The following is a 40862-nucleotide window of genomic DNA, read 5'->3' as shown; positions in this document are numbered from 1 at the left end:
ACGGCCTGGCCGCCTATTTCTACAGCCGTGACATCGGCCGCATCTGGCGCGTGATGGAAGGGCTGGAATACGGCATGGTGGCGATCAACGAAGGCATCCTCTCCAGCGAGGTGGCACCCTTTGGCGGCGTCAAGCAATCGGGCATGGGCCGCGAAGGTTCGCGCCACGGCTTGTCGGAATACATGGAGCTGAAGTACGGCCTGATGGGCGGTATCGAGGGCTGAGGCTCGAAGCCCCGACGCCGGGCGGGCAATATCCGCTTGCCCGGCGCAAGTGCCTGAAATCATAAGAGATCGGTAGCAGGCGCGGCGCGTTACAGTAACGGTATCAAAACTGTAATGCGCTTTGCTGGCCGCAGGCCAGTGCTACCTTGGATGGGTGATGTGGCGTTTGCCTGGCGCATCCGATGCCGGGCCGGCGTCACGGACGAAAAGCTGGAATGACGGGGCACGCGCCGATCGGTTCCCGGCAGACGGACATGCAAACGCAATAGATGAGGATCGGCGATGCCGATCAGCGAACGGAGTTGGATGATGCGTGCGAAGAAGTTTGTAGCGGCTATGGTTCTGGGCTTGCTGGGCGTGACGCCGGCGCTGGCCCACCACAGCTTCGCGATGTTCGACCAGACCAAGATCCAGCAGGCCACCGGCTCTGTCAGCCAGTTCCGCTGGACCAATCCGCACAGCTTCGTCGTGCTGGACGTGAAGGGCACGAAGTACGTGCTGGAATGCAACAGCACCAACATGATGAGCCGCGCCGGGTGGAAAGTGAACACCATCAAGGCGGGCGACAAGATCGGCATCGCCTATTACCCGCTGCGCAACGGCCAGCCGGGCGGCATGCTCAAGACCGTGACGCTGCCGGGCGGCAAGACGCTGAGCGCCTGGTGATCGCGGGGGGCTGGCATTGTCCGGCCCCCTGTTTTTCGGGCTTAGGCTTTTCGCGCTGAGATAAGCGCTGCCCATCACCGCTTGCGGCGGTGGGGTGGCAAGGGGTTGCCGATCGCACCCGGGCGCTGATCCCGGCGTAGCCGGCTGGATGGAGGATTGTGATGAGACTTTCGAAGATCGCCCTCATGGCCGCGCTGGGCCTTGGCATGCCCCTTCAAGCCGTGGCCGCTACCAAGCCCGCGCCCGCGGCGCCCGCCGCCAAGGTGGAAGGACCGGACATCTCGGGTGTGTGGGAAATCTATCCCGATCCTTTCGCCGGGGACGAGAATACGTTCAAGGAACTGCCGGTGCCCAACGGCGGCCCCAAGCTGAAGGAACCGTTCGCCAGCCAGTGGAAGGCCAAGCGCGCCGATCGTGACGCCAAGATCGCCGCCGGTACACCGCTGGCCGATCCCAGCACGCTGTGTCTGCCCGAAGGCATGCCTTCGATCATGGGCGCGATCTTCCCGCTGCAAATCCTGCAGACGCCGGGCCAGGTCACCGTGCTGGCCGAATTCCTGACGCAGACGCGGCGCATCCTGCTGGGCAAGACGATGCCGCCCGATGACGAGCTTTCGCCCAACTACTACGGGTATTCCGTGGGCCGCTGGGAAGGCGATACCCTGGTCGTCACCACGCGCGGCGTGCGCGAGGACGTGCAGTTCTTCGAAATCCCCCACAGCGGCAAGATGCAGATCACCGAGCGCATCCGCCTGACCGCGCCGGGCTATCTGGAAGACCAGATCACGGTGGAGGACCCCGAGACCCTGCAGGAGCCCTATCGCTTCTCATACGGATACAAGCTCAATCCGGAGTACGAGATCAAGGAATACCTCTGCGACAAGGAAGACCCGCTGTTCAAGGTGAACGATGATGGCACCGTGTCGATGAAGACCGATGCCACCAACGGCGCCGCCCCCGCCCCCGCCACGGCACCTGCAGCCCCTGCTCCGGCGGCCACTGCGCCCGCGGGCAAGGGCAAGAAGAAGTAGGCCGGCCAGGACCGCCCCCGATGGCCACCCGGCGCGACATCGTGAAGCAGACGCTGCTGCTGAGCGCCGGCATGGCCTGTGGGGCGGGCAGCTTCCCGCTCAGCGCCAGGCCGCGCGTTTCCCCCGCCCTCGCCCACCGGGTAACGGGCGTTTCCTTGCAGGACGCCACGATCCGGCGCCTGGGTGGACTGGGCGATGGCTACAAGGCGACCTGGGCGGCGGACGGGCGACAGTTCCTGGCGGTGAACGATGGTCCGGGTTGGACCTGGCCGCCGCGCGCCATGTACAACAGCCGCGTCTGGACGATCACCGGCGGCCCCGCTGCCCCGCGCTTTGCCGATCTGGCAGGCTACCCCGATCTCGACATGGGGACACACCCCGATGCGCCCAAGTATCACGGCCACGGCCTGCTGTGGGTGGGCGGACGGCTGATCCAGTTCCTGGCCACGCTGGACCGCGCCGAGGATCGTCCGCGCCACTGGATCGGCGCGAAGCTGATCTATTCCGACGATGGCGGGCGCACATGGCGCAACCAGGACGGCACCACCCCCGTCCGCTTCGAAAGCTTCGAACAGCAATCGCGCCGGACGCTGGCCTTCTTCGATGAGCCGGATGGCTGCTTCTCGCTGCTGTCGATCCTGCAGATGGGCCGCGGCTATCGCGCCAACCGCGATGGCTTCATCTATATCTACGGACTGAACGGCAACACCGATGGCCTGATGAACCAGCTGATGCTGCTGCGCGTGCCCATCGCCCAGGTGCTGAATCGTTCCGCCTACCGCTTCTTCGCCGGGCGCCGCGCCGATGGCAGCGCGACCTGGAGCGCCGATCTGGCGCAGCGCGCGCCGGTCCACACCTTCCCGCGCGGATGGGTGAACAGCGCCAATGTGTTTCCCGGCGATCTGGTACTGGAATCCTGGCTGCCCAGCGTGGTCTTCAACGAGGCCTTGGGGCTTTACGTCATGGCGAGTACCGGCGTCGGCTGCGGGCCGGACGGCACCGCTTATGGCAAGCCCAGCTACCTGGGTTTCTGGGTATCCGAACAGCCGTGGGGCCCATGGCGGCAAGTCCATGAGGATCGCGCCTGGACGCCGGGCGGCGATGCCGGTTCGCTCGCCTACTCCCCGCAGATCATTCCCGGTTGGACCAGCGCGGACGGCACCGCAATGCACATCGCCTGGGCCGACCTCAAAGGCATGCTCGCCTTCGGGCGGGACGAGGGCAAGCTGGAGGATGCGCTGAAGCAGGCGAAGTCACCGCGCGATCACAACCGGATCGAGGCGGAGTTCCTGCGCCGATACATCCCAGGTTTCGCCTTCAATACGCAACGGGTCGATCTCACGCTCGGCTGAACCACGGCGATGCCGCTCGATCTGATTTACGGGAGCCACGATGATGAGACGCAGCGCAATCACCATAGCCATGGCAGGCACGATCGCGGCGGCGGCCCTGCTGCTGCCCGGCTGCAAGCAGGCCGATCAGCCCAAGCCCGAAGCCAAGCCGGAGAACGACAAGGAGCTGGTCCACCACTTCATGGAAGATCAGGTGCAGCCCACCGCCATGGTCTTCTGGAATTCGGTGCAGTTCATCAGTGACGAAAAGGGCTTCCGTCAGGTCAAGCCGCAGAACGATGCCGAATGGAAGCGCGTGGAAGATGCCATGCTGCACCTCCAGGACTTGAGCGCGACGTTGCAGACGCCGGAATACTCCGCCGGGCGCGGCGAAGAGTGGAACGGCTTTGCCCAGGCCGTCTCTGACGTCGCCAAGCAGGCCGAAGCGGCCACCAAATCTCGCGATACCAAGCGTATGTTCGAAGTCGGCGGCACGTTGGATAATGTGTGCGAGTCCTGCCACAAGGCCTATCTGCCCAAGAGCGAGACGCAACGGCCCGGCGAAAAGTCGTAAGGCCAGCCACGCGCCGCGATCACTATCGGTAAAAGAAAGGGCCAGAACGCTGCGGGCGTTCCGGCCCTTTTTTTTGTCGGTAGCGTATTAAGGGCCGAAGCGCCGCGCGCGCTCCGGCCCCTTTTCGTATCAGTGCCGCAAGGTGAAGGTGACGCCCACCGTGCGCGGCCGGAAGGTACCGGCGCGGAACCACGTCGAATCCAGCGTCTCGTGGAACAGGCTCAGCGTCGGGTGGCTGTTCGTCACGTTGTTGACGAAGACGCTGAAATCCACGTTGTTGTCACCGCTGGTGCTGAACCGTCCACCGATGCGCAAGTTCAGCTGCGAAGTTGCCGGCGGACGCGGGATTACGGGGTCGACCAGCGGGGAGTTCAGGTCCAGCGGCCGCTTGTTCTTGCTGGTGTAGGTGTAGTCTGCACGGCCATAGAGTTCGCCGTCGCCCACGGGGTGGACGTATTCGCCGTTGAGCTGCACCGACCATGGCGCGGCCGCCAGCGGCTCGCCCGCCTTGCGGATCGTGGTGTTGTTTGGCCCCGGAATCGCCGAGGTGTAGCGCGCCTTGATGTACGATACTGCTGCGCCCAGCGTCAGCCCTTCGACCGGCCGCGTATTCACCGCGATGTCGAAGCCGTCGATCTTGGCATCGCCCAGGTTGAGCAAAAGCTGCTGCTGGCAGATCGGCAGGTTGAGGTTGGTCTGCACGTCCTTCCACACGATGCGATAGACCGACGCGTCCAGCTGCACCTTGCCACCGAACAGGCGGTTCTTGCTGCCCGCTTCGTAGCTCCAGATCGAATCCGGGCTGACCGCGCGCGAAACCAGCGGATCGAAGCCGATCGCCGCGCCATCGGCCCCGCATGTCGCACCCACCGCCGGGGACACGCCCGGTCCGCGCACGCCCTTGGCGGCGTTGGCATAGAAGAAGTTATTGCTGTCCGCCTGGTATGACAGGCCGATCTTGGGCGTGAAGTCCTTGCTGGTGGCGCGCAGCGTGTCCGACTTGCCATCCGTGGTGAACAGCGGCCCGGCGGTGAAGGCGTTGAACTGATACTTGGCGATCGTGTAGCGGCCACCGGCGGTGATCTTCAGGCCATCGAGGATTTCATAAGTGGCCTGGGCATAGACCGCCTTCTGATCATCCTTATGTGTGTTGCGCTGAAGCACCGAGAATTGGCCCTGATATAATTCCGTGCCGTAGATTTCGGTCAAGGACGCGAACGGCGGCAGGCCTTGCTGCTGCTGTCCCACGTTGATCACGTCCAGCAAGCGTGGGTCTGAACCCGCGTACCGATCGCGCACTGTGGACTTCTGATAGAACGCCCCGACGATCCAGTTGAAGCGATCGGCGGTGTTGTTGTTCTGCAGGCGCAATTCCTGCGTGAACGCCTTCTGGCTGGTGTTGCTGATCGTGCGCGGCGTGTAGCTTTCGAAGCCCGGCAGGAAACGGCCGGACACACCGCCGAAGATCGCCAGGCTGAGCGAGGCGTCATCGCTGACCGAGTTGGTCTTGCGCGTGAAATACGAAGTGTCCGAAACCAGGGACATGCTGCCCAGGTCCAGTTCCATCTTCACCGCCGGCAGGTAGAACCGATCCCGGCGGCTTTCCGGAATGGCGTTCAGGCTGAGGTTGTAATCCTGCTTCTTGGGGTTCGACACCGCCAGTTCATAGCGTGAGCCATCATCGATCGACTGGCTCTGGAAAAAGATCGAGGGCGTAATGGTGAACGCTTCCGATGCTTTCCAGCCCAGCGCGAAGCGGGCGGCAACCACGTCCTGGCCGTTGATATCCTTGTCGATCTTCTTCTTGGAATAGCGATCCAGGCGGTCGATATAGCCGCCGTCGCGCCGGCCCCAAATGCTGCCGCGAAAGCCCAGCTTGCCCTCCACGATGGGCGCGCCGCCGGCCACGCCCAGCTCGTAGCTTGGCGCGCCATGCTCGGTCGCGGCGGCTTCGGCGCGGCTGTAGATGTTGACGTCATCGTAATTGGGCTTGGGCGAGATGAAGCGCACCGCGCCGCCTACCGAGCCGCTGCCGAACAGCGTGCCCTGGGGCCCGCGCAACACTTCCACGCGGTCCAGATCGAAGATCTGCGGGTAGGCATTGCTGAGCGACGGGCTGATGCCCTGCCGCGTCTGGATCGGCGTGTCGTCGATATAGACGCCGGTGGTCGGGATGCCCGATCCGGAATCGACACCGCGAATGGCGATCGTGCTTTGGCCGGTGCCGAAGTAGGATGTGCTCTGGCCAAAGGTGATGCCGGGCGTCAGCCGCGCCACGTCGCCGATGGAGCGGATGCCCTGCTTGTCCAGCTGGATCTGGTCCTTGGCGACGATGCTGACCGGCACCCGGCTCAGAACTTGCGACTGGCGCGTGGCGGTGACGACGATATCGTCCGGCCCGCCGGTCTGTTCCTGGCGCGCTTGCGCTGCGGTGGGTGCGGCGGCGTCCTGCGCCAGCGCGGGCCCCGCCAGCAGGCCGATGGGCAGACAGACACCCCCCAGCAGTGCCGCGCGGCACATGGCCACCTGCATCTTGAAACCTTGCTCGCTCATGCCTTGATCTCCCTAAAACCCTGATCCCCGAACCCGTCGCATGCACGTCGCGCGGTCGATGCGATACGCCGGGCGGCGTTCGACCATCGGGCCGAAAGAGCCACCCTGCGCGCGATTTCCCGCGATTGGCGTGCATGGGACGTGGCGCACCGGCCAGGCCGGTGATGGTGCTCTTCAGGCCGCCATTGATTCGTCACAATGCGCGCGTTTCGTAACACGATACCGTGATTCCGCCAGCGCTGTTCCCTAAACTAAACAGTTACCAGACGTTACAGATGGCGGATTTCCGCCATAAAATGACAGACATGGATTGCGCCGGTGAAAGATGGCGCTAGTCTTGACCATGCGCCCGGCGTCTTTGGGGATGCCGACCCGAAAACAGTCAGTTGACGAGGATCAAGCCCCTTGCCGGAAATCCCAGTGGTGGACAGTCCGGCCTCTCCTGACGCAGCGGATCACCTCGCGCAATTCGCGGCGGAAGTGGCGCGCTTTCGCGAAGTGCTGGCGGCGGGGCGCTCGGCTGTGTTCGTCCAGCTGTTCGATTTCCTGGTGTCGCGATCCACCGATGACCGCGCGCCCAAGGAAGTGGAAATCGCGCTGGCGGTGTTCGGCAAGGACGGCGCGGAAGGCAGCGTGGGAGATTCGGCGGTACGGGTCTATGTCCACCGCCTGCGCAAGCGGCTGGACGATCATTATGCCAACCAGAGCGGGCGGCGGTTGTTCATCCCCAAGGGTCAGTACCGCATCCTGCTCGCGCCCGAAGCCGGGGCGGCTGCGGAGCCCGATGCAACCAATACCGCGCCGGCCGGGCCCCGTTGGCGCAGCGCCGCGTTCGCTCTTGCCGCACTGGCTTTCGTGGTGCTGAACCTGGTCGCCTGGCAGATCGTGACGGCGCAAAAGCGCGTGGCCGATCCCGCCTTGCAGCTGCGCTCCACCAGTTTCTGGCGCCCGCTGGCGCTGGACAAGCCATCAATTCTGGTGACGGGTGACAACTTCCTGCTGGCAGAGGCCAAGGATCGCAAAAGCGTCAATCGCCTGATCCTGGACCCGACGATCCTTTCTCGCGGCGATTTCGGCAACTATCTGACCACGCATCCGCAATCTTTCTATACGCTTTATGACTTCGACCTGCATCTCTCCCCGGTTGGCACCGCGCTGGCGACTTGGGATATTCTGCCGGTGGTCAACGCGCTGCATGGCCAGGCGGGATCATCACCAACCATCACGCCGATCTCGCGCCTCAAGTCTTCGGCGCTGGATGGCAACGATATCATCTACGTCGGGCGGCTGGCCAGCATGGGCTTTCTGGCGGCGCCGCTGTTCCGATCATCGACGCTGTCGTGGGATCCGCAAAGCGGAAAGCTGGCGGACCGCCGATCGGGTCGATCGTTCAGCGATGCCCCGGCGGGACCGGCTGACCAGGGCACCGGCCGCGATTACGGCTATATCGCCAGCGTGGCGACATCTTCGGGCCGGCACATCGTGGTGATTTCGGGCCTTGGCGATCATGGCGTGCAAAGCATGGCGAGCCTCGTCACCGATGCTGTACAGATGGGCAAGCTGGCCGGACAGCGCGCGGCGACGCGATCGTTCGAGGCCCTTTACGAAGTGCGCACGATGAACGACGCGCCGATGGACCGCAGCCTGATCATGATACGGCCCTTGCGCAGCGTTTCCGGAATGGCCGCGAATACGCCAGCCGCAAGTTGATCGCCGGGCCACTTCGCCGTAACGACCATTCGACTTTCACCGATATCGTCCTGAGGACTTCACTCATGATTTTTGAAACCAGCACGCAAGTGCGCTTTGCCCATGTCGACCCAGCCGGGATCGTATTCTACCCCCGCTACTTTGAAATGGTGAACGCAGGGGTGGAGGATTGGTTCGCGCAATCGCTGGGCGCCAGCTTCAAGTCGATGCACATCGACGGTGGCTATGGCACGCCCACGGTGAAACTGGAGGTGACGTTCCTTTCACCCAGCCGTTTGGGTGACGAATTGACCATCCGCATCACCCCGCGGGCGCTGGGCCGGACAAGTTGCCACATCAATGTGGTGTTCACGGGCGAAGGGCGCGATCGCCTGAATGCGGATATCGTTCTGGTATGCATGGACCTGAACGATCACAAAGCCAGGCCCTGGCCCGATTTCATCCGCGAAAAGATCGCGGCACAACTTGTCGAGGCTCCATCACAAGCCTGATCGCAAGATAGAAGCAGCGGCGAGAACGAGATCTCGCCGCCTTGCTTCCTTATTCGTATTTCAGGCTGCCGCCACGATCGGATGGCGCAGCGTGCCGATACCATCGACGCCGCCCACGATCACATCGCCGGGCCACACCCATTCCTGCGGATCCATGCCCGCGCCCACGCCCGCGGGCGTACCGGTGGCGATGATGTCGCCCGGCTCCAGCGTGATGCCCTGCGAGATATCGGCGATCAGTTCGTCCACCTTGAACAGCATGAAGGCGGTGTTGCTGCGCTGCTTTTCGACGCCGTTGACCGTCAGCCACAAGTCCAGCGTCTGCGGATCGGGGATTTCGTCCGCCGTGACGACGACCGGGCCCATCGGCGCAAAGCTGTCCTGACCCTTCGAGTAGATCCACTGCCCGGCGCGGCGGCAATCGCGCGCGCTCATGTCGATCAGCACGGTGTAGCCGAAGACATGGCGCAGCGCGTCTTCGCGGCGCGCGCCCTTGGCGGTGGTGCCGATGATCGCGGCCAGCTCGATCTCCCAGTCCAGCTGCTGCGTGATCGCCTTGTTGTGGACTATCGGTTCGCCGGGACCGATCACGGTCGTCGGCGGCTTGGAAAAGATCACCGGCTGGCGCGGCAGCTCGGCCGAAGTATCCAGCGACTTCGCGCTTTCGGCCACGTGCTCGGTATAGTTGAGGCCGATGCCGAAGATATTCTTGCGCGGCCGGGGGATGGGAGCCAGCAACTTGACGTTGGCCAACGGCACTGTCGTGCCGATCGGGAACACGCCCTGGCACTCTGCCAGCAACTTGGTCGCCGTGGCGACAGCCTGCGGACCCAGATCGATGAATTCCAGCATGGAGGACGGGAACGGAACCGCCGCCACCGCGCCGAAGCGCGCCAGGTCGACCACCAGATCGTCCACCAGCGCACCCAGGCGCGCGCCTGCTTCCACGGTGGCACGATAAGTCACTAGACGCATGAGAATATGTCCCTGTTTGAGAATTGCGGAGGGTTCGAAGATGTCAGGAAAGAATGGGCTGATGTCCGTCGTTTTCGCCCAGCGCCTCTTCGCGATAGAGGCCCAGCGCGCGCATCACCGGCAAGTCGTGGAAACTGAACAGGCAGGCGTCTTCACTGTCGGACGCGTTGGCATGTTCGTGATACATCCAGGCCGGCACAACGAAGATATCGCGTTCGCGCCAATCGAAGCGCTGGCCATTGATGATCGACCATCCGCTACCCTTGGCGCACTGATAGACGAAGCTGCCGGTCTGGCGGTGCGCCTTGGTCCGCTCACCGGGACGCAGCAGCTGCATCGACGCGCCGATCGTCTGCATCACCGGTCCGCCATTGTCCGGGTTCACATAGTCCATCAGGATGCCATCGTAGGGCGATCCATCGGTGACGCGGGCGTAGCGGGTCAGCGCCTCGTACGTCGGCGCCCATTCGTATTTCAGCAGGGGGGAGTAGCGCTTGGTCCACTGCGCTCCGGCGGGCCGCAGACCGGCCCCGGCCCAGGTGGCGGTGCTATCATCCACCGCAAAGGAAATCGCCTGCTGCAGATCGGGGTGAACCTCGTAGAAGTTGGCTTCCAGCGCGTTCATCAGCGGGATGTCCAGCCCGTCCTGCCAGATGCAGACGGTGCCATCCTCTGCCACGCCATGTTCGTGCCAGGTGCCGTTGGGGGTCAGCACGAAGTCGTTCGCGCCCAGCGTCATCTTGTGCCCGTCGACATTGGTGAAGGCGCCCTGCCCCTCCATGATGAAGCGCAAGGCGGAGGCGCTGTGGCGGTGGCTGGATGCGCATTCGCCCGGCGCCATCACCTGCAGCCCGGAATAGAGCCAGCCCACCGCCGCGACCACATCGGCGCGGCCTTTGTTCTCCAGATAGACGACCCGCCGCCCCGCCTGCTCCGGCGTGACGAGATCGAGCGCACGCAGCACGTCTTCGCGCAGATCGCGATAGCGCCACAGCATCGGGACAGAGGTGGACGCGGGCTCCCACGGCTCGATCTTGTTCGCCACGGTCCACAGCGCGCCGGTGCCCAGCGTCTCCAGCCGTTTGTAGTACGCCAGCAGATCAGGCGTATCCGCGACATTCGCGCGGCCCACCATCTCCTCACGATACTGATCGTAGCTGTGCGCCAAAGACCTGCTCCCACGGTTCACACACGCGGGAAATACATTGAATTATATGCAAATGCAAGTATTATGACGGGATGATGCAAACGCGGCCGATGCCGCCCATGGGAGATTGCCATGCCCCAGCCGTTCAAGGCCGCCGTCGTCCAAGCCGCCTGTGATCCTTATGACTCGCTGGCTTCGGCGCATAAGGCGGCCGCGCTGATCACCAAAGCGGCGGCGGCAGGTGCGAAGCTGATCGTATTTCCCGAGGCATTCCTGGGCGGCTATCCCAAGGGCGCGTCGTTCGGCACGCCGGTGGGCATGCGCAAGCCGCAGGGGCGCGAAGACTATCGCCGGTATCACGAGGCGGCGATCGATCTGGCCGGGCCGGAAGTGGGCGTGCTGGAAGAGGCCACCGCCACCACCGGCGCTTTCGTGGTGATCGGCGTGATCGAGCGGGATGGCGGCACCGTCTATTGCACGGCGCTGTTCTTCGATGGTGAGCGCGGCCTGATCGCCAAGCATCGCAAGCTGATGCCCACAGGTGCGGAGCGCTTGATCTGGGGCTTCGGCGATGGCTCGACGATGCCGGTGATCGAGACGCCGCTGGGCCGGATCGGCGCAGTGATCTGCTGGGAAAATTACATGCCGATGATGCGCATGGCTATGTATGACCAGGGCGTGACGCTGTACTGCGCGCCCACGGCCGACGATCGCGACGGCTGGGCCGCGACGATGCAGCACGTGGCGCTGGAGGGGCGCTGCTTCGTGCTGTCCGCCTGCCAGCACATCACCCGCGCCGCCTACCCGGCTGACTATGACTGCGCGCTGGGTGACGATCCCGACCTGGTACTGCTGCGCGGCGGTTCGATGATCGTCTCGCCCCTGGGCGGCGTGCTGGCCGGGCCCGATTACGGCGGCGAAACGATCCTCTATGCCGATATCGACCCGGATGAGGTGGTGCGCGGCAAGTACGACTTCGACGTGGCCGGGCACTATGCGCGGCCGGACGTGTTCTCGCTTTCGGTCAATGTCGCGCCGCAGCGGGCGGTCCGGCGTGAGGGCGCGGAGTAAGGCACATGGAGTTCGATTTCGCGCAAGTCGCCGGTCCCGATCGCTACAAGTTGATGAGCGCGGCGATCACCCCGCGCCCGATCGCCTGGCTGACCACGCAATCTCCGGACGGCGTGCGCAATGCCGCGCCATACAGCTTCTTCAACATGATGGGCGCCGCCCCGCCGATCGTGGCGATCGGTATCATGCGGCGGCCGGATGGAACTTATAAGGACAGCGGCCAGAACATTCTCGACACCGGCGAATTCGTGGTGAACCTCGTCAGCGAACGCGATGCCGCAGCCATGAACCTGACGTGCATCGATGCCCCGCCATCCTTCGACGAGATCGACGCCGCCAAGCTGGAGACCGCCCCATCCACCAGCATCACGCCGCCGCGCATCGCATCGGCGCCGGTGTCAATGGAGTGCAAGGTGTTCCAGACGGTGGAGGCAGGCCTTTCGCTGGTGGTTCTGGGCGAAGTGCTGCGCTTCCACATCGATGATGCGCTGGTCGATGCCGATCGGTTGCATGTCGATACGCTGGCGATGAACCTGGTGGCACGGATGCACGGCGCGGGGTGGTACACGCGCTGCACTGACTTGTTCCAGATGACGCGCCCGGTCTTTGCCGAGCAAGGTGGAGACGCCTAAGGGCGCGCCACCGGGATTGCGTCAGGGATAGACCGGCGCGTCCCAGGCATCGATGGGCGAAAGTTCAAGGTTGCCGATCTTGCCGTTAGGCGCGGTGCTGATGCGCAGTTCCACGGTGCCGCCCTGATAACGCGCGCGATAAATCGCCGCATCGTCGTCCCCCAGCTTCAGCGTCTGGAACAAGGCCACGTCCTGCAACGGGCCCAGCGGCTGGAGGATGCCCTGGTATTCGGCCAGCGTCTCCCTCAGGTCCAGCGCGGCAAGGTAGGCGAATGCGGTCTTGTCCACCGTGCCCGCCTGGATCGCCGTCAGCAAAGCGCGCGCCTGGGCGGCATCCGCATTCGGCAAGGGCTGCACTTTGGCTTGCGCCAGGCCAGGCTCGGTGAGCGCAGCCACCTGGCGCGCGATCGCGGCGGGATCGGCATTGTCACTGTTGGCCAGCACCACCACCGTCAGCGCCGGATCGCGATAGCGGATCGCGAAGGTCTTGAACCCTTGCCAGGCCCCGGCGTGCCGCCACGCCGCGTGGCCGCCGACGTTCTCCTGAAACCAGCCGGGCCCGTAGGGATAAGTGCCGCCGCTGGCGAGCTGCGCGGGCGCTGCGATCTGCGCCCAGCTTTCGGGCTTCAACACCTTGCGTGCGAACACGCCTGCGTCCCACGCCGCGTAATCCAGCACCGACAGATAAAGCGATCCGTCCGCCGTGCTGTTCGCCGTGGGGGACACCCACTCCGCATTGCGCAAGCTGCCCTCGCGCCATTCGTAGCCCGAGGCGCGATTGGGGACGATGGCGATTTCGTCGATCGGCCGCGCCGTGGTCATGTGCAGCGGCGTGAACACGCGGCGGCGCAACACGTCACCGTAGTATTCGCCGGTGACTTTGCGGATCAGGAAGCCCAGCACGATGTAATCGGCCCAGCTGAAGCGCCAGCGGGTGCCGGCGGCGAAGTTCAGTTCTTCCTTGCCGATGATCGCCTGCAGCTCGTCATCGGTATAGTCGGTGCGGAACTCGCCATTGGGTGTCGCGGGCAGGCCGGAGGTGTGCCACAGCAGCTGGCGGATCGTGATCGGCCGCCACTTGCGCGGGGCGTTCGGCAGGTATCGGGTCACGGAGGCGTCGAGATCGATCGTCCCGTCCTCCACCAGCAACATCGTGGCGACGGCGGTGAACTGCATCCCCAACGCCCCGGTCTTGAACAGGGTGTCGGGATGGACGGGCACCTGATGCTCGATATTGGCCAGCCCAAAGCCCTGCGCCCGCACGATCTGGCCATCGCGCATCACCGCCAGCGCCAGGCCGGTGATGCGCTGGCGCTGCATCTGCGCGGCCACATAGTCGTCCACAGCATCGGCCTGCGCCGTCACGGAGCCCAAGGCCGCACCCAGAACTGCAAGTCCAGCGATCAGCCGCCACAACATCCGCATAGCTCGTTCGGTCCTTCGCGCCCGCGCCGGGCGTATAGCATCGGCTTTTGCTGCCATGCCGGGGACCGGGCGCACGATGGCCGATGCGGCCAGCTCCTGTTCGAAGCTGGCCAGCACCTTATCAGTTGGCCGCGCCGTCCCCTTCGAAATCGTCGTTGGGGAAGCGCTGGCTGGGCTTGGACATGTCCCAGATGTCTCCCGAACGCAGCGGGCGCGCCAGCAGCAGCTGACCGTTGACGTTGAGGCTGCCCAGCGTGCGCACCTGATACAGCGCCTCGAACCCGTGCCGCCCACCCGGCACCGCGCCGGTCAGCGCGGCCAGCTTTGCCGGATTGGCCGCGTACTCCGCCATCTGGCGCAAGGCCGGATCGCGCGTACCGGCGATCACCACGATGTGATTGCCCGATGGCCCGGGCAAGCTGGCGAGATAGCCGAAATCGCGGCGCGCCATCCGCTCGTCCGCCAGCACCAGCCCGCCGTCAGAGCGGAAGCGCCGCCCGCTGGCGCTGTCGATCAGCTCGTCATACGTCTCGCCCACCTGAAAGCCCGATGCCTGGAACAAGGGATTGCGCAGCAGCGTGCCAAGACCGCCCAACTGGCCGATATAGACGATGTCGGACGATTTCAGGATGTCCGGCGTCAGCTGAGACACAGGCAGCAAGCTAAGCTTGCGACCGCTCGTGCGCGTGATATCGCGCAGCGCCTTGTAGACATCGCCCAGTGCGGCCACCGCACTGGACGGCACATAGCGCTTGTCACTGTCGGTGATGCGCGCCCGCTCTTCCGGCCGCGCCATCAGGTAGAGGTCCAGATCCTCGCGCGCGTTGATCGCGGGATTGCGGATCAGGCGCGGCGCACCGGCTTCGCCGTCGGGCTTCTCGCCGTAGAGGTAATAGTCGCCCATCACCACCGTCACCGGGCGCGAGTCCGCCGCCAGCGGCCCCCACAGCGTGGTCGCCACCACCGCAGGCGCTTCCGCCGCAACGTCACGCCGGGCATAGCCCCACCAGACCAGCGCATTGAGCGCCAGGCCCGCCACGACCAGGCCGACGAACCACCACCACCACCGCCGCCGCGGGTCTTGCGGCTTGCCATCCGCATCCGGCACCGCCTCCGCCGCGACCGGGCCGGCGTCCTCCGGCTCTTCCTCCAGCATCAGCGCATATTCGCCCTTGGGGATGAACAGGCGCGGCCCCGCCATATCGGCCTGCGACAGCTCCAGCGACTTGCGCAGACGATGCACATAGACCCGGACCGTCGCGTCCTGTGGGCCATCCACGGTGGGCCCGATCGAGAACGCCTCGTTGGCGATCTCCATTTCGCTGGGCGGGCGGCCCTCCAGCGTGCGCGCCAGCAGGAAGTCGAACAGGCGCAGCAGCTTGTCCGAACGCTTGGTGCCGATCGTGGCCCGAACGCGCCGCGCCTGCACGGTCAGCAGCTCGCGCCGATCGTCCTGGCCGGTTTTCAGTGGCTTGTGCGCCGGGTCCGATGGATCTTCAGGAGAGGCGAACTCATTCTGCATATTGTTGCGTATCACTAACAATCGGTGCGATCACCCTTCATCTTTCCTCATCATCATCGACAATGCCCCATGACGCGATAAGCGCCGGATGCAGCGTGTTTCCAAACGCGATGTTGCGGTATCGAACCGTTTCAAAATATCGCCGCCCGCGATTTTGCTTCACCCCTCCATCATTCCCGCCCGGCGATTCATGCTCTTTTTTGGAAAGCGCAGCCCGGGCGACCGCCATCCCGCACCATCTCGAGAAAGATCACAACATGTCCCTCGAAAGCTTTGGAAACTGGCTCTACGACACTTCGGTCAGCACCGGCCTGCGCGAAGTGACGTGGATCATTCCCACGGCGCAGAGCGTCCACATCCTGGCGATCGCCATCGTCGTCGGGTCCGCGCTGATTTCCGACTTGCGGCTGGCCGGCGTGCTGGCGACGGACGAAAGCCCTTCGGCGGTGGTGCGCCGCTACCTGCCGTGGATGTGGGTGGCGCTGATCGTGCTGCTCGCCACGGGCACGATCATGGTCGTTGCCGAACCAAGCCGCACGCTGACCAATACGCTGTTCTGGGCCAAAATGGCGCTGGTGCTGCTGGCGTTCGCGCTCACCCTGTTCTTCCGCAAGCCGCTGCTGAACCCGGCCTTCCGCCTGGAGCATGCCGGCTGGGCCGCGATGGTGAAACCGGCGGCATGGATTTCGCTCAGCGTGTGGGTGGCGGTGATCTTCTGCGGGCGGTGGATCGCCTACACCTGACGCGAACCCCGCCGACAACGACAGCAAACAAGAGGGGCCTGCCATGACCTTGGACATTTTTCTTCAGCAACTTTACGATTCCTCGCTCGCCGCCACGATCCGCGAGAACACCAGCGCCTTTCCCTGGCTGGAATCGCTGCACGTGCTGGCGATCACGCTGGTGTTCGGCACGATCTGCATCGTCGACCTGCGGCTGCTGGGCTATGCCTCGCACCGGCGCGGGGCGCGCCAGCTGATCGCGGAACTGCTGCCCTATACCTGGGTGGCCTTTGCCGGAGCGGTGATCACCGGCGCGCTGCTGTTCACCTCTAACGCGGTAGCCTACGCCGCCAACGCCCAGTTCCAGTGGAAGATGATCGCGATCGTCGCCGCCGGGATCAACATGGCGATCTTCCACATGACCGCGCACCGCCGCATCGTCGAATGGGACGACGCACTGCCCCCGCCGATGGCCGCCCGGCTCGCCGGCGCATCCTCGCTGCTGTTGTGGGTGCTGGTAATCTTCTTCGGGCGCTGGATCGGCTTCACGCTCTCGATTTTCTGAGTGCGCGGGGCGGGGTGCATCCGCAACCGATCCGCCCCTCACTCCGGCTTGCGGGCAAAGCGCCCGGGAGAGACCCCCGTCCATTCCTTGAACGCGCGTGAGAAGGTGGCCGTGTCGGAGTAGCCCAGCTGCTCGGCGGCCACGGAAAGCGGCACGTCCGGTGCCTCCAGGATCGCACGGGCACGGGCCTGGCGGGCGCGTTGCAGGATGGTGCGGTACGATGTGCCCTCCTCCATCAAGCGCCGCCGGAACGACCGGCCAGACATGTTCAGTTCCGCCGCGATCGAATCACAATCGACGTGGGTGCGACCCAGCCGACGCATGATCGCATCCTCTGCCTGCGCCACGAAGTCCTTCGCCGCCGTCGTCTCCGGGCCCATCAGGTCCAGCAGGTGGCATTCCAGGATCGCCTTCAGCTTCAGATCTTCCTGCGGCGTCGCGCCGGAGAACGGGCGGTCCAGATCCTCGTCCGCGATGACCAGCGCATTGGCCACCTGATTGCCCAGCACCCGCGCGCGGAAAAACCGGCAGAGCGCGTCCTCACGCCCGGCGATCGGGTGTTCCAGGTGGACTTCGGCGGGGCACCATTTGGGTGACGTCAGCTGGCGGATCAGGGTGACGAACCCGCCGACCACGAACTCCGCATCCTGCCGCCGTGGCCAGATCGCCGGGTCCTCGATACGATAGCTGTAGATCGTGTGATCGCCTTGCGACCGGGCCTCCAGCATCGTGCGGGTCTGCCAGCGGCCCTGGAACAGCGCCATGGTTTCCAGCGCGGCACGCACGGTGCCGGCGGCGCGCAGCAGCGGCTGGAACGGGCCCAGCTCAGCCAACCCGAAGCCCGATCCCATCTCCAGCCCCAGGTTCGGGCGCTTCAGCCGCTCCGCCGCATGTTCCAGCAAGGCGATATAGCGATGCAGCGGGGCGCGTTCATACGGCGTATTCAATTGCGAACGATAGAACCCGTGTTCGCGCAGCAAGGTGTCCATCCGGCCGTCACCGGGCGGAACGGCGTTGCACAGCGCCTGCAGAAACAGCAGCCGGATCGTCGCCTGCTCACCCGTTTCGGCAGGTCCGCCGCGCTCTTCCTGCCCGCTGCCATCTTGCGGATGCGGCACCGAATTTGGGTCCAACCTCTACCACCCTTTCGCCACTGGCCGACTTTGCAAATGCCCATACCAGCTCTGCAATGGTCGATTTGCGCCCCATCGAAGACATCGCCTTCACACCGGGACAGACGTCTACCGCCAGGGATGCGCAAGGCTTCGTGAACCCGGCACCAGCCTATGGGGGAAGAACAAGCATGCGCTACGGCATCGTCATCGGGACTGCAACATGGTCCGCAGGTTCCGGCCAATGAGCCAGGCCGACGATACCGTGATGGTACACAATGCCACAGCGCCCGCAGATGACGTGGCGCCGCTGCCGCGCATCGATTTCCTCTACTTGTCAGAGCCGGACATGATCCGCGCCGGGGTGACCGACATGGCCGCCTGCATCGATGCGATCGAGGATATGTTCGCGCTGCTGTGGCGAGGCGATTATCGCATGGCGGGCGGAAACAACAATTCGCACGGCGCGATCGTCATGTTCCCGGACGAATCGCCGTTCCCCGATATGCCGACCTCCACGGTCGACCGCCGATTCATGGCGATGCCCGCCTATCTGGGCGGCCAGTTCCGCACCGCCGGCATGAAGTGGTACGGCTCCAACATCGCCAACCGCGACAAGGGCCTGCCGCGCTCCATCCTGACGTTCGTGCTGAACGATGCCGATACCGGCGCGCCGCTGGCGTTCATGTCCGCCAACCTGCTTTCCGCCTATCGCACCGGCGCGGTGCCCGGCGTGGGCGCGCGGCATCTGGCGCGCCCGAATTCCAAGGTCATCGGCATCCTCGGCCCCGGCGTGATGGCCCGCACTTCGCTGCAGGCGTTCATGGCCACCTGCCCGCAGATCGAGACGATCAAGGTGATGGGCCGTGGCCGCGCGAACCTCGATGCGTTCACCGCCTGGGTCGCCGAAACCTATCCGCAGCTGACGGTCCGCACCGTGGAGACCGCCGAAGAGATCGTGCGCGATTCCGATATCGTCACCTTCTGCGCCTCGGTGGCGACGGGCGATCCCTCGATCTACCCCACCGTCCGGCGCGAGTGGGTGGCGCCCGGCACGTTCCTGGCGATGCCCGCGCCCTGCAACATCGACGAAGGCATGGCCGCGCCCGATATCCGCAAGGTGCTGGACAATACCGGCCTGTACGAAGCCTACCTGGAAGAACTGCCCGCCCCGCGCCACCGGTTCGTGCCCGCCGTGGGCGTCAAGTTCCTGGACCTGGTGGAAGAAGGCACGCTGGACAAGGCCAGTCTCGAAGACCTTGGCGCGATCGTCGCGGGCGATACGCCCGGCCGCACCCACCACGATGAGATCATCATCCTGTCGGTCGGCGGCATGGCGGTGGAGGACGTGGCCTGGGGCACCATCGTCTATCGCAATGCCCTGCGCGACGGGATCGGCGTGAAGCTCAACCTCTGGGAGGCTCCGGCGCTGCGCTGAGCCGCGCTAACCGCGTCCTAACCCCCTCTTATCGACATGACAGGATACCCATGACCGACGTCGTTAAAGTGAAAACCGGCAACAAGTTCGAAGAACACGGCAGCTATTCCCGCCTGGTCGCGGTGGACAACCTGATCTTCGTATCCAACACCGCCGGCCGTAATCCGCGCACCAAGCTGATTCCGGAAGATCTGACCGAGCAGACCCTGCAAGTGCTCAGCAACATCGAAACGGCGCTCGCCTCGGTCGATGCGGTGCTGGCCGATGTCGTCGCCGCGCGCGTCTTCGTGCAATTTCCCGAGCATGTGGAAACCGTGATGACCGCATATGGTCAGCGGATGCGCGGCATCAATCCCACGCTGACGATGACGTGCCCGCCGCTCGGCTCCACCGAATACAAGGTGGAGATCGAGGTGACCGCGTATCGCGGCGCGTCCAAGGCGAACGTGCGCGAACTGCAGATCACGCTCTGACACGAACGACCGCCATGGCCCCCGTCATCACCCCCGTCCAGACATCGCCGGCGATGCCCCCATCCACCACCGTGGTCGTGATCGGCGGCGGCATCGTCGGGCTAACGGCGGCGCTGAACCTGGCCGAGCGCGGCATTCCCGTAACCGTGCTGGAAAAGGGCCGGATCGCGGGCGAGCAATCCTCGCGCAACCTGGGTTGGATCCGCAAGACCTCACGCGGGCGGGACGATCTGCCGCTGGCGCAGGAATCCGATCGCCTTTGGGCCGAGATGCGCCAGCGCGTGGGCGCGGACGTTGGCTATTCGCAAGCGGGCATCATGTACGTCGCCCGCAACGAAACGCAGATGGTGGCGCACGAGGCGTGGCTGGCGTCGGTGAAGGGCCTGGATGTCGACAGCCGCCTGCTGACCCCGGCCGACATCGCCAAGCTGGCCCCGGGCGGCATCGGCAAATGGGTTGGCGGCCTCTACACCCCCAGCGACGGTCGCGCGGAACCGACGCTGGCAGCCAGCGCGATCGCGACCGCCGCGATGGCCAAGGGCGCGGTGATCGTCGAGAATTGCGCCGTCCGCGAATTGTCGCTGACGGGCGGCGCAGTCAGCGGCGTGGTGACCGAACGGGGCGAGATTCGCTGCAGCCAGGTGCTGCTGGCGGGCGGCGTCTGGTCTCGCCGGTTCCTGGGCAATTACGGCATTCCGCTGCTGACCCTGCCGCTCGTCGCCTCGGTCCTGCGCACCGCGCCGATGGACGGCCCGACCGACATCGCGCTTGGCGGGCCGGACTTTTCCTTCCGCAAGCGCCTGGACGGTGGCTACACGATAACCCAACGCGGCGCGCTGTTCGCCCCGCTGATGCTGGACCACCTGCTGATCGGCCTCAAATACCTGCCGGTGCTGCGCAAGGAGTGGGCGAACCTGCGCGTTTCGATCGGCAAGGACTTTTTCGACGATCTCGCGCTCGGCCGCCGCTCTCGCGGGAACAAGGTTTCGCCGTTCGAGAAGCTGCGGACCATCGATCCGCCCGTCAACCAGGGCCTGAACGACGAAGCCATGCGCAACCTCGTGGCCGCCTGGCCCGGCTTCAAGAATGCGCAAGTGGCGCAAAGCTGGGCCGGCATGATCGATGTCACACCCGATTCGCACCCGGTGATCGCGCCGATCGCCAAGATCCCGGGTCTGACGCTGGCCTCGGGCTTTTCGGGCCACGGCTTCGGCACGTCGCCCGCGGCCGGGCAGCTGGCGGCTGATCTCATAACCGGCGCGCGGCCGATCGTCGACCCCGCGCCTTACCGCTTCGACAGGTTCTAGACCGCTTTACTGTCCCCGCCTTGCCGTTCGTGTCGGACGCGCTGGAAACGCCGCAGCCTTTCGCCAAAGTGTTTCGAGCCTATCCGACACGGACGGCTTTTTTGCGGCGTCAGCGTTGGCGCGGCGGGCCCTTGCGGTGCGGCTTGCTCGCGCCGGCTTTGTTACCGGCCCCACCCTGGCGCGGCCCGTCGCGATAAGTGCGGGCATTGGTCTTGGCGCTGCGGCGCGGCGTATCGCCAGGACCGCCTTCGGCCATCTCGATGCGCACGCCGCTTTCGTCCTCGCCATCGGCGGAGGCGGTGCGCTGCACGGCGGCGGAAAACTTGCTCGCGATCGTGCGCGGGATCTGGAACCACGTCTCGGTCGCGGCGATGCGGATCGCGCCGATTTCCTGCTTGGTGACGTGGCCGCGGCGGCAGATGAGCGGCAGGATCCAGCGCGGATCGGCGTTCTGGCGACGGCCGATGTCCATGCGGAACCACACCGTATCCTCGAAGCCGGGGCGATGACGCTCCGCCTGATCGGCCTTGCGCGCTTCGGGCGTGCCTTCGATCAGCTCTTCGGGGCTGGGCATGGAGGCGCGATAAGCGCGGACCAACGCGGCGGCGATATCCTCGGGGCTGCGCTCTGCCAGCAGGCGGGCGGCCAGCTCACGATCCTCGTCGTCGTACTCGGCCGGGGCGAGCAGCGCCTCCAAGGTGCGTTCGCGATCCTTGGCGCGGATATCCTCCGGCGTGGGCGCGCTGATCCACTCCGCCTCGACGCGCGCGGTGCGCAGCAGGCCCTCTACCCGGCGACGGCGCGGATACGGCACGATCAGCACGGCGGTGCCCTTCTTGCCCGCGCGCCCGGTGCGGCCCGAGCGGTGCTGCAACGTCTCGGCATCGCGCGGCACCTCGACGTGGATGACCAGGCTCAGCGTCGGCAAGTCGATACCGCGCGCGGCGACGTCGGTGGCGACGCAGACCCGGGCGCGGCGATCCCGCAGGGCCTGCAGCGCGGCGTTACGCTCGTTCTGGCTGTGCTCGCCCGAAAGCGCCACGGCCTCGAACCCGCGCTCGACCAGGCTGGCGTGCAAGTGGCGCACGTTGTCACGCGTGGCGCAGAACAGCATCGCCGTGTCCGCCTCGTGCAGGCGCAGCAGGTTGATCGCGGCATGTTCGATGTCGGACGGAGAGACGGTGACCGCCTGGTAGGCGATGTCGCCATGGCCGCGCGCTTCGGTGACGGTGGAGATGCGCAAGGCATCTCGCTGGTACCGCTTGGCCAGCGCGGCGATCGGCTTGGGCATCGTCGCCGAGAACAGCATGGTGCGGCGCTCGTCCGGCGTGCCGTCCAGGATCTGCTCCAGATCCTCGCGGAAGCCCATGTCGAGCATTTCGTCCGCCTCGTCGAGCACGGCCACGCGCAAGGCCGACAAGTCCAGCGCGCCACGCTCCAGGTGATCGCGCAGGCGGCCCGGCGTGCCCACGACGATATGCGCGCCGTGCGAAAGCGAGCGGCGCTCCTTCGAAGGGTCCATGCCGCCGACGCAGAACGCGATGCGCGCACCGGCCGAGGCGTAAAGCCAGGTGAGTTCGCGGCTGACCTGCAGGGCCAGTTCGCGCGTGGGGGCGATGATCAGCGCCAGCGGCTTGCCGGCGGGTGGCAGCTTGTCCGGTCCCGATTCGTCGGCTGCGAACAGCTGCGCGGCCATGCCCAGCCCGAAGGCCACGGTCTTGCCAGAGCCGGTCTGGGCCGAGACGATCAGGTCACGGCCTTCGGCTTCCGGCTCCAGCACGGCGGCCTGGACGGGGGTCAATGCGGTATAACCGCGCGCGGCAAGCGCTTCTGACAGAAGCGGCGGAACAGATGATGGTGTCATGAGAACAGTCCCCATGAACCCGGAAGCCGCTCTAGGCAAGCGCCGCAGCGCCGGTGCCTGGGCGTTTGGCGCGATGATCGGACAAAACCGGGCCTGTGCTACCCTTCGTCGTTCCCACGCAGGCGGGAATCCATCTCCTGAGCTTTACGTTTGGACAACCGGCGTGGTGACGTTTCGGGCGTGCGGCATCGCCCGAGGGAAAGCTGTACCCTCCGCTAAATCGTGAGCATCGGAGATGGATTCCCGCCTGCGCGGGAATGACGAAGGATTTGGCGGCAGAGGCGCTTTAGCTTTGCCGGATCAGCGCCCGCGCCAGCTTGCGATCCTCCAGCGAATAGTACAGCCAGATCGCGCCATCGGCGACCACCACCGACGCGGCGAAGGCGATGTCGGTGGCCGTGCGATCATCGCATGGCGGCGGGGTGATCAGCGGCTCGATCCCCCGCGCGACAATGCGGGTGCAACCCGCATCGAAAGCGACCCAGCCGATCCGCCAGCGGGCATCGCGGGTGGCGCCGTTGTAGAACATCACGGGGCGCGCCGGGTCCAGCGTCAGCAGCGGTCCGGTCGACAAGTGCCAGTCATCCCAGCTGTCGGCGCGCGGCATGAACGGCGTGGGTTGCTCTTCCCAAGGACCGGCGACGCCCTCTCCCACGGCGACCCCGATGCGTGACGCCTCGTCCGCCGCATACTCGTAGAACAGCCGCCAGCGACCGTCCTGCATGCGCTCAACCGTGGCTTCCTTGGTGTTGCCTTCCGACTTGGACGAGGCGAGCGCGACGCCGCTTTTCTTCAACCGATCGAGCGAGGGGCCTTGCGCGTAGGACAGTTCGCCGTGCGCATGATCGGCCAGAACGCCCGAGTAATAGACCACGTATCCATCCGGCAGGCGCACCACCGTCGGGTCTTCCACCCCGCCCGCATCGTGGGCATCCGGTCCCGGCACGATGGATGGGGCGTCCATCATCGTGAAGTGCCGGCCGTCATCGCTCCAGCCGGACCAGATCACCCCGGTGTCGGTGAACGGCTCACCCGCACGCACCACCGCGCGCACCATCACGCCCCAGCGCCCGTCAGGCTCGCGCCAGACATAAGGGCTCATCAGATCACGCTGCATCAGTTCGGGCGGGCCCGACAGGGTTACGGCCTCGATCCCCTTGACGTTGAAATCCAGCGCGATCGGCTGGGGATCGACGCTATCCGAGCGATGCGGATCGGCGATCGAGGCGAGGGTGGTCATCCGCTGCTATTCCTTGTTGCAGCGGTTTAACGTGCGTCAGGGCTCTTGGCTTCCGCCGGACAGTCCAATTCCGCATTAGGCGCGCTAAACCTGGCATAGTCACCCGGGGCCAGTTCCAGCCGCTGCGCCACCGTGCCGATATCGATGCCTTCCTCCCGCAAGCGGCCCAGCAGCTTGCGCAGGATATTGCTGCGCGCGCCGTAGGCATCGCGGGGCGATGGCACGTGGGCGAAGCAGTTGAACAGGATGCGCCCGTCCGTAATCGCATCGATGAAGGCACGCGGCGCGGGATCGTCCAGCACGGCGGCCTCTTCCTCGAACAGACGGTTCATGATCGCGATCACGCGGTCCGCATCCACCTCGATCGGCACCGAGAACTGGATTTGCAGCCGGCCCAGCGGGCTCGCCAGTGTCTTGTTCAGGACCGACTTGGTGATGAGTTCGGAGTTGGGCACGATCAACGTGGAGTGGTCTGCCAGGGTGATCTCGGTGGAGCGCACCGAAATGCGCTTCACGTCGCCCTCGTCGGTGCCCACGCGAATCAGGTCGCCGATCTTGATAGGGCGTTCGGCCAGCAGGATCAGGCCCGAAACGAAGTTCTGCGTGATCGCCTGCAGGCCAAAGCCAATGCCCACCGACAGCGCCGAAAGCAGCAGCGCGATCCGCTCCACGCCGATCCCCAGCGACGCCAGCGCCCAGATGATGGCCAGCGCGACGCCGACATAGCGGGCGACCAGGCTGACCGAATTGCGGCCCGAACCGTCTAGATCGGTGGCGGGCAGGTAGCGCCCGTCCAGCCAGCCCATGAAGGCGCGCACGATGGCAAGACCCAGCGCCAGCACCACCATCGAGCGGATGATCGCCCCCGGCGAAATCGCGATACCGCCCAACTCCACCCCTTGCGACAGGGCGCCCAGGCGGCCGAACAAGCTGGTCAGCCCCTCGCCACCACCGAACGGCGTCATCAGCAGGCCCAGCGTCAGCAGCGCCAGCGTCAGCCGCAGCGCGCCTGACAGCAGCACGCCGAACTGGTCGACCAAGCTGGGCCGCAAGCCCACGCTGCGCACCAGGGTCAGGCCCAGGCGGCTGTTGCGGCTGAACACGGTGGTGGCGACATCGTCCGCCCCGCTCATCAGCAGATAAGTCGCGGCGCTGAGCAGGACGACCCAGATGATCAGGCGCACCACGAACAAGCTGAGGCTGATGTAGCCCACCGCCAGGCCCAGCAGCGCCACCAGCACCAGCGCCCAGGCCACCAGCATGAAGGCACCCAGCCCGGTGCCGCCGGCGGTGGCCTCGCCCCGCTCCGCCCGCAGCGCACGCAGGCGGCCCAGCAGCAGCAGGAACACACCGATCCAGATGACGTGCAGCAGCGCTTCGACCACTTCGGCCGCCAGTTGCGCCGCCGCGCTGGCGCCGATCGCGCGGTTGAAGCTGTCAAGCAGGATGCTGGCGAAGGCGATGATCGCCAGCGGCCAGATCAACCCGCGCAGGCGCTGCGCCGTCTCGTCCGCGATCGGCGCGACCCGCCAGGTAGGCTGCTGGCGCATCAGCAATGCGCCGAACACCGAGACGGTAAAGGCCGAAAGCCCGCTGGCCACGACGAAGCCGTCGATCAGCTCCTCCCACCGGGCGGGCAGCAGGTTGGACCAGCGCACCCCTTGCGCCAGCGCCAGCGCGCCCAGCAGCGGCATGATCGTGCCGACCAGCAACCGCCACAGCGCGAAGCCGGAGCGGCGGATGCGATGGCCGGGCGCAGTGCCGATCAGATAGCGCTGGCCGATCTGGCGCAGCTTCAGCCGGGCGGGAAATGCCAGCACCAGGCCCAACGTCAGCCCCAGCAGGGCCTGCCAAGGCACGCCGCGCCGCCAGGTCAGCGCGATCTGCTCGCCCCCATCGCGCAGGAACGTGTCGACCCGGCGCAGATCGCGCGGGAGCGCACCCAGCACCGCACTCCAGAAATCGGGCGTCAGCGGGGAATGCAGGCGGGTGGACAGCTCTTCGTTCAGTTCCTCGGCACGGTTGCGCTGGATCTCGTCGATAAGCTGCTGCGCCTCCACGTCGATCAGGCGGCCGCGCTTGATCGCTGAATCGATGGCGGCGCGGCTTTGCTCCAGCCGCTTGCGCTCACGCTGGATATCGGGCGCTTCGGTCGTGCCTTTCGCCACCGGCCCCAGGCCGCTGATGCGCGCGTCCATCTGGTCAAGCTGGGGCTGCAGGCTGGTCGCCGCCGCCCGTGCCGCCTGCTGCGCCGCCGTCACCTTGGCGCGCAAGGTATCGCGTTCGGACCGCGATGCGCCGTTGTCCAGCGCGCGATCGGCGCTGCGCAAGTCCGCCTCGGCCTGGGATATCTGCGCCGAAACCTCCGCGGGAGGGCCGGCCTGGGCGATGGCGGACGCGGGCAGCCCCAGCATCAGCGCCACGGTCAGCGCCATTGTGGCAATCAACGCAAGGACTGGTCGGAACAGGCGATCCATGGCCTCGACATGTAAAGCGCCCGCCCCAAGGTGCAACCATCGCTGGTGGAAACGGGCGCACGGCCGGTCCCGCGTAGGCACCGCTTGCCGGGACGCGGTGCGCTCGGCTATCAGCAGGCTTTGGCAGCGGGGCCATCCCGCCCTGAGTGAAAGGCGTCCCTTGATCTTCCTCACCCTGTTCGAGATTGTCGGCTACATCATCTCGGTCATCGTGATGCTGGTGATCGTGCAGTTCGTGCTGAGCCTGCTCATCTCGTTCAACGTGGTCAACATCCACAACGATTTCGTCGCCGCCGTTTATAAGGCCGTGAACGCCCTGCTCGAACCGCTGCTGCGCCCGATCCGGCGCTTCATGCCGGCCACCGGCTCGATCGACTTCGCGCCGCTGGTGCTGATCGTGGGGCTGGAGATCGTACGCATCATCCTGAAAAACCTCGCGATCGCCTCCGCCTCGGGCGCGATGTGAGCGTGGCCATGGCTGACGCGGACAAGCGGATCGACGGCAAGGCCTTCGCCGAAAGCCTGCGCGTGCAAGTGGGCGATGCCGCTGCCGCGTTCGAAAAGCTGGCGGGCCGCAAGGCAGGCCTCGCCGTGGTGCTGGTGGGGGAGGACCCGGCCAGCCAGGTCTACGTCCGTTCCAAGGGAAAACAGACTCTGGCCAGCGGCATGGAAAGCTTCGAACACAAGCTGCCAGCCGACACGTCCGAGGCCGAATTGCTGGCGATGGTCGCCCGGCTGAATGCCGATCCGGCGGTGGATGGCATCCTCGTGCAACTGCCGCTGCCTGATCATATCGATGAGCAAAAGGTGATCGCGGCGATCAGTCCGGACAAGGATGTGGACGGGTTCCACGTCACCAATGCCGGGCGGCTCGCGGTCGGCCAGCCGGGCTTCGTGCCCTGCACGCCGCTGGGCTGCCTGATGCTGCTGAAGGACCGCCTGGGCTCGCTCTCCGGGCTGGACGCGGTGGTGATCGGCCGCTCCAACATCGTCGGCAAGCCGATGGCGCAATTGCTGCTGGCGGAAAGCTGCACCGTCACCGTGGCGCACAGCCGCACCAAGGATTTGGCGGACGTGGTGCGCCGTGCGGACATCGTCGTCGCCGCGGTCGGCCGTCCGGAAATGGTGAAGGGCGGCTGGATCAAGCCGGGCGCCACCGTGATCGACGTCGGCATCAACCGCGTGCCGGGGGCCGAGGAAGGCAAGACCCGGCTGGTCGGCGATGTCGATTATGCCGATGCCCTGCCGGTTGCCGGCGCGATCACGCCGGTGCCGGGCGGCGTCGGGCCGATGACCATCGCGGTGCTGCTGCGCAACACGCTGGTGGCGGCGCATCGCAATGCCGGGATCGCGCTGGACCAGACCGCGCTGTGAAACACACGGTCTCGCTCGCGCTGCTCTGCGGGCTGCTGGGTGCGGGCCTTGGCCTCAACCCCGCGCTGGCGAGGCCCAAGCCCCAGCAGCCGCACTTCGCCAGCCCCGCGCAGATCGTGGCTGCCGAAGTCGTGTTCCAGCAGCTGGCGCAGCGAAAGGGCCAGTGGGCCGCTTTCCGCGATACCGCTGCCGAGGATGCGGTGATGTTCGTGCCGCAGCCCGTCGTGGCGCGCACTTGGCTGCGTGCGCAAAAGACCAACCCGGCACAGCCGCTCACCTGGCAACCGCATCAGGTCTGGCTCAGCTGTGACGGATCGCTCGCCGTCAGTTACGGCGCGTGGCAGCAGGGCAGCGGCAAGCAGGGCTATTTCACCACCGTATGGCAGCGCCAGAAGAAGGGCGACTACAAGTGGGTGATGGACCAGGGCGATGATCTGTCCGCCGCGCTGCCCGCGCCCGAAATGATCGGCTCTGCCGTGGGCGTGTGCATCCGCGGCCGCAAGCCCGAACCCGCCACACCAGCCGCACTGCCCGCAGGAACGCGCGGCGGCTGGAGCGACGACCGCACGCTCAGCTGGGCGGTGACCGTCGACGCAAACTGTGCCCGTTCTCTCACCATCAGCCTGCTGCGCGGCGCCGGCCAGCAGATGACGCCAATGTTGACCAGGCAAGTCGCCGCACATCTCGGTGCCGACGGCAAGCCCTCCGCCACGTGCGAGGCCGCAGCATGAGCCCCGATCTTCTCGGCCTTTTCGTCTCGGCGTTCGTCACCCTTTTCGTCGTCATCGATCCGCCGGGGTGCGCCCCGATCTTTGCCGGGCTGACCAGCGGGGCCAGCCCGGTGCAGGCTCGCGCCATGGCGGTACGCGCCTGCTTCATCGCCGCGTGCATTCTGTTCGTCTTCGCACTGTTTGGCGAGAAACTGCTTTCCGCGCTGCATATCGAGCTGAATTCGTTCCGCATCGCGGGTGGCATCATGCTGTTCCTGATCGCGCTGGAAATGGTCTTCGAAAAGCGCACGCAGCGCCGCAACGAGCGGGCGGAAAAGGTGCTCGCCCATGCGGACGAAGCGCCGCAGATCAACGACGTGTCGGTTTTCCCGATGGCCATGCCGATGCTCGCCGGTCCGGGCTCGATCGCCACGGTCATGCTGCTGATGTCGCGCGCGCAAGGGACCCAGGCCACGCTGGTGATCCTGGCCGCGCTATCGGCCGTGCTGGTCCTCTCGCTCGTAGCGCTGATCGCCGCTCTGCCCCTGATGCGGCTGGTGGGGGATCAGGTGGAGGCCGTGATCTCGCGCCTGCTCGGGGTGCTGCTGGCGGCCCTGGCAGCGCAATATGTGATCGACGGATTGCGCGAAGCCATCGCCTGACGAGCGATGCCGGCGGTGGCCCTGCTTACTGCAAGGTCACGCCGTCATCATCGCCCTCTGCACGGCGACCGAAGAACTGCATCAGCTGCACCAGCAGCTCGCAACGTTCGGAAAGGCCATTGGCCTCCAACAAGGCTTGCTTGGCGGCGGCGTCGAACGGCGCGATCTGCGATACGCCGTTTATCAGCGATACGTCATCCAGCCGCGACACCTGCTCCCAGTTAACGCTGTAGCCTTGCGAATCGGCGAAGCGCCGCGCCTCCCGCTCGAAGCTGGCGCGTTCGATCGGGGCCAGCGGGCCGTCAGCCGGCTCGCTCAGCAACTCCGCCTCGACCTGCCGGAACGCGGTGGTGACATCCAGTTCGCGCAAGATGCGAAAGCGCGATTCGCCTTCCAGGATGACGTTGTAGCGCCCGTCGTCCAGCGCCTCGAACTCACCGATCCGGCCCAGGCAACCGATCGCGAACAACGGCGCGCCGTCCTCCGCGCGTTGCGGCTGGACCATGCCGATGCGCCGATCCCGCGCCAGCGCATCGCTGATCAGCGCCCGATAGCGCGGCTCGAAGATGTGCAGCGGCAATTGCAGCCCCGGGTAAAGCAGGGCGCCGGACAAGGGAAAGATGGAAACGCGCGCCACGATGCTCAGCCGAACAGGATCGTGGAAAGCTTGCGGCGGGTTGCCGCCACCCACGGATCTTCCAGGCCGATCGCCTCGAACATCTGCAGCAGCTTGGCCTTGGCGGCACCTTCGTTCCATTCGCGATCGGCCTGGATCATCGCCAGCAGCTTCTGCGCGGCCTCGTCCCGCTCTCCCGCCGCGAAAGCGGCCCCGGCGTAAGCAAGCTGCGCATCCATGTCTCCGGGGCGCTCCGCCGCCGCAGCGCGCAGCGCGGCCAGTTCGCCATCATCGGGCTTGTCCTTGGCCAGGGCCAGCGCGGTGCGCGCGCGTTCGATCACGGGATCGCCGAACAGCGCGGGGTCAAGCGCGGCCAGCGCGGCCTCCGCCTCGTCCAGATGCCCGGCCAGGATCAGAGAGCGCAACAGGCCACCATGGGCCGCGGCATTCTCGGGCGCGAGTTCGACGATCTGCGCGAAGATACCTGCGGCGCGCTCGCCATCGCCCTCAGCCAGAACCTCCTCACCCATCGCCAGCAGCGGCGCGATATCGGCGGCAGGCGCATCGCCCGCCTGGATCGGCAGTTTGGCCAGCAGCTGATCGATCACGCCGCGCAGCTGCGATTCGGAGCGCGCGTTGGTCAGATCGGCCACAGGCTGGCCTTGGAACAGCGCATAGACCGTGGGGATCGAGCGGACCTGGAACTGCGAGGCAATGAAAGCCTCCTCGTCAACGTTCACCTTGGCCAGCACCACGCCCTTGTCCGCATATTCAGCGGCGATCTTTTCCAGCACCGGCGTCAGCGCCTTGCAGGGCCCGCACCATTCCGCCCAGAAATCCAGGATCACCAGCTTGGTCATGGACGGTTCGACAACGTCATGCCGGAACCGATCCACGGCCTTCTGCTCTTCAAGATTGAGGCCCATGCTAGCCAAAGTCGGTGCTCCCACAACGTCGCGTACTGTTTCAGGTTAGATCGCGATCCGGGGGCGGTTTGTGAAGGGTGAATTCGGGGCGATCGGCATGGGTGCGGCTGTTTGTCGCAGAAGTTGCTTTTTGGGGTTGCAGCCCTGACGCGGCGTTGCTAATGGCGCGCCTCACCCCGGCCCACCCGCCAATTTGGCGATGGGTCGTAAACGTCCGAGCGGGCGTAGCTCAGTGGTAGAGCACAACCTTGCCAAGGTTGGGGTCGAGGGTTCGAATCCCTTCGCCCGCTCCAGACCGTCGTTTCGGGCGTCGCGTAAGCGGCCCGAACGAGGGGTTTTTTCAGATCAAAAGATCGATGCCTAGCGGGCCCAGCCCGGACCGCTCAAGCGCGTAAAATCGCGTTGCATCCGCGCTTCTCGCCAAGCCGTCAGGTTATTAACGGCACGGGCGGCTCTCATCGGGCCGCCCCGTTCGATCAGCCCTCTCCGGCGCGTAAGGTCGGCGCCGGGCCCGGATCACATGCGGCGGTGCTTGCCGCCATAGTAGTTGCCGATGAAGGTGCCGATCTTGGCCATTTCCGAAGCCGCCGCGCTGGCGCTGGTGGGGCAGCAGGGGAATGGGCCCGAAGCCGATTCGCGGGCACGCGTCTCGACGCGCTCACACAGGTCTTCGATATCGGCGCGGCTCAGCAGGTTCTTTTCACGCAACAGGCACAACAGGCTCTGCAGGATCACCAGGCTCTTATCGCCATTGTCGGTCCCATCTTCGCGCAGCGCATCATAATTAGGCATTGCATACTCTCCATATTTTTTTTGGATAGTACGCCAAACGCACGAAGATGCAAAGAGCTCACTGCAATCCGCCGCCTAGAGAGCGATAGAGTTCTATCAGATTGGTGATACGCGCCAGTCGTGCAGAGGCCAATTGCTGCTGTGCAGCATAGGATGACCGCTGCGCATCCAGCGACGTGAGGAAACTGTCTACGCCTGCACGATACCGTGCTTCCGATAGACGAGCGGCTACTCTGGCGGCTTCGGTGCGGCGGGACTGTGCATCAATTTGTTGCACGATCGTGCCGCGCTGCGCCAAAGCATCGGCCACTTCGCGAAACGCCGTCTGAATAGTTTTTTCGTACGTCGCGACGGCGGCCTGCTGCGATGCCTTGGCATAATCGAGATTCGCGCGATTGCGGCCACCATCGAAGATGGGCAGCCCGATCGAGGGCGCGGCGTTGTAGGTGTAGCTGCCGGAGCGGAACAGATTGCCCAGCGCCGTGCCGATCGTTCCCAGCGTGCCGGTCAGCGAAATCTGCGGGAAGAACGCCGCCCTCGCCGCGCCGATATTGGCGTTTTGTGCAATCAGCTGGTGTTCGGCCTGTAGTACGTCCGGCCGCTTGAGCAGGACGGCGGAGGACAGATCCGACGGCAGCGAATCGCGCGTGACGTCTTCCGCGCCCAACGGTCCGGGCAGCAGCTCTGCGGGGACAGTGGTGCCGACCAGCAGGTTCAGCGCATTCTGGTCTTGCGCGATGCGAGCCGTCAGGGTCGCGACATCGCTGCGCGCGCCTTCGAAATTTGTCTCGGCCTGGCGGCTCTCCAGCTCGGACGCGACACCAATGCGGAATTGCGCCCGCGTCAGGTCCAGGGTCTGCTGAAAGGTCTTGAGGGTTTCGCGCGCGATCCGTAGCTGTTCCTGATCGGACGCCATCGTCGTCCACGCGGTACCGATCTCGGCGATCAGGCTGATACGGGCGGTGCGAGCCGCCTCTTCCGTGGCGAAGTACTGCTCCTGCGCGGCGCGGCTGAGGTTCTGCAATCGCCCGAACAGGTCGAGTTCGAAGGCCGAAATGCCGACGTTGGCGGAGTAGATGGAAATGTCCGTCGAGGTTGCCGTGTTCCCGCCCACGACACCGCCCGCGCCGCCGCCGACACCACCACCGACCGCACCGCCGCCCGTTCCGGCGCCCGCGCCGCCGCCGATCGCGCCTTGCGGGAAGTTGGTATAGGTCGCGCTGCCGCTGGCGTTCACCGCGGGGAGCTGGTTGGCCCGCTGGGCGCGAAACTGCGCGCGTGCCTGCAACACGTTGGCCGCCGCGATCCGCAAGTCACGGTTGTTGGCCAGACCGGTTTCGATCACGCTGGCCAGACGCGGATCGCTGAAGAAGTCCCGCCAGCCGACAAGTGCGATGTCCGCCGGCGCGTCCGGACGGGGCGCAGGATAGGCGCCGCCCTGGGGGAACGATTCGGGCGCAGCGCCAGCAGGGCGGATGTACTTGGGCGCAAGGTTGCAGCCGCCCAGCAAGGAGGCACCGACGAGCAGCGCGACAAGAGTGGTCTTCATGGCTCAGGCTCCCTGCGGGGCTGTATCGTCTTCGGGCCGGTCGGCGTTCCGGGGCCGGGTATCTTCGTCCTCATGCTCCTGCGCCTCATCCTTCGGCTTATTCCGACCGAACAGGCGCAGAACGACTACGAAGAACATCGGCACCAGGAAGATCGCGAAGATCGTGGCGGTCAACATGCCGCCCACCACAGCGCGACCGATCGCGTTCTGGCCACCCGCACCCGCGCCGGTGGAGATCGCCAGCGGCAACACGCCGAAGATGAAGGCAAGGCTGGTCATCAGGATCGGGCGCAAGCGCAGCTTGGCCGCTTCCACTGCCGCCTGGAATGGTCTCATCCCGCCCAGCACGCGCTCTTCGGCGAATTCCACGATCAGGATCGCGTTCTTGGCCGAGACGCCGATCGTGGTGATCAGGCCGACTTGCAGGTAGATATCGTTGTTCAACCCGGTCAGCGCCGCAGCAGCCAGCGCGCCGATCACGCCCAGCGGCACGACCAGGATGACCGACAGCGGCACCGTCCAGCTTTCATACAGCGCGGCAAGGCACAGGAACACGATCAGCAGCGACAGCGCGTAGAGTGCCGGGGCCTGTCCGCCCGACAGCCGCTCTTCATACGAGAGGCCGGACCATTCCAGGCTCGTTCCCGACGGCAGCTTCTCGTGGATCTGCTCCATCGCCTTCATCGCCTCACCCGAGCTGATTCCGGGCGCGGAGGCACCCTGGATCTGCATCGCCGGGCGGCCGTTGAACCGGGTCAGCTGCAGCGGCGCCAGAGTCCAGGAAAGATCGGTGAAAGCGCTATAAGGCACCATCTGGCCGTTCGCGCCGCGCACATAGAACTTGTTGAGATCGTCCGGCTGCAGGCGATAGGGCGCATCGGCCTGCACGTAGACCCGCTTCACGCGGCCGCGATCGATGAAGTCGTTCACGTAAGTGCCGCCCCAGGCAGTCGCGATCGTAGAGCTGGCTTCGCTCAAGTCGACACCCAGCGCGCGCGCCTTGTCCTGGTCGATCGTGATCTTCAGCTGGGGCGCGTCTTCCAGGCTGACCGGGCGAACCTGCGTCAGGTCCTTGTTCTGAGCGGCCATACCCAGCATCTGGTCGCGGATCGCGGTGAGCTTGGCATGGCCGATATTGCCGGTGTCCACCAGCTGAAGGTCGAACCCGGTGGCATTGCCCAGCTCCTGCACCGCCGGAGGCACCAGGGTGAAGATCATCGCGTCCTTGTACCCTGCAAACTGCTTGTTCATCCGGTCGGCGAGCGCCTGGGCGCTGTTCTCTTTCCCCTCACGCTCGGACCAGTCCTTCATCCCGATGAAGACCTGCGCGGTGTTCTGGCCCTGGCCGGAGAAGCTGAAGCCGTTAAGCGCGAACACCGAATCGACAGCGGGGTCCTTGCTGAGGAATTGCTCGATCTTCCTCAAGGCTGCGTCGGTGCGCGGCGTAGTGGCGCCCGATGGGGCCTGCACCACGGTGAACAATGAGCCCTGGTCCTCATCCGGCAGGAAGCCCGACGGCAATTGCCAGAACAGGAAGCCCACGCCGCCCACGATCAGCGCGAAGGCCAGCATCGAGCGTTTCCAGCCGCGCGCGGTGCGCTTCACGCCGCGCACGTAAGCCGTGGTCCCGCGTTCAAACTTGTCGTTGAACCAGCGGAAGAAGCGGGCCAGCAGGCCGTTGCCCTCCACCTTGTGGGGATCGTGGGGCTTGAGGATCGTGGCGCACAACGCCGGCGTCAGGATCAGCGCCACCAGCACCGACAGCACCATGGCGGTGACGATCGTCAAAGAGAACTGGCGGTAGATGACGCCGGTGGAACCACCGAAGAACGCCATCGGCAGGAACACAGCCGAGAGCACCAGGCCGATGCCGACCAGCGCGCTGCTGATCTCGTCCATCGATTTGCGCGCGGCGTTGCGGGGACTGAGCCCCTCATCCACGATCAGGCGCTCCACGTTCTCGACCACGACGATCGCATCGTCGACCAAGAGGCCGATGGCCAGCACCATGCCGAACAAGGTCAGCGTGTTGATCGAATAGCCCGCCAGCGCCATCACCGCAAAAGTGCCGAGCAAAACCACCGGGACGGCGATCGTGGGGATCAGTGTCGCGCGCCAGTTCTGCAGGAACAGGAACATGACGAGAAAGACCAGGACGACCGCCTCGATCAGGGTGTGGATCACCTGCTCGACCGAAAGCCGCACGAAGGGCGTGGTGTCGAACGGATAAGAGACTTTGACGTCCGACGGGAACGTCTTCGACAAGGTGGCGAGCTCATCCTTCACCTTCACCACTGTGTCGAGCGCGTTGGCGCCCGGCGCCAGGTTGACGGCAAAGCCGCTCGCCGGCCTGCCACTGGAACTGAGATCAAAGCCGTAGACTTCCGAACCCAGCCTGATGCGGGCGACATCGGACAAGCGCACGATCGCGCCATTCTCTGCGCTCTTCAGCCGGATCGCGCCGAATTCCTCGGCCGTCTGGAGGCGCGACTGGACCGAGACGGTCGCATTCAGCATCTGCTCCTTGGGCGCAGGCTGCGCGCCTAGCTGACCGGCGGAAACCTGCGCGTTTTGCGCGCGCAACGCCTGCGTCACGTCGGCCATGGTCAGCTGGTAGGCGTTGAGCTTTATCGGATCGACCCAGACCCGCATCGCATATTGTGAGCCGAAGGATTGAACTTCACCCACGCCGGTGATGCGGCTGACCGGATCGATGACGCGCGATGCGATCAGGTCGGCGATGTCCTCACCCGAATGCGTGCCGTCCGTGGAATAGAGGCCCACGACCATAAGGAAACTGGCCGAGGACTTCGCCACGCGCAGGCCCTGCTGCTGCACTTCCTGCGGCAGCAGTGGCGTGGCCGCCTGCAGCTTGTTCTGAACCTGGACCTGCGCGATGTCGGGATCGGTGCCTTGCTCGAACGTCAGCGTGATCGTCAGATTGCCCGAGGAGGCGGAATTCGACGCGAAATAGCGCAGGTTGTCGATGCCCTTGAGCTGCTGCTCGATGACCTGCGTGGTCGTGTTCTCCAGCGTCTGTGCATCTGCGCCGGGATAGGTGGCGTTCACCGTCACCGTGGGCGCGGCGATCGTAGGGAACTGGGCGATCGGCAGAGTACGGATGGCGAGGATACCCGCCAGCATCAACAGGACGGCGATGACCCATGCGAAGATGGGCCGGTCAATGAAGAAACGTGACATGGCGGGCTACTTCGTCGCAGCCGGGGCCGGGGCCGCTGCCGCGCTGGCAGCCGGCTGCTGGCCAGCGGGCTTGCCGCCGGCTTGCGGATCGCGCCAGGGAACCGCCTTCACGGGCGATCCCGGGCGCAGCATCGCGCCGCCGCCTTCGATGATGATCCGGTCTCCCTGCATCAGCCCGCCGGTGACCAGCCAATTATTGCCGATCACCCGGTCCGTCTTGAGCGTGCGCTGTGCCGCCTTGTTATCGCGCCCGACGACCATCACCACCGGATCACCCTTTTCGTTACGCGTCACGGCACGCTGCGGGATCAGGATGGCATCGCCCTGTACGCCTTCGATCAGCTCTGCACGCACGAACATGCCCGGCAGCAGCAAGGCGCGCGGGTTGGGGAACACAGCCCGGATCGTCTGCGTGCCCGTTGCCGGATCGACACTGACATCGGCGAACTGCATACGTCCTTCGATCGGGTAGATCGTGCCGTCCTCCAGCCGCAACCGCACGCGCGCCGCCTCTCCGCCGCGTGCCAGCGAACCGGCCAGCAGCCGCTGGCGCAGCCGAAGCAGGTCCTCGCTGGATTGAGGGACATCGACGTAGATCGGGTCCATCCGCTGAATGGTGACGAGCGCGGTCTGCTGCCCTGCCGTGGCCAGTGCCCCGGTGGTGACCAGGCTGCGGCCGATGCGGCCGGAGATGGGCGCCTTGATCGTGGTGCGCGACAAGTCGATCTCGGCACTGCGCAACGCGGCCTGCTGCGCGGCGACGTCGGCACGGGCCTGCTGCGCGCTGGTGATGGCGTTATCGTATTCCTGCCGGGAAATGGCGTTGATCCGCACCAGCTCGCCATAGCGGCGCTGCAAGGCTGCGCTGGATGCGATCGAGGCCCGGGCCCGCGCCAAAGCGGCGCGCGCACTGGCCACTTGCTGGATGTAGGGCTGCGGATCGATACGATAGAGCGGCTGGCCCTGGCGCACCGTATCGCCTTCCTGGAACAGCCGCGCCACGATCAGTCCGTTCACCTGCGGACGCACTTCAGACGTTTCGTAGGCCGTGGTCCGTCCGGGCAGGGTCACCGTCAGCGTGGCGGCTTGGGGCCGCACGGACAGGACCGAGACTTCGGGAGTGGGCGGCGCGGCCGGCGCCTCCTCCTTCTTCCCGCAACCGCCCATAAGGATCAGTGCGAGGGCAAGGGGAGCGGCACGGTGAAGAGGGCGCATGGGCATCCGGCGAATTCCATTGACAGCATGTGAATGATCGTTCACTCACATGCTGCTACTGCGAACAATGCAGACCGTCAAGAGGGGATGGAATGACTGGATCGAATGCAAAGACCGGCACGGCACCCAGGAGAACCGCGGAGGAGCGCAAAGAGGCGATCATCAGCGCAGCAAGAACGCTCTTTGCCAAGAATGGTTTCCATGGCACCGGCATGGCCGAAATCGCCAAGGTTTCCGGTGTCTTGGTCGGCCAGATCTACCGTGATTTCTCCGGCAAGGAGGATATCATCGCGGCAATCGTCTGCCGTGATTTCGACCAGATCATGAACGATCAGGAATTGGCCGATCCTACATTGTCATCGGATCGGGATCGCTTTAAATCCTGGGTCCATAACTTCGTGTCTTCCCCGATCGATCCGGACGCCCTGGCGATTCTCGCCGACATCCTCTCGGAAGCAGGGCGAAATCCGCGTATCCTGCAGATCGTCCAGACGACCAACGATCGCTTTCTCAACAACATCGCCGAGGCTGCCAGGCTCGTCCTCCCCGGAGAAGGCAAACAGGAAGCTCGGTTTGCTGTCGCCGATGGCATTCTGACCGCTTCGGGCGCGCTGCTGCACCGTGATCTACTGAGATTGCCGCGCGACCCGGCGATCATCGCGCGAATCATTTGCTGGGTAGATGAAGAAATCACGCGATGGGAATTTGCCAAATAGCAAGTATCCCTGCACGAAAGGTCAGGTCGTCCAACGAATGGCTCGCTTGGACGATGAGGTGGGATCGCTATCCTGATCGCGGGCATTTCGCACTCGCAACATCAGTTTTGAGAGCATCCTTGGAAAATACCTTCCACGCGCACCACTGGGGCATCAAGGCGGCCCAGGCGGAACTTCCCGAATCGAGCAACCCCTATCGCACCCCGCAAACGCGGGCGGCATGGCTGGCCGGCTATCGCCAGGCTTTCCAACGCTGCCCTGCCCCGGCCCGCTGATATTCGCGAACCGAGGGACCCAGCTATCGCGCTATGATAGAGCTGCGTTCGATCCGCCAGACCAGTTGAAGCGCGCTGGCTCCGGGAACATCGTTCGCCCGGCGCAGGACAATCGATCCCCGGCGTGATTCGCCGGCATCGGGCGCCCCGATCGTGACGGGGGCTTCGTAATAGATCGAACCGGCAGCGGTGCCGATATCGCCCTTGCCCACCGCGATCTTCCGGCCCGCTTCCCCGCCGAATTCCGCCTTCAGCTTATCGGGCGTCATCTGCGCATCCAGGCTCCAGGCCCGGGCCGCCGCCGTCCAGTCCGCGATGCGAATGGCGTTGGTATAGAAGCGTAGCAGCCGCTCAGGGTCCTGCCGTTCTTCCAAAGCGCCCCAATCGAGATCGGCGATGGCTTCGCGGCTACCTTCGGATGCATCAGACGACGGCAGGACATCCGCCGCCTCTTCAGAGGCAGCGCCCTGCGTATCCAAGATGATCGATGGCTGCGGAGTGGGATCCTGCTTGCATGCCGACAGCAGCATCAAGGCCACGAAGGCGGCGATCGTGGATGGCTTTGCTACCTGGCCTGCCATGATGTCCCGCGATCCTCCCGATTCTGTTTCGCCGCGCGCTTCAGGCCCGCGGCGCTCTGGGTGCCTCCACCGGGAGAAATCAGGCCGCCTGGATGAGAGTGCCTGCGCCTTCCTGCGTGAAGATTTCCAGCAACATGGCGTGTGACACTCGCCCGTCAAGCACAACCGAGGCTTCGCAGCCTGCCTCCACCGCCATCAGGCAGGTTTCCAGCTTGGGAATCATCCCGCCCGAGATCGTGCCATCGGCGCGAAGGCGCGCCAAATCGGCAGGGCGCAAATCGGTCAGCAATTCGCCCTGCTTGTCCAGCACGCCGGCCACGTCGGTCAGCAGGAACAATCGCGCAGCACCCAGGGCGGCGGCGATCGCACCGGCCATGGTATCTGCGTTGATGTTGTAGGTCTGGCCATCGGCCCCGGCGGCGATCGGAGCGATGACCGGGATCATGCCGGCAGCCGAGACGGTTTCGATCACGCTTATGTCGATCCGGTCCGGTTCGCCCACGAAGCCGAGGTCCACGACCTTCTCGATCAGGCTGTCCGGGTCCTTGGACGTGCGGTTGACCTTGCGGGCGGTGACCATGCCGCCGTCCTTGCCGGACAGCCCCATCGCCTTGCCGCCGGCCTGGGCGATCCAGCCGACGATCTCCTTGTTGATCGCGCCGCACAGCACCATTTCCGCGACCTGCGCGGTCTGGGCGTCGGTCACGCGAAGACCGTCGATGAATTGCGATTCGACGCCCATCGTCTTCAGCATCGCGCCGATCTGCGGGCCGCCGCCGTGCACCACCACCGGGTTGATCCCCACGGCCTTGAGCAGCACGACATCCTCGGCAAAATCGCGCGCCAGATCGGGGTCGCCCATGGCGTGGCCGCCATATTTCACCACGAAAGTGCGGCCGGCATAACGCTGCATATAGGGCAGCGCATCGACAAGCGTGGCGGCCCGGGCGAGCAAGGCGGGATCGTGCGGCTGAGTCATGGCGCGCGGCTTAGGACCGTGCGGCGCGGAATTGAAGGGCTTTTTGCTGCCCTCAGCGGTCCAGCCGCCGACCCAGCCGCACGAACAGCCAGATGAACGGCGGCACCATGATCGTGGAGAGGATCAGCTTGGACACGATCTGCCCCTCCATGATCGTGCCGATCGGCATCGGCTGGCCATTGGCTTCCACCGTGCCGTAGAACGAGATGGTGATGAAGATCACGGTATCGACCACCTGGCTGAGCAAGCTGGCGATCCAGGCGCGCACCATCAGCAGTTTGCCGCTGCCGCCCGAACCCAACCCGCCGGCCAGCCGGGAAAACAGATAGACGTTCAGCGTCTGCGAGATGCCATAGGAGCACAGCCCGGCGAACTGCATCCGCGCGCCCTGGCCCAGCAGGCGGGCAAAGGCATCCTGATCGCTCCAGAACGGGGCGGGCGGCACGACGCGGATCACCACCGTCAGCAGCACCATCGAGACAATCAGCGGGATGAAGCCATAGCGCACCAGCCGGTTCGCCACCCCCTGACCGTACAGCTCCGCCACTGCGCTGGAGAGCACTACCAGCAGCAGGAACGCGAAGATGCCGGATTCGACCGCAAGGTCTCCCAAAATCGGCCAATGCCCCAGCGAGGCGAGCTTGGTGCCCAGCACACCTGCAAGCACGGCCAATCCGCCGTAGAGCAGTGAGAATACGAACAAGGCGCGCGGGATG

Annotated in this window: 39 protein-coding genes and 1 tRNA gene; 21 read left to right on the top strand and 19 right to left on the bottom strand. The window is 65.3% G+C overall.

The window, feature by feature from the left end; translation table 11 throughout:
* The 5 genes from ACHWRX_RS14290 to ACHWRX_RS14270 form a co-directional block, all read left to right on the top strand.
* On the top strand, nucleotides 1–224 hold a 224-nt coding region (locus tag ACHWRX_RS14290; RefSeq protein ID WP_394659681.1), incomplete at its 5' end, for an aldehyde dehydrogenase family protein.
* 282 nt (nucleotides 225–506) lie between these two features.
* Entirely contained in the window at nucleotides 507–890 is a 384-nt protein-coding gene (locus ACHWRX_RS14285; RefSeq protein WP_394659680.1) for a DUF6152 family protein, read from the top strand.
* A 161-nt stretch (nucleotides 891–1051) separates the two neighbouring features.
* The gene (locus ACHWRX_RS14280; RefSeq protein WP_394659679.1) at nucleotides 1052–1921 is read left to right on the top strand and encodes a hypothetical protein; all 870 of its coding nucleotides are present in this window, start codon (nucleotides 1052–1054) and stop codon (nucleotides 1919–1921) included.
* A 20-nt stretch (nucleotides 1922–1941) separates the two neighbouring features.
* Nucleotides 1942–3273, top strand: coding sequence for a hypothetical protein (locus tag ACHWRX_RS14275; protein WP_394659678.1), 1332 nt, complete (start codon nucleotides 1942–1944; stop codon nucleotides 3271–3273).
* 43 nt (nucleotides 3274–3316) lie between these two features.
* Nucleotides 3317–3826 (top strand): hypothetical protein, encoded by a 510-nt coding sequence (locus ACHWRX_RS14270; RefSeq protein ID WP_153000884.1) that lies wholly within the window; start codon nucleotides 3317–3319, stop codon nucleotides 3824–3826.
* 129 nt (nucleotides 3827–3955) lie between these two features.
* Here ACHWRX_RS14270 and ACHWRX_RS14265 read toward each other — a convergent pair whose 3' ends face one another.
* Nucleotides 3956–6379, bottom strand: a complete 2424-nt coding sequence (locus ACHWRX_RS14265) for a TonB-dependent receptor (protein WP_394659677.1) — start codon at nucleotides 6377–6379, stop codon at nucleotides 3956–3958.
* Nucleotides 6380–6784: 405 nt separating this feature from the next.
* Here ACHWRX_RS14265 and ACHWRX_RS14260 point away from each other — a divergent pair, with 405 nt between their 5' ends.
* Nucleotides 6785–8089 (top strand): hypothetical protein, encoded by a 1305-nt coding sequence (locus ACHWRX_RS14260; protein ID WP_394659676.1) that lies wholly within the window; start codon nucleotides 6785–6787, stop codon nucleotides 8087–8089.
* Nucleotides 8090–8154: 65 nt separating this feature from the next.
* A complete protein-coding gene (locus ACHWRX_RS14255) occupies nucleotides 8155–8580 on the top strand; it encodes an acyl-CoA thioesterase (RefSeq protein ID WP_394659675.1) in 426 nt (141 codons plus the stop codon).
* A 60-nt stretch (nucleotides 8581–8640) separates the two neighbouring features.
* Here the strand turns inward: ACHWRX_RS14255 and ACHWRX_RS14250 are convergent, their stop codons facing one another.
* The gene (locus tag ACHWRX_RS14250) at nucleotides 8641–9555 is read right to left on the bottom strand and encodes a fumarylacetoacetate hydrolase family protein (protein ID WP_183615544.1); all 915 of its coding nucleotides are present in this window, start codon (nucleotides 9553–9555) and stop codon (nucleotides 8641–8643) included.
* A gap of 43 nt (nucleotides 9556–9598) precedes the next feature.
* Nucleotides 9599–10723 (bottom strand): cupin domain-containing protein, encoded by a 1125-nt coding sequence (locus tag ACHWRX_RS14245; RefSeq protein WP_246388176.1) that lies wholly within the window; start codon nucleotides 10721–10723, stop codon nucleotides 9599–9601.
* A gap of 111 nt (nucleotides 10724–10834) precedes the next feature.
* Between ACHWRX_RS14245 and ACHWRX_RS14240 the strand changes: the two genes are divergently transcribed.
* Both ACHWRX_RS14240 and ACHWRX_RS14235 read left to right on the top strand, forming a co-directional pair.
* Entirely contained in the window at nucleotides 10835–11773 is a 939-nt protein-coding gene (locus tag ACHWRX_RS14240; protein ID WP_394659674.1) for a carbon-nitrogen hydrolase family protein, read from the top strand.
* Between the two features lie 5 nt (nucleotides 11774–11778).
* Nucleotides 11779–12405, top strand: a complete 627-nt coding sequence (locus ACHWRX_RS14235) for a flavin reductase family protein (protein ID WP_394659673.1) — start codon at nucleotides 11779–11781, stop codon at nucleotides 12403–12405.
* A gap of 21 nt (nucleotides 12406–12426) precedes the next feature.
* On the opposite strand, the gene ACHWRX_RS14230 is transcribed toward ACHWRX_RS14235, so the two are convergent.
* The 3 genes from ACHWRX_RS14230 to ACHWRX_RS14220 all read right to left on the bottom strand — a co-directional run bounded on the left by ACHWRX_RS14230 (nucleotide 12427) and on the right by ACHWRX_RS14220 (nucleotide 15581).
* Complete coding sequence (locus ACHWRX_RS14230) at nucleotides 12427–13830, bottom strand: serine hydrolase domain-containing protein (RefSeq protein WP_394659672.1); 1404 nt, start codon at nucleotides 13828–13830, stop codon at nucleotides 12427–12429.
* Nucleotides 13831–13951: 121 nt separating this feature from the next.
* Nucleotides 13952–15352, bottom strand: coding sequence for a hypothetical protein (locus tag ACHWRX_RS14225; RefSeq protein ID WP_394659671.1), 1401 nt, complete (start codon nucleotides 15350–15352; stop codon nucleotides 13952–13954).
* Nucleotides 15353–15389: 37 nt separating this feature from the next.
* Complete coding sequence (locus tag ACHWRX_RS14220; RefSeq protein WP_394659670.1) at nucleotides 15390–15581, bottom strand: hypothetical protein; 192 nt, start codon at nucleotides 15579–15581, stop codon at nucleotides 15390–15392.
* A gap of 28 nt (nucleotides 15582–15609) precedes the next feature.
* Here ACHWRX_RS14220 and ACHWRX_RS14215 point away from each other — a divergent pair, with 28 nt between their 5' ends.
* Together ACHWRX_RS14215 and ACHWRX_RS14210 are read left to right on the top strand one after the other, a co-directional pair.
* Complete coding sequence (locus tag ACHWRX_RS14215; protein ID WP_394659669.1) at nucleotides 15610–16095, top strand: DUF6644 family protein; 486 nt, start codon at nucleotides 15610–15612, stop codon at nucleotides 16093–16095.
* A gap of 43 nt (nucleotides 16096–16138) precedes the next feature.
* Entirely contained in the window at nucleotides 16139–16639 is a 501-nt protein-coding gene (locus ACHWRX_RS14210; RefSeq protein ID WP_394659668.1) for a DUF6644 family protein, read from the top strand.
* A gap of 38 nt (nucleotides 16640–16677) precedes the next feature.
* On the opposite strand, the gene ACHWRX_RS14205 is transcribed toward ACHWRX_RS14210, so the two are convergent.
* Nucleotides 16678–17772 carry an AraC family transcriptional regulator ligand-binding domain-containing protein gene (locus ACHWRX_RS14205; protein ID WP_394659667.1) on the bottom strand — a complete coding sequence of 365 codons (1095 nt, stop codon included), beginning with the start codon at nucleotides 17770–17772 and terminating at the stop codon, nucleotides 16678–16680.
* Between the two features lie 202 nt (nucleotides 17773–17974).
* Here ACHWRX_RS14205 and ACHWRX_RS14200 point away from each other — a divergent pair, with 202 nt between their 5' ends.
* From ACHWRX_RS14200 to ACHWRX_RS14190, 3 genes are read left to right on the top strand one after another with little or no spacing between them, the layout of a single operon-like run.
* On the top strand, nucleotides 17975–19189 hold the full coding sequence (locus tag ACHWRX_RS14200) for a tyramine oxidase subunit B (RefSeq protein WP_394659666.1): 1215 nt from the start codon (nucleotides 17975–17977) through the stop codon (nucleotides 19187–19189).
* A gap of 50 nt (nucleotides 19190–19239) precedes the next feature.
* Complete coding sequence (locus ACHWRX_RS14195) at nucleotides 19240–19662, top strand: Rid family hydrolase (protein WP_394659665.1); 423 nt, start codon at nucleotides 19240–19242, stop codon at nucleotides 19660–19662.
* Nucleotides 19663–19676: 14 nt separating this feature from the next.
* Nucleotides 19677–20969, top strand: a complete 1293-nt coding sequence (locus ACHWRX_RS14190) for an NAD(P)/FAD-dependent oxidoreductase (protein ID WP_394659664.1) — start codon at nucleotides 19677–19679, stop codon at nucleotides 20967–20969.
* 109 nt (nucleotides 20970–21078) lie between these two features.
* Here ACHWRX_RS14190 and ACHWRX_RS14185 read toward each other — a convergent pair whose 3' ends face one another.
* The 3 genes from ACHWRX_RS14185 to ACHWRX_RS14175 form a co-directional block, all read right to left on the bottom strand.
* Nucleotides 21079–22833 (bottom strand): DEAD/DEAH box helicase, encoded by a 1755-nt coding sequence (locus ACHWRX_RS14185; protein ID WP_394659663.1) that lies wholly within the window; start codon nucleotides 22831–22833, stop codon nucleotides 21079–21081.
* Between the two features lie 286 nt (nucleotides 22834–23119).
* A complete protein-coding gene (locus ACHWRX_RS14180; protein WP_394659662.1) occupies nucleotides 23120–24073 on the bottom strand; it encodes a glycosidase in 954 nt (317 codons plus the stop codon).
* A 26-nt stretch (nucleotides 24074–24099) separates the two neighbouring features.
* On the bottom strand, nucleotides 24100–26550 hold the full coding sequence (locus ACHWRX_RS14175) for a DUF3772 domain-containing protein (protein ID WP_394659661.1): 2451 nt from the start codon (nucleotides 26548–26550) through the stop codon (nucleotides 24100–24102).
* A 160-nt stretch (nucleotides 26551–26710) separates the two neighbouring features.
* Between ACHWRX_RS14175 and ACHWRX_RS14170 the strand changes: the two genes are divergently transcribed.
* The 4 genes from ACHWRX_RS14170 to ACHWRX_RS14155 are packed head-to-tail and all read left to right on the top strand — an operon-like array spanning nucleotide 26711 to nucleotide 29296.
* Nucleotides 26711–27016 carry a YggT family protein gene (locus ACHWRX_RS14170; RefSeq protein ID WP_058736364.1) on the top strand — a complete coding sequence of 102 codons (306 nt, stop codon included), beginning with the start codon at nucleotides 26711–26713 and terminating at the stop codon, nucleotides 27014–27016.
* 8 nt (nucleotides 27017–27024) lie between these two features.
* Nucleotides 27025–27924: a bifunctional methylenetetrahydrofolate dehydrogenase/methenyltetrahydrofolate cyclohydrolase FolD gene (folD, locus tag ACHWRX_RS14165; protein ID WP_394659660.1), complete on the top strand. Its 900-nt coding sequence runs from the start codon at nucleotides 27025–27027 to the stop codon at nucleotides 27922–27924.
* Nucleotides 27921–28655, top strand: coding sequence for a hypothetical protein (locus ACHWRX_RS14160; RefSeq protein WP_394659659.1), 735 nt, complete (start codon nucleotides 27921–27923; stop codon nucleotides 28653–28655). The genes folD and ACHWRX_RS14160 overlap by 4 nt, the downstream gene beginning before the upstream one ends.
* The gene (locus ACHWRX_RS14155; RefSeq protein ID WP_058736366.1) at nucleotides 28652–29296 is read left to right on the top strand and encodes a MarC family protein; all 645 of its coding nucleotides are present in this window, start codon (nucleotides 28652–28654) and stop codon (nucleotides 29294–29296) included. Before ACHWRX_RS14160 ends, ACHWRX_RS14155 begins: the two co-directional genes overlap by 4 nt.
* 25 nt (nucleotides 29297–29321) lie before the next feature.
* Here the strand turns inward: ACHWRX_RS14155 and ACHWRX_RS14150 are convergent, their stop codons facing one another.
* The gene (locus ACHWRX_RS14150) at nucleotides 29322–29933 is read right to left on the bottom strand and encodes an LON peptidase substrate-binding domain-containing protein (protein WP_058736296.1); all 612 of its coding nucleotides are present in this window, start codon (nucleotides 29931–29933) and stop codon (nucleotides 29322–29324) included.
* A gap of 5 nt (nucleotides 29934–29938) precedes the next feature.
* Nucleotides 29939–30838 carry a tetratricopeptide repeat protein gene (locus ACHWRX_RS14145; protein ID WP_394659682.1) on the bottom strand — a complete coding sequence of 300 codons (900 nt, stop codon included), beginning with the start codon at nucleotides 30836–30838 and terminating at the stop codon, nucleotides 29939–29941.
* A gap of 218 nt (nucleotides 30839–31056) precedes the next feature.
* Between ACHWRX_RS14145 and ACHWRX_RS14140 the strand changes: the two genes are divergently transcribed.
* Nucleotides 31057–31131: transfer RNA gene (locus ACHWRX_RS14140), tRNA-Gly, on the top strand.
* A gap of 223 nt (nucleotides 31132–31354) precedes the next feature.
* Here the strand turns inward: ACHWRX_RS14140 and ACHWRX_RS14135 are convergent.
* The 4 genes from ACHWRX_RS14135 to ACHWRX_RS14120 are packed head-to-tail and all read right to left on the bottom strand — an operon-like array spanning nucleotide 31355 to nucleotide 37601.
* On the bottom strand, nucleotides 31355–31630 hold the full coding sequence (locus ACHWRX_RS14135) for a hypothetical protein (RefSeq protein WP_058736298.1): 276 nt from the start codon (nucleotides 31628–31630) through the stop codon (nucleotides 31355–31357).
* Nucleotides 31631–31688: 58 nt separating this feature from the next.
* Nucleotides 31689–33179: an efflux transporter outer membrane subunit gene (locus ACHWRX_RS14130; protein ID WP_394659658.1), complete on the bottom strand. Its 1491-nt coding sequence runs from the start codon at nucleotides 33177–33179 to the stop codon at nucleotides 31689–31691.
* A gap of 3 nt (nucleotides 33180–33182) precedes the next feature.
* The gene (locus tag ACHWRX_RS14125) at nucleotides 33183–36380 is read right to left on the bottom strand and encodes an efflux RND transporter permease subunit (protein WP_058736300.1); all 3198 of its coding nucleotides are present in this window, start codon (nucleotides 36378–36380) and stop codon (nucleotides 33183–33185) included.
* Between the two features lie 6 nt (nucleotides 36381–36386).
* Nucleotides 36387–37601, bottom strand: coding sequence for an efflux RND transporter periplasmic adaptor subunit (locus ACHWRX_RS14120; RefSeq protein WP_246388180.1), 1215 nt, complete (start codon nucleotides 37599–37601; stop codon nucleotides 36387–36389).
* Nucleotides 37602–37624: 23 nt separating this feature from the next.
* Between ACHWRX_RS14120 and ACHWRX_RS14115 the strand changes: the two genes are divergently transcribed.
* Entirely contained in the window at nucleotides 37625–38311 is a 687-nt protein-coding gene (locus ACHWRX_RS14115) for a TetR/AcrR family transcriptional regulator (RefSeq protein WP_394659657.1), read from the top strand.
* Nucleotides 38312–38430: 119 nt separating this feature from the next.
* Complete coding sequence (locus ACHWRX_RS14110; protein ID WP_193753248.1) at nucleotides 38431–38586, top strand: Rmf/CrpP family protein; 156 nt, start codon at nucleotides 38431–38433, stop codon at nucleotides 38584–38586.
* Between the two features lie 23 nt (nucleotides 38587–38609).
* Here the strand turns inward: ACHWRX_RS14110 and ACHWRX_RS14105 are convergent, their stop codons facing one another.
* The 3 genes from ACHWRX_RS14105 to ACHWRX_RS14095 form a co-directional block, all read right to left on the bottom strand.
* Nucleotides 38610–39167, bottom strand: coding sequence for a hypothetical protein (locus ACHWRX_RS14105; RefSeq protein ID WP_394659656.1), 558 nt, complete (start codon nucleotides 39165–39167; stop codon nucleotides 38610–38612).
* Between the two features lie 79 nt (nucleotides 39168–39246).
* Nucleotides 39247–40146, bottom strand: coding sequence for an acetylglutamate kinase (gene argB, locus ACHWRX_RS14100; RefSeq protein ID WP_058736304.1), 900 nt, complete (start codon nucleotides 40144–40146; stop codon nucleotides 39247–39249).
* 52 nt (nucleotides 40147–40198) lie between these two features.
* The gene (locus ACHWRX_RS14095) at nucleotides 40199–40861 is read right to left on the bottom strand and encodes a queuosine precursor transporter (RefSeq protein WP_394659655.1); all 663 of its coding nucleotides are present in this window, start codon (nucleotides 40859–40861) and stop codon (nucleotides 40199–40201) included.
* Nucleotide 40862 lies beyond the last annotated feature (1 nt).

This window comes from uncultured Novosphingobium sp., assembly GCF_964277725.1.
Classification (GTDB): Bacteria; Pseudomonadota; Alphaproteobacteria; order Sphingomonadales; family Sphingomonadaceae; genus Novosphingobium; species Novosphingobium fluoreni.
This window is presented reverse-complemented; position numbering and strand designations above follow the sequence as displayed.

Coding starts and splice junctions, on each gene's coding strand:
- ACHWRX_RS14135 (WP_058736298.1), bottom strand. CDS start 31,630: ATGCCTAATTATGATGCGCTGCGCGAAGATGGGACCGACAATGGCGAT.
- ACHWRX_RS14180 (WP_394659662.1), bottom strand. CDS start 24,073: ATGACCACCCTCGCCTCGATCGCCGATCCGCATCGCTCGGATAGCGTC.
- ACHWRX_RS14130 (WP_394659658.1), bottom strand. CDS start 33,179: ATGAAGACCACTCTTGTCGCGCTGCTCGTCGGTGCCTCCTTGCTGGGC.
- folD (WP_394659660.1), top strand. CDS start 27,025: ATGGCTGACGCGGACAAGCGGATCGACGGCAAGGCCTTCGCCGAAAGC.
- ACHWRX_RS14120 (WP_246388180.1), bottom strand. CDS start 37,601: ATGCCCATGCGCCCTCTTCACCGTGCCGCTCCCCTTGCCCTCGCACTG.
- ACHWRX_RS14215 (WP_394659669.1), top strand. CDS start 15,610: ATGTCCCTCGAAAGCTTTGGAAACTGGCTCTACGACACTTCGGTCAGC.
- ACHWRX_RS14220 (WP_394659670.1), bottom strand. CDS start 15,581: ATGGCGGTCGCCCGGGCTGCGCTTTCCAAAAAAGAGCATGAATCGCCG.
- ACHWRX_RS14240 (WP_394659674.1), top strand. CDS start 10,835: ATGCCCCAGCCGTTCAAGGCCGCCGTCGTCCAAGCCGCCTGTGATCCT.
- ACHWRX_RS14195 (WP_394659665.1), top strand. CDS start 19,240: ATGACCGACGTCGTTAAAGTGAAAACCGGCAACAAGTTCGAAGAACAC.
- argB (WP_058736304.1), bottom strand. CDS start 40,146: ATGACTCAGCCGCACGATCCCGCCTTGCTCGCCCGGGCCGCCACGCTT.
- ACHWRX_RS14225 (WP_394659671.1), bottom strand. CDS start 15,352: ATGCAGAATGAGTTCGCCTCTCCTGAAGATCCATCGGACCCGGCGCAC.
- ACHWRX_RS14105 (WP_394659656.1), bottom strand. CDS start 39,167: ATGGCAGGCCAGGTAGCAAAGCCATCCACGATCGCCGCCTTCGTGGCC.
- ACHWRX_RS14185 (WP_394659663.1), bottom strand. CDS start 22,833: ATGACACCATCATCTGTTCCGCCGCTTCTGTCAGAAGCGCTTGCCGCG.
- ACHWRX_RS14265 (WP_394659677.1), bottom strand. CDS start 6,379: ATGAGCGAGCAAGGTTTCAAGATGCAGGTGGCCATGTGCCGCGCGGCA.
- ACHWRX_RS14275 (WP_394659678.1), top strand. CDS start 1,942: ATGGCCACCCGGCGCGACATCGTGAAGCAGACGCTGCTGCTGAGCGCC.
- ACHWRX_RS14285 (WP_394659680.1), top strand. CDS start 507: ATGCCGATCAGCGAACGGAGTTGGATGATGCGTGCGAAGAAGTTTGTA.
- ACHWRX_RS14280 (WP_394659679.1), top strand. CDS start 1,052: ATGAGACTTTCGAAGATCGCCCTCATGGCCGCGCTGGGCCTTGGCATG.
- ACHWRX_RS14270 (WP_153000884.1), top strand. CDS start 3,317: ATGAGACGCAGCGCAATCACCATAGCCATGGCAGGCACGATCGCGGCG.
- ACHWRX_RS14145 (WP_394659682.1), bottom strand. CDS start 30,838: ATGGGCCTCAATCTTGAAGAGCAGAAGGCCGTGGATCGGTTCCGGCAT.
- ACHWRX_RS14125 (WP_058736300.1), bottom strand. CDS start 36,380: ATGTCACGTTTCTTCATTGACCGGCCCATCTTCGCATGGGTCATCGCC.
- ACHWRX_RS14200 (WP_394659666.1), top strand. CDS start 17,975: ATGGTCCGCAGGTTCCGGCCAATGAGCCAGGCCGACGATACCGTGATG.
- ACHWRX_RS14210 (WP_394659668.1), top strand. CDS start 16,139: ATGACCTTGGACATTTTTCTTCAGCAACTTTACGATTCCTCGCTCGCC.
- ACHWRX_RS14235 (WP_394659673.1), top strand. CDS start 11,779: ATGGAGTTCGATTTCGCGCAAGTCGCCGGTCCCGATCGCTACAAGTTG.
- ACHWRX_RS14250 (WP_183615544.1), bottom strand. CDS start 9,555: ATGCGTCTAGTGACTTATCGTGCCACCGTGGAAGCAGGCGCGCGCCTG.
- ACHWRX_RS14230 (WP_394659672.1), bottom strand. CDS start 13,830: ATGCGGATGTTGTGGCGGCTGATCGCTGGACTTGCAGTTCTGGGTGCG.
- ACHWRX_RS14255 (WP_394659675.1), top strand. CDS start 8,155: ATGATTTTTGAAACCAGCACGCAAGTGCGCTTTGCCCATGTCGACCCA.
- ACHWRX_RS14155 (WP_058736366.1), top strand. CDS start 28,652: ATGAGCCCCGATCTTCTCGGCCTTTTCGTCTCGGCGTTCGTCACCCTT.
- ACHWRX_RS14190 (WP_394659664.1), top strand. CDS start 19,677: ATGGCCCCCGTCATCACCCCCGTCCAGACATCGCCGGCGATGCCCCCA.
- ACHWRX_RS14175 (WP_394659661.1), bottom strand. CDS start 26,550: ATGGATCGCCTGTTCCGACCAGTCCTTGCGTTGATTGCCACAATGGCG.